This is a genomic window from Streptomyces sp. NPDC097981 (genome assembly GCF_040302565.1).
Taxonomy (GTDB): Bacteria; Actinomycetota; Actinomycetes; order Streptomycetales; family Streptomycetaceae; genus Streptomyces.
Genome location: NZ_JBEORW010000028.1, coordinates 55,091 through 111,154, shown reverse-complemented (window position 1 = coordinate 111,154; position 56,064 = coordinate 55,091). Strand labels below are relative to the sequence as shown.

Here is a 56,064-nt window from a genome sequence, read left to right as displayed (position 1 = left end):
GCCGTCCCGAGGACGTCACGCTGATGAACCCGTCGGAGGCCGGCTGCGCGGGCGAGATCATCTCGACCACCCGTGACCTCGACACCTTCTTCTCGGCCCTGTTCAGCGGCAAGCTGCTGGCGGAGGCGGAGTTCACCGAGATGACCACCCCCCTCCCGGAGGAGATGATCGAGAACCTCCCGATGGGCATCGGCTACGGCCTGGGCATCATGAAGCTGGAGAACGACGGCGACCTCGACCTCTGGGGCCACGGGGCCGGCATCCCCGGCTACGCCACCTTCGCGGCCACCACGCGCGACCTCCAGCACCGCGTCCAGCTGTCGTTCACGATCGGCGACAAGGACTTCGGCCACGACGCGGAGCAGGCCGTCATCCGCGGCGTCAACACCGCGCTGTGCTCCTGAGCCGATGACCACGGACATTCACTCCTCCGTCACGAAGGCCGTCGTCGTCACCGGCGGCGGTACGGGGATCGGCGCGGCGACCGCCCGCGCCTTCGCCGAGGACGGCGCGCACGTGCTGGTCGTCGGCCGCAGTGAGGCGACGCTGAAGCAGACCGCGGACGGTCACGACCGCATCCGGGTACTCGCGGCGGACATCCACGACCACGACGCGCCGCGGCTGATCGTCGAGACCGCGCTGCGCGAGTTCGGCCGGCTCGACGTGCTGGTCAACAACGCGGCCGTGACGGGCTTCGCCGCGCTGGACGGGCTGGAGCGCGATTCCGTGCGCGCCCAGCTCGGTACGAACCTGATCGCGCCGGTGTTCTTGACCCAGGCCGCCCTGGACGCCCTGGAGGCGACCAAGGGCCTGGTCGTCAACGTCAGCTCGGCGGGCTCGCTGGGCCGCCGGGCCTGGCCGGAGAACTCCGTGTACGGCATGGCCAAGGTGGCCCTCGACTTCCTCACCCGCACCTGGGCCGTGGAGCTCGCGCCGCGCGGCATCCGCTCGGTGGGCATCGCGCCGGGTGTGGTGGACACGGGCGTCGGTGTCCGTGCCGGGATGCCCGAGGAGGCGTACCGCGGCTTCCTGGAGCAGGTGGCCGGGAGCATCCCCTCGGGCCGGGTCGGCCGCCCCGAGGACATCGCCTGGTGGATCGTCCAGCTGACCCGTCCGGAGGCGGTGTACGCCAACGGCACGGTGCTGGCGGTGGACGGCGCCCTGTCGGTGACCTGACGGGCACGGGGTACAAGAACGAAGAGGGGCCGCCCGCGCACTGCGCGGGCGGCCCCTCTTCGTACGTCTCGCGGGGTCAGCGGGCGACCGTGGCGGTGACGTAGCGGACCGGGACCTCGATGAGGACCGGGCCGCCGTCGGCGCGCAGCGCGTCCAAGGCGGTGATCAGGCGCTCGCGCAGGGCGGCCGACTCGTCCTCCGGCAGGTGCTGCCACAGCAGGCGCATGCCCTGCGTGTGCGACCACTTGACCCAGGCCTCGCCGGACTCGGCCGTCATCAGGACGGGCTCGTCGGTGATCTCGACCTCGGTGAAGCCGGCCTTCTCCAGCGCGGCGGTCAGGTCTCGCGGGTCCTCGAGCCAGGAGTGCAGCTGGCGGTGAAGCTGCTCGGGGTGCCAGGACTCCGGCAGGTACTGGAGCAGCTCGAACGGGATCAGCGGGGTGAACAGCGGCGGCAGGAAGGGGAAGGTGTCGCGGGTGAAGACCGGGCTGGTGAAGGCGATCCGGCCGCCGTCGGCGAGCAGGTCCGCGTAGCGGGCGAGCGCGGCGCGCGCGTCGGGCAGGAAGATGACGCTGTAGCTGCCGAGCGCGAGGTCGAAGGAGCGTGCCGGCAGGTCGGGGTGCTCACCGTCCATCACGCGCAGTTCGACGTTGGTGATGCCCTGGCGCTCCGCCTCGCGGCCCGCCTCCTCGATCATCGCGTCGGCGATGTCGATGCCCAGCGCGCTGCCGCCCGGGGCGATCAGCTCCGCGGCGGGCAGCAGGGTGGCGCCCAGGCCGCAGCCGATGTCCAGCACCCGCTCCCCCGGCCCCGGCGCGGCCAGTTCGACCAGCCGCCGGCCCATGGGGGTGAAGAACTCCACGCCGAGGCGGTCGTAGGCGGCCGCCGCCCCGTTGAAGGCAGCGGTGACCTTCGTCTTGTAGGTGTCGGTGGCGGTGGCGGTTTCCACATTCAGCTCCGGGGTGCGTCGGGCGGCCTGTCGGCCATGCGCACTCATCGTGCGGGGGGCGCCCCGGGTGGCGGTGGAGCTGTCTTCGAGAGCCGCTCGACGCATGGTGTGAAAGGCGTTGAATTCCTTTCCGGAAATCTTCGAACTCCGCTGGTGATGAGGGCTTTTCGGATATCCGGAGCTTGTCCGGCCGCCGTCTTGCGCACCAAGATTGCGCAGGATCCGCAGAGCTGGAGGAATCCCTTGGAGGGAATACGATGAGCGCCCAGATAGACGCGGTACGCCGGATGATCGAGGCGTACAACACCGGAAATACCGCGAACGTGGCGGAATACATTCACCCGGATTACCTCAATCCGGCGGCCATGGAGCACATGGATCTGCGCGGCCCCGATTCGTTCGCGATGGCCGTCAAGTGGCTGCGGATGACCTTCTCCGAGGAGGCGCGCCTGGAAGAGGTGCAGCTGGAGGAGCAGGGCGACTGGGTGCGCGCCTATCTCGTGCTGTACGGCCGCCACGTGGGCGAACTCGTCGGCATGGCCCCCACCGGACGGGTCTTCTCCGGGGAGCAGATCCACCTGATCCGCTTCGTCGACGGCAAGATCCGCGATCACCGCGACTGGCCCGACTACCAGGGAACGTACCGTCAGCTCGGCTCCCCGTGGCCCGAGCCGCAGGGCTGGAGGGACTGACATGTTTCTGATCACCGGAGCCACCGGCAAGGTCGGCCGGGAGGCCGTCGACCAGCTGCTCGCGCTGGGCCACCCGGTCCGCGCCCTCAGCCGTACCCCCGAGGAGGCGAACCTGCCCGAGGGCGTCGAGGTCGTGGCGGGCAGCCCCGCCGACCCCGACTCGCTGACCGCGGCGTTCGACGGGGTCGGCGCCGCCCTGGTGGTGCTCTCGGGCGACGTGGGCGGCGAGGCGGCCAACGTCGCCGCCGCGGCCCGCGCGGCCGGCACGTCCAAGATCGTGCTGCTCTCCTCGGGCGGCATCGAGCACCCGCTGCCGCACGGCATCGCCGACGAGCACCGGGCCGCCGAGGTGGCGATCGAGGCGTCCGGCGTGCCGTGGACCTTCCTGCGCCCCGGCCCGTTCCACGCCAACACCTCCTGGTGGATCAGGACGGTGCGCGAGGACAGCGCGGTGCGCTGCTGGATCGGCAACAACCCCGGTGCCCCCATCGACGAGTACGACATCGCCTCCGTCGCCGTGGTCGCGCTGACCGAGGAGGGCCACACCGGCAGGTCGTACCTGCTCACCGGCCCCGAGACGCTGTCATCCGAGGAGCAGGCGCGGATCCTGGGCGAGGTGCTGGGCCGGGAGCTGGACTTCTCGGTGGCCCCCGCGGAGGAGGTCGTGGGGGTGTTCACCGGGATCACCGGTGACCGTCCGGCGGCCGAGACCAACGTCGCGGCCCTGCACAGCCCCGAGGTGCCGTGGGCCAAGCCCACCTCGGTGGTGCGCGACCTCACCGGGCGCGAGCCGCGCCCCTACCGCGAATGGGCCGTGGAGAACGCGGCCCTCTTCGGCTGAACAGCCGGAATCGAACCTCAGGGGGATTGAGATGACTGACATCCTGGTGACCGGCGCGACCGGTCTGCAGGGCGGTGCGGTGGCCCGCGAGCTGGTGCGCCGCGGCCGGTCCGTATCGGCGCTGGTGCGCAACCCGGAGTCGGAGGCGGCGCGGGCGCTGGCGGAGCTGGGCGTGAACCTGGTCCGCGGCGACCTCGACGACGAGGCCTCGCTGCGTCCGGCGCTGGAGGGCTTCCACGGACTGTTCTCCGTGCAGAACTTCATGACGCCGGCCGGGCTCGGCGGCGAGGTCCGCCAGGGCCGTGCGCTGGCACGGGCCGCGAAGGCGGCGGGGATCGGCCACGTGGTCTACAGCTCGGTGGGCGGCGCCGAACGGCACAGCGGCATCCCGCACTTCGACTCCAAGCGGGGCATCGAGCGGTACCTGGAGAGCAAGGGCATGCCGCTGACGGTACTGCGCCCGACGTTCTTCATGGACAACTTCGCGGCGCACGGCCCGCAGGTGGTCGACGGCACCCTGGTGGTGCAGCTGGCGCTGAAGCCCGGGACCCGGGTGCAGTTCATCGCCGTCGACGACATCGGCTTCTTCGCCGCCGAGGCCTTCGACAAGCCGGAGCAGTACGCGGGCCGCGCGGTGGAGATCGCGGGCGACGAGCTGACCGCGACCGAGGTCGCGCAGGCCTTCGCTGAGCGCAGCGGTCTGCCGGCGCGCTTCGAGGAGGTGCCGCTGGACGCCGTCGCGAACAACCCGTACATCCCCAACGGGCCCGAGATCGCCCTGATGTTCGAGTGGTTCCAGTACCACGGGTACGAGGCGGACATCGCGGCGCTGCGGGCCGAGCACCCGGGGCTGCAGTCCTTCGCGACGTACCTGAAGGGCATCGACGTCCCCTCGGCCTGAGCGGGCCAGCCCAGGGAATGAGACCGGCGGGGCCGGATCCGCGGCGGCGGTTCCGGCCCCGCCGGTGCGTTCCGGTGGCGCGGGAGGATCAGGCGTGGCAGGCGGGCAGCCCGCCGTTGAACTCGGCCATCTCCTGGAAGAGGGCGCCCACGTCGAGCGGTGCGCCGGGGGCCGCCCCGGCCAGCTCGGCGTACGCCCGGTGCAGGTTCGGTACGAGGCGTTCCGCGTCGAGCAGGTCCGCGAACGGGCTTTCCCCCGCTTCGGCGGCCACCTCGAGCGGGGTCAGCCCGGCCGCCACGCCGCCCTCGGCGAGCCCGGCGATCCAGCGGAAGTAGGCCTCGTTGGCGTCGATCAGCTCGGGTCCGCCGACCGGGCCGTGGCCGGGAACCACGGTCTGCGCGCCCAGAGCGCGCAGCCGCTCCATCGCGGCGAGGGACCCCGAGACGGACCCCATCAGGCAGAACGGGGCGGCGTTCGACATCACCAGGTCGCCGGCGAACAGCACCCGCTGCTCCGGCAGCCACACGGCGGTGTCGTTGGTGGTGTGCGCGGCCGGTCCCAGGTGCAGCAGTTCGGCCCGCACGCCGCCGATGTGCAGGGTCAGCGAGTCGCGGTAGGTGACGTCCGGGAGCCTGAGCTCCAGGTCGCCCCAGCAGACGTCCGGCCACAGGCCGGTCAGGTGCAGCCCGGCCAGGTCCATCATGGTGCGGGTCTGCTCGTGGGCGATGACGACGGCCTCGGGGAAGAGGTGGTTCCCGAAGGTGTGGTCGCCGTGGAAGTGCGTGTTGACCAGCGCGCGCGGGGGCTCGGGGACCAGCCGCAGTACCTGCTCGCGCAGGTTCCGGGCGCGCCGCTCGGTGGCGACGGTGTCGACGAGCAGGCTCTGCCCGTTCCCGCCGGTGACCAGGCCCGCGTTGTTCAGGCACCAGCCGCCGTCGCCCTGGACGTACGCGTACACGCCGTCCGCGATCTCCGTGGTGGCGGCGTCCGCCGCGGTGGTCGTGGGAGCTGAGGGAGTCAAGGTCACATCACGTCCGCCGGGACGAACTCCAGCTCCTTCAGCATCGGAAGGTAGTTGAAGACGTCGTAGTGCTCGATGATCCGGCCGGCCTCGTCGAAGCGGAGCTCCTCGAGCATGTACCAGGTCACCTTCTTGCCGGTGGGGGCCTTGTCGAAGAACTGGCCGAGGTGGGTGGCGGTCACCGTGATGCGCAGGATGACGCGGTCGCCCTCGGAGACGGCGCTCTTGACGTCCAGGTGGAGGTCGGGGAAGGCGGCGAGGCCGCCGCGCATGGCCCCGATCATCTGCTGGGTGTCGACGGGGCGGTCCTCGGAGAAGTGCCGGATGTCCGGGGACCAGTGGATGAGGATGCCGTCCAGGTCCCAGCGGTTCCAGGCGGCGGCGCAGTCGAGCGCGATCTGCTTGTTGCGCTCCTGGATGCTCTGCGCGGCGGTGGCGCCGTCGGTCGTCTCGGTCAGGGTGAGGGACATGGCCGGGTTCCTTCTCTGGGTGCGCGTACGGGGGGTGGGTCAGGGGATGAGGACGTGCTTGCCGACGGTGGCGCCGTCGAGAAGGGCCCGGACCGCAGCGGCAGCGCCGCCCAGCGGGTGGCGGCCGGCGATCTGCGGCCGCAGCACGCCCTCGGCGGTCAGGCGGCACAGCGCGGCGTAGTCGGTGTTGAAGGCCTCGCCGGGCTTGACGTAGTACATCGTCATGCGGCGGCCGCCGGTCAGGCCGAGGTGGCGGGTGAACCAGCGGGCCACCGTGCGGCGCAGGGCCGGGACGTGCGGCCGGAACCACTGGCCGGGCCGGTAGCCGGCCACCGAGGAGTCGAAGGAGACGAGCGTGCCGCCCTCGACGAGCACCTTCCAGGCCACGTCCAGGCCGGAGCCCCCGATGTGGTCGAAGACGGCGTCCACGCCGCGCGGGGCGAGCAGGCGCACGGCCGCGGCGAGGTCCGGGGTGCGGTAGTCGAGCGGCTCGGCGCCGAACTCCCGTACGGTGTCGTGCTTGGCGGGCGAGGCGGTGCCGATGACGCGCAGGCCGTGGTGGACGGCGAGCTGGGTGAGCAGGGCGCCCACCCCGCCGCTGGCGCCGTGCACGAGGACGGTCTGGCCGGGCCGCAGGTGCTTCGTGAGGCGGTGCAGCATCTGGTACGCGGTGACCCCGTTGGTCACCAGCGAGACGGCCAGGGCCGCGTCCATGCCGGCGGGCGCGGCGGCCAGGGTCTTGGCGGGCAGTTCGACGTACCGCTGCCAGGCGCCCTGGCGGGGCATGGCAGCGATCCGGTCGCCGGCCTTCCAGCCGGTGACGCCGGGGCCGACCTCGGTGATCGTGCCGACGAGGTCGTAGCCGGGCACGAAGGGGAACTTGGGCGGGAAGGGGTGCAGGTGCTGGAGCATCTGCACCTCGGCGTAGGAGACGCCGGCGGCCTGGACCTCGACGACGACCTTGCCCTTGCCCGCGGTGGGGCGGGGGCCCTCGGCGGGCACGATGTGCTGCTCGGGCTCGCCGCTGCCGGTCATCCGTACCAGGGTGTTGGGCTCGGCGCCGGCCGCCTGCGCCGCGGTGGCGGCGGCAGCAGCGGCAGCGGTGCGCTCGGCGGAGGTGGTGCTCATGCGGCCTCCCCCTGGGCGAGCGGCGCGAAGTCGGCGGCGTGGTCGGCGGCCCAGCGCGCGAAGGTCAGCGCGGGGCGGCCGGTGATCTTCTCTACGGTGTCCACCGTGACGGGCGGGTTGGCGACGGCGTCGGCCAGGTAGCCGAGGACCATTTCGACGACCGGCGCGGGCATGGCCTGGCCCATGAACCGGCGGGCCTGGTCGGGGGTGATCTCCTCGAAGGCGACCGGGCGGCCGATGGCCCCGGCGATCTGCGCGACCTGCTCGGCCTGGGTGACGACCTCAGGGCCGGTGAGCACGTACGCCTGGCCGGCGTGCCCGTCCTCCAGCAGCGCGGCCGCTGCGACGGCGGCCACGTCGGCCTCGTGGATCAGCACGCGCGGGGCGTTGCCGTAGGGGGCGCGGACGACGCCCTCGGTGCGGATGGAGTGGGCCCACTTCCACAGCACGTTGGTGGCGAACTCGTCCGGGCGGACGAAGGTCCACTCGATGCCGGACTCCTCGACGGCGCGTTCCACGGCGCGGTGGTGCTCACCGCTGTGGTTGTCGCCGGAGGTGTCGAGCACGGAGGACGAGGAGAGCACGACGATCCGGCGGACCCCGGCCTCCTTGGCCGCGGCGACGACCTCGCGGGCGGTCCCGGGCACCGGGAAGAGGTAGAGGCTCTCGACTCCGGCGAGCGCGGCGCGCAGCGTCTCGGGCCGGTCGAGGTCGCCCTCGAAGACCTCGACCGCGTCCGGCAGTCCCGCGGTGGCGGGGGTGCGGGTGAGCGCGCGTACGGGCACTCCCGCGGAGACGAGACGGCCGACCACGTGGCGGCCCACGGAACCCGTGGCTCCTGTCACCAGAACTGTCACTCGTCTGCTCCACCCTGTTCACACCCGGTCGCCCCGGGTACCTCGGTCGGTTGTGCTGCCAGCGTCGGCCGGGGTCCTGGAGGGTTCTTGGAGGGCGGGTCGAGGGCGTCCGGGCGCTGTCAGCCGGCCGACAGGGTGTCTTTGCGATCGGGCGTCCGCGGCGGTACGCGCTGGTCGACGTACTGTTCGATGCCGTCGAGGACGCGCTGCAGCCCGAACTCGAAACCGCCGTCGGCGCCGAGGCCGGCGCCGGGCTCCTCGAAGACGCCGGACAGCCACACGCGCGTGAGGCTGGGGTACCGGGAGAACGGGATCAGCCGTTCCAGCAGCGGGCCGCTCTGCTCGTACCACTCCTGGTAACTGAGGCCGGAGCGGCGCTCGTCGCCCTCGGCGTCCGCCGACTGCTGGGCGGCGCCGCGGACATAGCCGTTGACCAGGTGGACGACGGTGAGCGTGTCCCGTTCGCTCAGGCCGGTGGTGGCAACGGCGCCGAGCACCGCGTCCCACACCGCGGTCTCGTGAGGGCCCATCAGCATGCGGGAGGAGAACAGCGGCGCCGCCCACGGGTGGCGGCGGGCGATGTCCCGGCTGCCGCGGGCGTAGATCTCCAGGGCCTCGCGCCAGTGGGCGGCGCCCGCGAGGGAGGGCGACTCGCCGAGCACCTCGTCCAGCATGCAGTTGACCAGTTCGGCCCGGCCGGGGACGTAGGTGTAGATCGACATGGTGGAGACGCCGAGCGGCTCGGCCACCCTGCGCATGGAGAGCGCGGCCAGGCCCTCGGCGTCGGCGAGGTCGATCGCGGCGCGTACGACGCGGTCGACGGTCAGCCCCTGGCGGGGGCCGCGGGCGGGCCGGGCAGGGGGCGTCGGGTCCGTGTCGCGGGTCCGCCACAGCAAGGCCAGCGTCCGTGCAGGGTCCATCTTTCGGCCAACTTCTCTGCCCATGACTGGTTTAGCCCCTTTCCGAAGAGGTAACTCTGTACACCGTACAGATTCACTCCGTACGGTGTACAGAGTCACTGCCGCGGTGGTCCTTCCCCCGCGGCTGCCGCGGCAGTGACTTTCCCATACGCAGCAGAGAGCGAGCCGCCCTTGTCCCCCACCACCGAACACGGCGCCGCAGCCACGCAGACGGCGCGCGAGACCACCCCCCGCCCGAAGGGCAAGAAGTTCGAACTGGGCCGGGGCGCCCGCAAGCTGACGCTCGCCGTGCACGTGGTGACCTCGGTCGGGTGGGTCGGCCTCTCCCTGTCCATGGTGGTACTCGCCGTCATGGGGGTGACCACGAAGGACGCAGCGATCGCCAAGGGCGTCTACTACGCGATGTACGTCTTCGACGACACGAGCGTCACGGTCTTCAGCCTCGCCGCCGCGATCACCGGCATCCTGCTGTCCTGCGGGACCAAGTGGGGTCTGCTGCTGCACTGGTGGATCATCGTCAAGTGGGTCATCACCCTGTTCATGACGTTCTTCGCCTGGTTCGTGATCCACCCGACGGTCATGGACGCCAGCGAGCGCACGGCAACGGCCGGCGGCGCCGCGCCGGATCCCGGCGGGGCCGGCGACTTCCTGGTGTGGAGCGTGCCCGCGCTGTTCGTCCTGCTCACCGTGGCCGCGGTGGTCTCGGTCTACAAGCCCTGGGGCCGCACCTCGCGCGGCAAGGCCGCCCAGCCGGCGGGGCGCCGCCCTAGGAAGGCCTGAGCTCGGCCGCGCCGAAGGAGACGTCGAAGCGGCCGCGCCGAAGGAGACGTCGAAGCGGTCGCACCAGATGGCGAGACTGGTGTAGTCGGCGAGGTTGACGCCGCCCGGGACGGGATAGTTCTGGTCACCCTTGTCGCCCTTGAGGGCGCCCAGGCTGACGTGCTTGCCGTCGTCGAAGACGTACCAGCCGTCGGAGCCTTCGAGCACCGGGGCGTCGGTGAGCCAGACCCGCAGGTCCGGGCCGTTGCTGGTGTCCAGGTCCTCCAGACGGAGCGTGTACGAGCCGTCGGCGAGGCGGAGCAGCTTCACCGTGCCGGTGGTGGAGTGCTCGTGGCTGATCAGGGTGCCCTGCGCCACCGTCCGCGCCTGCGCGGCCCGGGTGGCCGAGGCCGAGGGCACGGCCTCGTCGACCGTCTCGTCCACCCACAGCTTCCACGGCTCGAAACCAATACAGCCCGACGGCCGGCCCGACCCCCACCACGACTGACGAGCAGAGCCCTGCGCCGCCCGTGCCCACGTACCACGTTCGGTCCTCCGTCGTGTGCGCTCAGGACTTCCGGTGGCGCCCGGGCAGCTTCCCGGGCGGCGGCTGCCTGGCGAACCCGTCCCACTCCAGGATCATGCGCGGGGCATCCGGCTCCGGGTGGGCGCCGCGCCGGGACCGGTGCCCAACCCGTCTAGACGGGTCCGGTCACGCGCGGGCCTTGTCGAACGTGGTGCACCACTCGGGGAGGCTGGGGGTGGTGAGGAGGCTCGTGCCCATCAGGAGGGCGGTGAAGCCCTGGTGGAGGAGGGCGGCCGCGCGGGCGGGGGTGTCGATGGCGCTGGCGCTGACCGGGAAGCGGGTGCCCGTGCGCAGGAGGCCGGGCAGCAGGGCCGCGCCGCGGTCCACGTCGCCCGGGAGGCGTTCGCGGGTGGCGATGTCCTTGTTGTTGACGGCGACCACGCAGTGCGCGCCGCGGTGCACGGCGGCCGCCTCGGCGGCGTCGGCGACCTCCACGAACGGGGTCAGGCCGCAGTCCAGGGCGTGGTCGGTGAGGCGGGCCAGGGAACCCGCCGGAAGCACCTTGGCGGTCAGCAGGACGGCGGAGGCGCCCAGTTCGCGGCTGCGCTCGAGCTGGCGGCGGCTGGTCAGGAAGTCCTTGCGGAGGAGTGGGAGGGGGGTGAGCGCGGCGACCTCGGCCAGGAGTTCCTCGGTGCCGCCGAACCAGCGGCCGGTGACGACCGAGATGCAGGGCGCGCCCGCCTCCTCGTAGCCGCGGACGATCTCGGCGACCGAGCGCCCGCGCGTCAGGTCGCGGCCGTCGGCGTCCTGCCGCTTGACCTCCATGATCAAGGGGCGGCGGGCCGTGGCGAGTGCTTCGGTGAAGGCGGTCATCGGGATCTCCAGGCACGGGTGACGGCGGCGGCGCGCCGCGCGTCCAGCAGGCCGCGCTCGCCGCGGGCCGCCGAGTCGACGTCGATGCCGAGGAAGCGCGGATGCGCCACCGCGCCCGCGAACGCGTCCCGGTTGCCCGCGTGCAGCCCTCCGGCGAGGAGGAACGGCAGGCCGGTGCGGTCGGCCAGCGCGGTGACGGCGGCGTCGTCCAGGGTCCGGGCGGTGCTGCCGATCCGGCCGTCGGGCGCGACCGCGTCGTACAGGAAGCAGTCGGCGCCCGCCCGTTCGTACGCGGCGGTCAGCCCGCCCTCGGCGCACGTCCCGTCCTTCAGGTGCAGCACCTTGGCGATCTTCAGGCCGGGCGGGCCGTCCCGGCGCAGGGCGCGCACCACCGAGGGCGGCTGGTAGCCGTGCAGCTGGATCCACGGGATCGAGGCGGCGGCGACCGCCTGGAGCAGCGGCGCGGGATCGGTGGCGAAGGTGACCAGCACCGGGGCCACGCCCCGCTCGCGGGCGGTGGCGGCCAGCTCGGTCAGCTGCGCGGAGGTCAGCTCCGCGGGGCCGCCCGGCACCCGGTACCAGAGCCCGACCAGGTCCGCGCCGGCCTCGGCCATGTCGCCGACCTCGGCCGCGCGGGTGGCCCCGCAGAACTTCACGAGCACTACGCCGCCGCCGTCCGCCGGACGTCCCGTACGAGCGAGCCGGCGGCGAACGCCGTGCCGTCGGGGCCGATCATCCCGGGGTGGGCGGCCCGCAGATCGGCCAGCACCGCCTCGTACGGGAGGTCGTCGAACTCTCCGTGGAAGCGCAGGAACTCCATCTGGCGCCTGCCCTGGAGGTCGAAAGGGTGGTGCAGGCTGTCGGCGGCGCCGTCGAAGTCGAGCGGCGCCATCCCGTAGAGCCGGCACAGCGTCTTGTTGAACACCGGGGTGGCCTTGACCCAGCCGTTCTCCAGCCGCACCGAGGTCAGGCAGTGCTGGTGGAAGACGTCGCCGCCCAGCAGTTCCTTGAGGCGGTCGGAGGCGAGGTGGTTGCGTACGTCGGTCAGTACCAGGCGGGCGGGGATGCCCAGCGAGCGCAGCCCGGCCGTGTACAGCACCGACTTGTGCAGGCACATGCCGGAGCGGGCGGTGGCCACGCTGCTCGCGCGCAGGCCGGTGCGGGACAGGTCCGCCCCGTACACCTCGTAGCGGATCTTGTCGCGCACCGCGTAGTACAGCGCGACCGCCCGGGCGGTGGGGGTGGTGGCGTCGGCCGGCACGGCGCGCGCCACGAACTCGCGGACCTCGGGCGAGCCGTGGTCGATGAACTCGGTGGCGGCGAGCGTGGCGTGCCCGGTCCCGGGGCTCGGTGTGGTGCTCATGGGTGGACTCTGCTTCCGTTTCGGGGGCGAGGGCGGCCGACGCGAGTGCGGCCTGCGCCGAGGGCGGCCTGCGTCGACGGCGGCCCGGCTCAGAGGCCGAGCAGCGAGGCGATGCGGTTGCGCTGGATCTCCGAGGTGCCGGAGTAGATGGTTCCGGCGACCGCGTTGCGCAGCTCCTTCTCGATGCCGTACTCGGCCATGTAGCCGTTGCCGCCGAATATCTGTACGGCGTTCAGCGCGGAGGCGACGTTGGCCTCGCTGGTGACCAGCTTGGCCATGGCGATGTCACGGGTGACGTTCTCGCCCGCGGCCATCTTCCCGGCGGTCGCGTAGAGCCAGTGCCGTGCCGTCTCCACGCCGACCTCCATGTCCACGATCTTGTGGGACACCGCCTGGTACGAGCCGATGGGCTGCCCGAACTGGGTGCGGCCGCGGGCGTACTCGACGCAGCGCGCCACCCGGTGGCGCATCTCCCCCGCGTTGATCACGAAGGAGCACAGGATCTCCCAGCGCATCACGTGGTCGAGGACCAGGAAGCCGCCGCCGACCCGCCCGACGACATGGGAGGCGGGCACGCGGCAGTCGTCGAAGTACAGCTCGCTCAAGGGCGAGGTGCGCAGGCCCATCTTGGCGATGGGGCCGCCGACGGTCAGGCCCGGGGTGTCGCGCTCCACCAGGAACGCGGTGATGCTGAGCGGGCCCGAGCGGTCGCTGGTGCGGGCGTACACGGTGAGCAGGTCGGCGACCGGCCCGTTGCTGACGAAGGCCTTGCTGCCGTTCAGGACGAAGTGGTCGCCGTCGCGCACCGCGCGGGTCCGCATGGCCAGCGCGTCGGAGCCGCTGCCGGGCTCGCTGATGGCGTGCGCGCCGATCATCTCGCCCGAGCAGATGCCCGGCAGGAAGCGGTCCTTGAGCTCCGGGGAGCCAAAGCGGTGCAGCGGCACCCCGGTGGAGACGATGTGCGTGCACACCGAGAAGTTCAGGCCGGCGTCCCGGCAGCCCTCGCCGAGCCCTTCCAGCACGTACATGGTGGTGAGCAGGGACTGGCCCAGGCCTCCCCATTGTTCGTCGAAGGGCAGGCCCAGGATGCCGGTCGCGGCCACGGCCGCCCAGTTCTCCGGGGAGAAGGCCGCCTCGGCGTCCCGCTCAACGTGCCCGGCGCTCAGCTTCTCGAGCCAGGGCGCCAGGCCGTCGCGCAGGGCCTGCTGGTCCGCGGTCCAGTTGGTCATCGGCTCAGTAATGGGAGTACTCGGCGGAGTCCAGGTCGTGGACCTCGTCGCCGCGCAGGGCGGGGGTGAACATGCAGACCAGGCGCAGGTCCTCGTGCGGGGAGGCGACCAGCCAGTGGGCGTCGTGGCGGTCGAGCGCGTAGAGGGTGCCCGGGACGATCGGATGGGAGTTGCCGACGGTGTCGATGACCTCGCCGCTGCCCTCGATGCAGTAGCAGCTCTCCATGTGGTTGCGGTACTCCAGGCGGGACTTGGTGCCCGCGCGGACGATGGTGTCGGTGACGGTGTAGCCGACCCCGTCCTGCTGGGTGAGGAAGCGGCGGCTGAGGCCGTTGCCCCAGTCGACGGTGGGGACCTCGTCGAGCTTGCGGACGATCATGAGTGGAACTCCTTTGCTGAGTCGGGTGCGAAGTCGGGCCGGCGGACGGTCCCGCCGGCCGTGCGCAGCTCCCGTACGAAGGAGGCGAACTCCTCGACGGGATCGCGGCCCTGGGTCAGGGCCGCTTCGATACGGGCCACCCCGGCGCTGCCGACGACGGCGGCGTCGGCGCCCAGGCCCGCCAGCCGCGAGATGTCCTCGGCCGTCTTGACTCCGAAGCCGACGGCGACGGGCACGGCGCAGGCGGCGCGCACGGTGGTGAGCGCCCGGGCGAGCCGGGCGTGGTCGGGGGCGGCGGAGGTGCCGCTGCGCCCGTAGTGGGCGACCAGGTAGAGGTAGGCGGTGGCGTGGCGGGCCGCCTCGGCCACGGCCTCGGGGCCGGAGACCGCGTAGCAGGTACTCACCAGGGGCAGCCCGGCCCGGTGCGCGGCCTCGTAGTGGGCGGTGCGCAGCCGCGGTGGTACGCCGTGCAGCAGCAGCCCGTCGCAGCCCGCGTCGCGGACGGCGGCCGCGAAGTCCGCCGGGGCGGTGCCCCGTACGGTGTGGCTCCAGTCGGCGAGCAGCGCGATCCTCAGCCGGCGCAGGCCGGGGCGGATCCGGGCCACTGCGGCCAGGGTCTGCTCCAGGCCTGTCCCGGCGGCCAGCGCCCGGCCGGCGGAGCGGCGGACGACGGGGCCGTCGGTGACGGAGTCGGGGAACGGGACGGCGAGTTCGAGGCAGTCGACCTCGTTCTCGTCGAGCATCGCGGCGAGCTCGGGCAGCCGCTCCAGCGGCGGGTCCCCGGCGTTGAGGAAGACGGCGAGGCCCGGCCGGCCTGGCCGGCGCCGGGCGAAGAACGCGTCCGGCTCAGGCATGGACGGCCGCCCGGGTCCGCAGCCGCTCCAGCAGCGCGAGCGCACCTCCGTCGCGGATCACCGCCCGGGCGCCGGCCAGTGCCTCGTGCCAGTCGCCCGTGGTGCGGCCGGCGACGGCGAGGGCGGCGGCGTTGAGGCAGACGGTGTCCTCGGCGTCGCGGCTTCCCTCGCCGCCGAGCACGGTGCGGAAGTACGCCACCGGGTCGGCGCCGCGCGGGCGCAGGCCCTCCAGGGTGCCGGGGCGCAGCCCGAGCAGGGCCGGGTCGAGGGTGAACTCGTCCTCCCCGCCCGCCTCGTAGGAGTGCACCTGGTTGGTGGTGCAGCCGAGGAGTTCGTCGGCGCCCAGGTCGTTGCCGGCCAGCCACACCCGGCGGCCTGTGCGGCGAGCGGTGTGCGCGGCCGCGGTGCGCAGCGCCGGCGCCAGGCGGGCGTCGGAGACGCCGGTGACCTGCGCGGAGACCGGCATGTCGGCGAGGAAGGGGCCGAGCGCGTTGATGCAGCGGCCGAGCCCGCGGATGTCCAGCGGCAGGACGGCGCGGGCCAGCAGGGCCAGTTCCGCCGGGTAGACGAAGGACCCGGCGAATGCGATGCCGCAGCCCTCCAGCGTCTCGTGGGTCTCCTCGTACGACCGGGTCAGCGGGATGCCGAGGCGCTCCAGCAGGTCGACCGAGCCCATCGAGGAGGTGTACGCGCGGGAGCCGGTCTTGACGACCGGGGTGCCCATCGCGGCGGCCACCAGCGCGGCCGCGGTGGAGATGTTGAAGGTGGCCGGACCGCCGCCGGTGCCGACGATGTTGACCGCGCCGTCGAAGGCCCCGGGGCCGCCGCCCAGCCGGCCCGTGTGCCCCGGGCGGCGTTCGGCGAGCGAGTCGAGCAGGGCGGTCAGCGTGGTGCGGCCGGGCATCGCGGTGGACAGCGAGGCGAGCAGGGCGACGGCCTCGCCCCGGCGCAGCCCGCGCTCGTGCTGCGGTCCGCGCTCGTGCAGCCCGTCCCAGAACGAGCGCCACATGGGCAGGTCCACCGGCCGGTCCTGCCCGATGACGGCGGCGACGGCGTCGTGCATGGTTACGCGGCCTCCGCCTGCTGCCGGGACGCGTCCGTGATGAACTCGTCGATGGCTGCGACCGAGCGGAAGAACTCCGGGTCCAGGTCGAACTCGTCGGTGTTGATGTGGTGGACGTCCTCCAGCCACGCGATCACCTTGAGCAGGCCGAGGCTGTCGACGACGCCGGCCTCCAGGAGGTCGAGGTCCGCGTCCAGCTCACCGGCAGGGACGTCCGGCAGGAACTCGCGGACCATGAACTCCTTGATGGCCTGGATGCGTGGCATGTCAGTTCTCCTTGGTGAAGTGGGTGCGGGCGACCTGGTCGCGGTCGACCTTGCCGGTGGAGGTCCGTGGCAGCGGGCCGTCGGTGATCCGCAGGACCGAGGGCACGGCGGCCCGGGGCAGGCCCCGGGCCAGGTGTCCGCGCAGGGTGAGGCTGTTGAGGCCGGAGCCGGGCGCCCGGCGGGCCACCGCGTGCAGCAGCCGGCCGGCCACCGGGTCGGGCAGGGCCAGGACGGCCGCTTCCAGCACGCCGGGGTGCTCGAGCAGGACGTGCTCGGTCTCCTGCGGGTTGATCCGCACACCGCGCACCTTCACCTGGAAGTCGGTGCGGCCGGCCAGCCTCAGCGTGCCGTCGCCGGAGCGGGTCACGAGGTCGCCGCTGCGGAACCAGCGGCGGCCGTCGGCGCCGGCCGGATGGTCCGTGAACACGGCCGGGGCGGCCACGGCACCCAGGTAGCCCAGGTACCCCTCCGTCTGGAAGGGGGTGGTGACATAGAGCTCGCCGGTGCCGGGCCCTTCGAGCACCCCGTGCTCCGCGTCGACGAGCAGTGCGCCGGCGCCGGGCAGCGGGGAGCCGAGCGGGAGCGGCAGGGCGGGGTCCTCGCCGCCGGTCAGCTCGTACAGGAAGCTGTCGTTGGTCTCCGTGCAGCCGTAGAGGTTGTACAGCCGGGCGCCGGGCAGCAGTGCGGGCAGCTCCGCGCGCAGCGGCGCGGGCAGCGCGTCGCCGGTGAACAGCGCGTGCCGTACGCCGGGGACGGCCGCGTCGCCGCGCTCGCGGGCGGCGTCGGCCAGCAGCCGGTAGAACAGCGGGACGGCCTGGACGATCTCGGGCCGGTGGCGCAGCACCAGGTCCAGCAGGTAGCCGCCCTGGGTCGCCCGGTCGGTGTCGGCGAGCACGACCCGGCCGCCGTGGGCCAGCGTGGTCCACACGTCGAGGAGGCACAGGTCGAAGTTGAGCGGCGCGTAGTTGAGGACGGTGGTGCCCGGGCCGATCCCGAAGGAGTCCGCCGCCCACCGGGTGAAGCGGTCGAGGGCCCCGGCCCGCAGCGGCACGATCTTGGGGGTGCCGGTGGAACCGGAGGTGGTCAGCAGCAGCGCGGTGGCCCCCTCGGCGGGCGGCGCGGCGTCGGCGAACCGTCCGGCCGGAGCCGACTCGTCGAAGGGGGTGTCCAGCGGGCTGAGGACGTGCTCGACGCCCGCCTGGGCGTACAGCCGCTGCGTGACCTCCGCGCCGAGCTGCGGCGAGGGCAGCAGTACGGGCCGCCGCTCCAGCAGCGCGGCCAGCACGAGGGCGACGACCGCGGGTGACTTGACGGCGGGCACCCCCAGCGGGGAGCCCGCGGGGATGCGGGCGAGCCGGGCCCGCTCCTGCTCGGCCCGGCGGAGCAGCGCGCCGTAGCCGATCTCCTGCTCGCGCCACAACAGCGCGGTGGCCTGGGGGCTGCGCCGGGCCTGGGCGAGGATGCCGTCGGCGAGGGAGCGGGCTGTGCGGACGGCCGCGGTACCGGCGCTCTTCACGGGCCTGGACTCCTTCCGGTCCTCACGATCGAAGCTCTCGTCCCGATCGTGGTTTCGGTGACTGGAGGATCATCGGAGTCCCGCTGGCGGCCCGTTCGCAGGTAGGACTACGGGGCCTCCTCGAGGAGTCCGGCGAGGACGAGGGCCTGTTCGGCGTCCGGGGGGCCGGCCGGCCACCACCGGCCCGCGCGCTCGCGGTACGGGTACCAGCGCCCGTCCCGGCCGCGCCGCAGCTGGAGGCCGCGGCCGGTCAGCGTCCAGTGGTTGCCGGACACCTCCAGCTCGGGCAGTTCGTCGGCCTCCCAGGCCGCCGCCAGGGCTGTACGGGCCCGCGCGGTCTCCTGGGCGGGCGGCTCCCAGGCCTCCTCCAGCGTCCGCAGGCCCGCCGCGCCGCCGTGGCGCCAGGCCTGCGCGGCCCGGTCCAGGTCTGCGGCCCGGTCCGAGGCCGCGCGCAGGCGTTCGGGCACCCTCGGGTCGGGGTGGGTGGCGGTGATCCGTACGGTGTCCTGCCACAGGTCGAGCTCGGCGGGCGGCTCGGCGGTGAGGCCGTGCGTGTACGCGAGCAGGGCGCGGGCCGCTGCGGCAGCGTCGGCGACCAGGCGTTCCAGCGGGTCCGCGGCGATCCCGGTGACCGCCTCGGGCTCCTCGGCGGGGGCGGCGGCCTGGGGCATCGGGGGCAGCGGGGGCAGTTCCGCGGCCGGGCGGGCGTAGGCCTCGGCGGCGGGGGTGCCGCGCAGCGCAGGGCCCGCGGTGTCCCGCGCCCCGTCGGCGTCCTCGGACTCCGGCGGCTCCTCGTCCGCGTCGTCGGACCCGTCCATCGACATCATGGCCCGCAGCATCAAGGCCGACCCCAGCTCGTGCGCGGCCTCCTCGGCGTCTCGCCCTCGCACGAACAGAAGCAGCGCCGCTTCCTCGTCCAGCAGCCACGAGAACTGGTGGGCCAGCGCCACCGCGTGCGCGCACGGATGGTCGGGCTCGTCGCAGTCGCAGTCCGGCTCCATGTCCCCGTAGCCGGGCAGCAGGCCCAGCCGGGCGTCCTCGGCCGCCTCCAGCAGGTCGGGCGGGAGTTCACCCGCGAGGACCGCCTCGGCCTCGGCGGGCCGGTCCGCGGTCTTCTCCCACAGGGCGTCCCAGTCCTCGTCCCCGAACACCCGCAGGGTCAGCTCCGCGCTGTACGGGCCGTCCTCGCCCCCGTGGACCTGCGCGGCGATCCGGCCGGGGCTGACGGTGAGCGGCCCGATCCGGCCCGAACGGGCCAGGGCACGGCCCCGCTTGAGCGGGTCCTCCTCGGGCCAGAGGTCCTCCACGGCCTGCCCGAACTGTCCGCCCCACCAGGACTTGCCGCGTGCCCGGCCGCCCTTGCGCGCGGCGAAGGCGGGGAACCCCCGTGCGCTGTCGTGTCCTTCGGCCATCACGTGCTCCTCAGCTCGACCAGGTTCGCCAGCTCGTCGTTGCCGAGCGTGCTCAGCGCCTGCTCGCCCGAGCCGAGCACGGCGTCGGCGAGCTCCTGCTTGGACGCCAGCATCTCGGCGATCCGGTCCTCGATGGTGCCCTCGGCGATGATCCGGTGCACCTGCACCGGGCGGGTCTGCCCGATCCGGTGGGCCCGGTCGGTGGCCTGCGCCTCGACGGCCGGGTTCCACCAGCGGTCGAAGTGCACCACGTGGTCGGCGCGGGTCAGGTTGAGTCCGGTGCCCGCCGCCTTGAGCGAGAGCAGGAAGACCGGCACCTCGCCGTCCTGGAAGCGGCTGACCATCTCCTCGCGCTTGGGCACGGGCGTGCCGCCGTGCAGCAGCTGGGCCGGTACGCCCCGCTCGCGCAGGTGCGCCTCCAGCAGCCGGGCCATGGCGACGTACTGGGTGAAGACGAGGACGGCCCCGTCCTCCGCCGTGATGGTGTCGAGCAGTTCGTCGAGCAGCTCCAGCTTCCCGGAGCGGCCGGTCAGCCGGACCGCGCCGGCCTCCTTGCCGACGCCTTCCTTCAAGAACTGGGCCGGGTGGTTGCAGATCTGCTTGAGCCCGGTGAGCAGCTTGAGGACCAGGCCGGAGCGGGCGATGCCCTCCGTGGCGCGGATCTCGGCCATGACCTCGCGCACGAGCTTCTCGTACAGGGCGCTCTGCTCGGCGGTCAGGGCGACCGGGCGGTCGGTCTCCATCTTGGGCGGCAGTTCGGGGGCGACGCCCGGGTCGGACTTGCGGCGGCGCAGCAGGAAGGGCCGTACGAGGCCGGCGAGCCGGGCGGCGGTGTCCGTTCCTTCGGCGGACCCGACGGCTCCGGTGCGCTCGGCCTCGATCGGGGCCATCCAGCGGCGGCGGAAGTGCCCGTAGCCGCCCAGGAGCCCGGGGGTGGTCCAGTCGAGGACGGCCCACAGCTCGGAGAGGCTGTTCTCGACGGGGGTGCCGGTCAGCGCGACCTTGGCACCGGCCGGGATCAGGCGCAGGGCGCGGGCGGTGGCGGACGCCGGGTTCTTGACGTGCTGGGCCTCGTCGGCGACGGCCATGCCCCAGTGGTGGGCGGCGAGCCGGTCGGCGTCCAGGCGCATCGTGCCGTAGGTGGTGAGGACGAATCCGTGCTCGGCGCCCTCCAGGGTGCGCCCGGGCCCGTGGAAGCGGCGTACGGGGGTGCCGGGCGCGAACCGGCCCACCTCGCGCTCCCAGTTGCCCAGCAGCGAGGCCGGGCAGACCACCAGGGTGGGTCCCTGGCTGCGCGGGTCCTCCTGGCGCAGCAGGTGGAGCGAGATGAGCTGGACGGTCTTGCCCAGGCCCATGTCATCGGCGAGGCAGCCGCCGAGGCCGAGCGAGGTCATCCGGTCCAGCCAGCGCAGTCCGCGCAGCTGGTAGTCGCGCAGGGTGGCGGCCAGGGCGGCGGGCGCGGCGGTCTGTTCGTCGCCGCCGTCGGGTTCGGCGAGGCGGACGCGCAGGGCCACCAGCCAGGGGCCGGGGACGACGGGGACCCGTTCGCCGGCGATCTCGGTGAAGCCGCCGAGGGCGACCGAGAGCGCCTCGATGGCGGTGAGCGGCTTCAGTTCGCGGGTACGGGCCTTGCGGGCGAGTTCGGCCGGTACGAAGACCCAGCGGTCGCGCAGCCGCAGCACGGGGCGGCCCTCGTCCGCGATGCGGGCGGTCTCCGCCTCGGTGAGGGGTTCGCCGTCCAGGCATAGCTGCCAGCGCAGGTCGACGGTGCCGTCGCCCATGAACGCGCGCAGGTCGGCCGGGGGTTCGCGGTCGGCGCCGACCAGCGCGTGGGCGCCGAGGCCCCGGGCGGCGTCGGCCGGCCAGTGGACGTCGACGCCGTGGGCGCGCAGCCGGGCTCCGGCGTCGCCGAGCAGCGCGGTGGTCTCGCGGTCGTCGAGGACGATCTCACGGGGCACCGGGAGCAGCCGCCGCAGGGGCTCCCACACGTCGGCGGCGCGGCGTACGGCGAGGATCGTGTCGGCCTGGGCGCGGGGCCCCAGTGCGTGCGGGGCGCCGTCGAAGAGTTCGGCGGCGGCCAGGGCCACGGTGGGGTCGGAGAGGCTCGCCACCCGCGGTTCGATCCGTACGAGCGGCTCCGCGGCCCCGTCGCCGACGACGACGCTGAGGGAGACCCGGACGCCGGAGTCGACGCCGAGGGAGATCTCCTCGGCCCAGGCGCGCAGTTGGGGCACGTGCTGGGGGGCGGTGGCGGCGAACGCGGCGCGGCCGGTGGCGGCCTCGGCGGCCGGGGTGCGCGGCAGCACGTCGGCGACGGCGTCCAGGAAGGCGCGCAGTACGGTGCCGGCCTCGGGCAGCAGCCCGGAGCCGGCGGCCACGGGCAGTGCCAGCGCTTCGGGGGGCGCGGCGGCGGCCAGTTCGCGCAGTCGCGTCACGTCCTCGGGGTCATAGGGGCCGGTCCGCCAGGCGTCGTAGCCGCCGGGGGAGACGCCCGGCAGCAGGCGTTCGCGGGCGGCGAGGTGCAGGGCGAGGGCGAGGGCCCCGCCCCAGAAGGCGGCGGCCGGGTGGACGGGCTCGGCCGGGATCCGGCCCCTTCGCCGTTCCTCGTGGGCCCGGCGGGCGTGGGCCAGTACGGGCAGCACGTCGGCCAGGGCGAGGCGGAGTACCGGCAGGGTGCGCGGTCCGTCGGCGGTGAGCAGGCCGGCCTCGCCGGGCCGGCCCCCGGGCACCTCGGGCGGTGGGGATCCGTCCGGGTTCCACAGGAGGATCTCCCCGGTCCTGGCCGGGTCCCCCGGTTCGAACACGGCCGCGCACCGCGCCAGGAGTCCGGCCTGCTCACGCGCAATCCACACCATGCGTCCGTTTCCTCGGTCGTTCCGGTCTGCTGCCCCTGCCGGTGATCAGGTTGTCAGATTCCTGAACCGGCGTACGGAGAGCGGGAAGAAGACGGCGCACAGGACCACCGGCCACACCACGGCCATCAGCAGGGAGTGCTGGGCGATCCAGGAGTCCCCGCCCCAGCCGGGGTTGCCGAACAGCTCGCGCGTGGCGAGCACGGTCGAGGACAGCGGGTTCCACTCGGCGATCGTGCCGAGCCAGCCCGGCATCGTGGAGGGGGCGACGAAGGCGCTGGTGAGGAAGCCGATGGGGAACTCCAGGGTCTGCACCATGGTGATGCCCTCGGGTCCGCTCATCAGCAGGCCGAGATAGACGCCGGCCCACACGAGCGCGAAGCGCAGGAGCAGCAGCAGGCCGACGGCCAGGGTGGTGTCGCCGAGGCTGCCGTGGGCCTGCCAGCCCATCAGCAGGCCGACGCCCATCAGCACGGCCAGCGCGAGCACCGAACTGATCATGTCGGTGACGGCGCGTCCGACGACCACCGCGGAGGGGGACATCGGCAGGGTGCGGAAGCGGGAGGTGATGCCGCGGTTCTTGTCGGCGGCGACGGCGGTGACCGTCTCGCCCATGCCGAAGACCATCGTCATCACGAACATGCCGGGGACGAGGAACTCCTTGTAGTCCCCGCCGCCGGGTACCTGCATCGCGCCACCGAAGAAGTAGCCGAACATCAGGACCATCAGGATGGGGAAGGTCAGCGCGCCGACCAGGGTGCCCGGTTCGCGCACCCAGTGCGTCATCCCGCGCAGGGTGACGGTCCAGCCGTCGGCCGCGGCCCAGCGCAGCCGCGAGAGCGGGCCGCGCGGGATGGCCGGCATCTGGGGGAGCTGGAGCGGGGTGGTGGCGCTCATGCGGCGACTGCCTTTCGGCCGGGTTCGGCGTCGGCGGCCGCTTCGGCGGCCGGGGTGGCCGTACGGCCGGTGAGGTGCAGGAACACCTCGTCCAGGGTGGGGCGGCGCAGTGCGATGTCCTCCGCCTCGATACCCGCGTGGTCCAGGGCGCGTACGGTCTCGCCCAGGGCGCTGGTGCGCTCGGCGACGCGGACGCTGACCCGCCGGGTGTCGGGGTCGGTGTCGGGGGTGCCCTCGGCGATCCTGGCGAGCGCGCCCGCGGCGGCCGGCAGGTCCTCGGCGCGGCGCACCACGACGTCGATCCGGTCGCCGCCGACCTGGCTCTTGAGCTGGTCGGGTGTTCCCTTGGCGATGACCGTGCCGCTGTCGATGACGGAGATGCCGTGGGAGAGCTGGTCGGCCTCCTCCAGGTACTGCGTGGTCAGCAGGACCGAGGTGCCGCCGCCGACGAGGTCGCGTACGGCTTCCCAGACCTCGTTGCGGCTGCGCGGGTCAAGGCCGGTGGTGGGCTCGTCGAGGAAGAGGACCGGCGGGGCGAGCACCATGCTGGCCGCGAGGTCGAGGCGGCGGCGCATGCCGCCGGAGAAGTTCTTGACCGGCTTGCTGCCGGTGTCGTGGAGCCGGAAGCGCTCCAGCAGCTCGTCGGCGCGGCGGCGGGCGCCCCGCGGCGAGAGGTGGTGCAGGCGGCCGAACATCACCAGGTTCTGGCGGCCGCTGAGCACCTCGTCGACGGCGGCGTACTGGCCGACCATGCCGATGGAGGAGCGGACCTCGGCGGACTGGGAGACCACGTCGAAGCCCGCCACCCGTGCGTGTCCCTCGTCGGGCCGGATGAGGGTGGAGAGGATGCCGACGGAGGTGGTCTTGCCGGCGCCGTTGGGGCCGAGGAGGCCGTGCACCGTGCCCTGTTCGACGGTGAGGTCGAATCCGTCGAGCACGTACCTCTTGCCGTACCGTTTGCGCAGCCCTTCAGCGATCACTGCCGGCCTGGTCGAGTCCACGTCAGCTTCCTTCTGTGGTGCGTGCGGGAGTCGGACGGCAGGTCCGCCCGCTGGCGATCCTGACAGCCGCTCCCGCAGCGCTCCTCGAGCCGTGGTGGAGGCGCCGGTCAGCGCGCGACGCGCTCCAGCATCGGGGTGTACAGGTTGGGGTCGCTGCTGCCCAGGGCGCGCAGGGCGGCGCGGTGCGCGGCGAACTCCGGCTGCCCCAGGGCCCGGCGGAAGGACTCCTCGTCGGTCCAGTCCGCCACGTTGACGTACAGGTCCGGGTCGTTGATGTGGTGCAGCAGCCGGTGGCGGATGAAGCCCGGCTGGGAGGCGAAGAACGCGGAGGTCCGGTCGAAGGCCTCCTCGAACTCATCGCGGGGGCCCGTGACCTCGAAGCGGTTGATGAAAGTGATCACGCCGTTTCTCCCTCTCCTCAGGCGGGGCTGATGCCCAGCTCGTGGCCGAAGACTCCGCGCGGGTCCCAGGCCGCCTTCACCCGCTGCAGGCGCGGGTAGTTGTCCTTGTAGTAGAGGCGCTGCCAGGGCACGCCCGAGGTGTTCCAGGCCGGATCGGCCATGTCGACGTCGGGGTAGTTGATGTAGCAGCCGTCGGCGCCGCGGCCGGGGACCGGGACCCCGCCGGTGGTGGCGAACACGTCCCGGTAGGCGCGGCGCAGCCAGCCGATGTTCTCGGCGTCGCCGGCCGCGTCCTGCCAGGTGTTCATGAAGATCACGTTGAGGACGGCGTCGCGGTGCGCGGTGGCGGTGGCCGAGGCGTGGGGGGTGTTGACCCGGCCGCCGTAGGACTGGAGCGAGACGGACGCCGACTCGTAGCTGTGGTCGGTGTTGTTGAGGTGGGTGTACAGCGCGTCGCTCTGGGCGTCGGTCCAGGCCCGCCGCAGGTACGCCGACTTGATCTTCTGGCGGCCCTTGTCGGTGTCCTGGGACTCGCCCAGCGCCACGGTGGCGTTCAGCCAGGTGTCACGGGTGATGCCCATGTCGTACGGGGTCACGGGGACGCCCTCGGTGAGCGCGGCGGTGTAGTCGGCGAGCAGCTTCTCGGCGTCGGGGCGGGTGCCGTCCATGTGGGCGAAGCTGATGGCGCTCTGGCCCGGGTCGTTCTCCTTGAGCTTGCCGAACAGTACGAGGCCGCCGTAGAGGCCCGCGTAGGGGGAGTCGGCGAAGCTGTTGCGCTCGTGCCACTGGCCGTGGTTGCGCACCAGGCGGCGGAAGGCGGCCTTGTCCATGCCCTCGCGGGGGAAGAGGACGGCGCTGGTCAGGATCGTGGCGGGCGGGCGGGGCAGTAGCCGGCCCGGGTCGGTGCCGGTGGCGCCGGGGGTGCGGAACCAGTAGCGGGTGACGACGCCGAAGTTGCCGCCGCCGCCTCCGGTGTGGGCCCACCACAGCTCGCGGTTCGGGTCGTCCGGCTCGCGGGTGGCGACGACCGCGCGGGCGCGGCCGGCCCGGTCGGCGACGACGACCTCGACGGCGTACAGGTGGTCGGCGGCGAGGCCGAACCGGCGCGAGAGGGCGCCGTACCCGCCGCCGGTGATGTGGCCGCCGAGGCCCACGGTGGCGCTGGCGCCGCCGGGCAGGGTGACGCCCCAGCCGTAGTACAGCGTCTTGTAGACGTCCATCAGGCGCGCGCCGGCCTCGACCATGAAGGCGCGCTTGTCCTCGTCGTAGCGGACCGCGTTCATCTGGCCGAGGTCGACGACCAGGCGGACTGCCGTGTCTCCGACGAAGTTCTCGTAGCAGTGGCCGCCACTGCGCACGGCGACGCGGCGGCCCGACCGCGCGGCCTCGCCGACGGCCTGGACGACCTGCTCGGTGGTGGTCGCGAGGCGGAACGCGGCGGGCCGGGCGGTGAAACGCTTGTTGCTGCCGCGCGTGGCCAGGTCCTCGTAGCGGGGGTCGGCGGGGGTGATGTCCGCGGTGGCGTCCGCACCGCCGGTACCCGTCGCGGTACCCGCACCGGTACCCGAGGGCCGCCTCGGGGCGGCGGCCAGGGCGGGCGTGACGCCCGCCGCGGCGAGGCCGGCGACGCCTACCGTGATCGAACCGGCGACAAAGCGCCGACGGCTTGGAGCGGTCATGATGCTTCCTTTTCGGTGCGGACCCGGTGGCGGGACAGGGCGCGGAACAGGGCGCGGGGCAGGGCCTGGGGAAGGGTCTGGGGAAGGGCCTGGGCGTGCGGCGGGGTCGGGCAGGGAGGAAGTGGGGGCTCAGGCGCTGACGTGCGCGGAAAGCACCCGGTTGACGAGCTCGAGGTACTTGCGGGGGGTCTCGGCCTCGTCGATGGCCTCCTCGTCGAGCGTGATCTCGTACTCGCGCTCGATGCGCCCGGTGGTCTGCAGGAGCGCCAGCGAGTCGTAGCCGAGGTCGAGGAAGAGGGTGTCGAGGACGTTGTCGCCGCCCATGTCCACGCCCTCGTCCGCACCGGCGCACTCGCGCAGCAGGCGGGTCAGGTCGGTCAGTTCAAGGTGCCGCATGGGGATCTCCTCTTGGCGGTTCGGGTTCGGGCGTAGCGGGGTGCGACGTGCGCCGCGTCAGACGGCGCGGACCACGGCGGCGGCGTTGAAGCCGCCCCGGCCGCGGGCCAGCACCAGGGCGGTGCGCAGGGCGGTACCGGTCCGCGGGGCACCGGTGACCAGGTCGAGCGGGCAGTCGTCGGCGGGCCGCACGGTGCCGGTGGTCGGCGGGACCACCTGGTCGCGCAGGGTGAACAGGGCGGCCGCGAGGTCGAGGGAGGCCCCGCCCGAGAGCAGCCGTCCGGTCATCGACTTGGGGGCGGTCACCGGGACCCCGCGCGGGCCGAACAGGGCGGTGATCGCCTCGGCCTCGGCGCGGTCGGCCGCGCGTTCGCCCGCGGCGTCGGCGAAGACGACGTCGACGTCGGCGGCGTCCAGGCCGGCGTCGGCGAGCGCGAGGCGGGCCGCGTCGGCGAGCCGGGGCGTGTCCGGGCCGTCGAAGGTGGCCGCGTATCCGGCGAAGGAGCCGTAGGTACGGGCGCCGCGGGCGCGGGCCGCTTCGGCGTCCTCCAGGACGAGCAGGGCGCCGCCCTCGCCGACGATGTGGCCCGAGGCCTCGGCGTCGAAGGGCAGATAGGCGCGGGCCGGGTCCTGGACCTGGCTCATCCGGCCCTCGGCCAGGTGCGCGGCCCAGCCCCACGGGCAGATCGAGGCGTCGACGGCGCCGGTCACCATCAGGGAGGCGCCCTTGCGGAGCTGGCGCCGGGCCTGGGCGACGGCGTCCAGGCCGCCCGCGCCCTCGGTGACGATGACGCCGCTGGGGCCGCGCAGCCCGTGCCGGATGGAGATCTGGCCGGAGTTGACGGCGTAGAACCAGGCGAAGGACTGGTACGCGCTGACGTGCTGGCCGCCCTTGCTCCACAGGGCTTCCAGCTCGCGCTGGCCGAACTCGAAGCCGCCCGCGGAGGAGGCGGTGACCACGCCCGCGGCGTATTGCGGCAGCTGGGCGGGGTCGGCGCCCGCGTCGTCGAGGGCCTCCTTGGCGGCGGCGAGCGAGAGCCGGGTGACGCGGTCGGTCTGCGGCAGCAGCCGGCTGGGGACGTGGTCCTCGTCGACGAAGCCCGGGATCTCGCCGGCGAGGCGTACAGGGTAGCCGCTCGCGTCGAACCGGGTCAGCGGCCGGATGCCGCTCTCGCCGCGCAGGACCGCATCCCACCAGGCCTCGGCGCCCAGCCCGTTGGGGGCGGTGACGCCGATGCCGGTGAAGACGGCGGTGGCGGTCCGCGCCGGAGCAACGGACGGGTCGAGCGTGGGCGCGGTCATGCTGTTTCCTTCAGGCTCGGGCGGTTGAGGACCATGGCGCTCTGGAAGCCGCCGAAGCCGCTGCCGACGCTGACGACGGCGTCGGTGCGCTGCTCGCGGGCGGTGAGCGGGGTGTAGTCCAGGTCGCAGTCCGGGTCCGCCTCGTGCAGGTTGGCGGTGGGCGGCACGGTGTTGTGCGCGATGGCCAGGGCGCTGGCGGCCACCTCCAGGGCGCCGATGGCGCCGAGCGAGTGCCCGATCATCGACTTGATGGAGCTGACGGGCACCTCGTAGGCGCGCTGTCCCAGACTGCGCTTGAAGGCCGCGGTCTCGTGCTTGTCGTTCTGCTTGGTGCCCGAGCCGTGGGCGTTGACGTAGTCGATGGCGGAGGCGTCCAGGCGGGCCTCGGCGAGCGCGGCGGTGATGGCCTCGGCCATCTCCGCGCCGTCGGAACGCAGTCCCGTCATGTGGTACGCGTTGCTGCGGTTGGCGAAACCGGAGATCTCGGCGTAGATCCGGGCGCCGCGGCGGCGTGCCCGCTCCAGCTCCTCGACCACCAGCACGGCGGAGCCCTCGCCGAGGACGAACCCGTTGCGGGTGCGGTCGAAGGGGCGCGAGGCGGTCGCCGGGTCGTCGTTGCGGGTGGAGGTGGCGCGGATCGCGTCGAAGCAGGCCACGGTGATCGGCGAGATGGGCGCCTCGGTGGCGCCGGTGACCATCACGTCGGCGGTGCCCTCGCGGATCAGCTCGACGGCGTGGCCGATGGAGTCGAGTCCGGAGGTGCAGCCGGTGGAGACGAGGGAGACCGGTCCCTGCACGCCGCTGTCCCGGGCCACTTCGGCGGCCAGGGAGCTGGGGGTGAAGTAGTCGTACAGGTGCGAGACAGCCCGGGTGTGGTCCACGTTCCAGAGCCGGCCCAGCTCGCTGACGGCCGCGTACTCGTTGTCGAGTCCGATGGTGCAGCCGACGGCGCTGCCGAGGCTGACACCGGTGCGCAGCGGGTCCAGCCCGTCGGCGACGCCGCTGTCGGCGATCGCCTCGCGGGCGCTGGTCAGTGCGAACAGGGCGGCGCGGTCCAGGCGTGCGGCCTCCTGCGCGTCGAACCCGTGGGCGGCCGGGTGGAAATCGGCCTCGGCGGCGATGCGGGAACGGAAGGAGGACGCGTCGAACAGGGTGATGGCCCGGGTGGCCGTACGGCCGGCCGTGAGCAGCTCCCAGAACTCCTTGGTGCCCACTCCTCCCGGGGCGACGACCCCTATACCGGTGATGACTACCCGTCTCATCGACTGTCCCCCACTGTTTTTCCGCCAGGCCTGGGGCCGGGCGGGCTCGCACCGCAGAACGGCTTCAGTGCTGCGAGCCTCCCCCCTCGGTCTGGAGCACGGCTAGAAGATCCGTGCAAGGCGGCAATCAGCCACCCCAGCGCACCAGCGCGGTCCCCACGCTCATGCCGCCGCCGAATCCGGCGAGCAGCACGAGGTCCCCGTCGGCCGGTCCGCCCTCCCCGCGCACGGCGTGGTCCAGCGCCAGCGGGATGGAGGCCGCGCCGGTGTTGCCGTGGAACTCCACGGGCAGGTGGACGGTCGCCCGGGTCAGGCCGAGCGATCCCGCCAGGGAGCGGAGCATCTCGCCGTTGGCCTGGTGCGGGACGAAGTGGGCCACTTCCCCGGGCCCGACCCCGAACGCGCGAAGGGTCTCCTCGACCGCACCGGGCAGTTCCCGTACGACGAAGTCCCGTACGTCGCGCCCCCGCATCGCGAAGTAGTGCTCGCCGCGGGCCACCGTCTTCAGGGCGGCCGGCTTGCGGCTGCCGCCGGCGCCGACCCCGATCAGCCCGTGCAGGCTGCCGTCGGTGCGCAGGCCGGTACCGAGCAGCCCGTACCTCTCGCGCACCGGGCCGAGGACGACGGCGCCCGCGCCGTCGCCGAACAGGGGGGCGGTCCGGCGGTCGGCGGGGTCGACGATGCGGGAGTAGACGTCGGTTCCGACGACCAGCACGGGGCGGCGCCGACCGTCCGCCTCGGGGGCGGCGAGGAGCCGGGCGCCGGTGTGCAGGGCCACGGCGAAGCCGCTGCACACGGCGTTCACGTCGAAGGCGGCCGACCGGTGGGCGCCGAGGCGGTGCTGCACCAGGGCGGCGGTGGCCGGCTGGGTGTGGTCGGGCGTCGAGGTGGCAACCACGATCCAGGCGAGGTCCTCCGGGTCGGTGCCGGAGTCCTCCAGTGCCCGCAGGGCGGCCTCGGCGGCCAGGTCGGAGGCGGCCTCGTGCGGGGCCGCGTACCGCCGTTCCCTGATCCCCGTCTTGCGCTCGATCCACGCCGGGGTCACGCCGACCCGGGCGGCGATCGTCTCGTTGGGCACGATCCGCTCGGGCAGGTACGAGCCCGTGCCGAGGATGCCGACAGATCCCAGTGCGGGCGAGTGGACGCTCACGCGGCCACGACCGAGAGCCGCGCCAGGGCGTCGGTCACGGCGGCCGCCACCTCCTCGAGGCGGTCGCTCAGGAAGAAGTGGCCGCCGGGCAGCACCCACAGCTCGAACCCGGCGTCGGTGTGGGTGCGCCACGCCTCCACCGCGCCGACCCGGGCCATGTGGTCGTCGTCGCCGGTGAGGGCGGTGATCGGGGTGCGCAGCGGCGGCCCGGGCCGGAAGCGGTACTCGCGCACCGCCCGGTAGTCGGTGCGCAGGGGCGGCAGCAGCATCCGCCGAACCTCCGGGTCGTCGAGCAGTCCGTCGTCCGTCGCGTTCAAGGCACGCAGTTCCTCGACGACTTCCTCGTCGGTACGGGGGAACCAGGCCTCGTAGCTGTCCTGGCAGGGGGCCGGGCGGCCGGAGACGAACAGGTGGGCCGGGCCCTGCCCGGCCGCCTCCGTCCTGCGGGCCACCTCGAAGGCCAGCATCGCCCCCATGCTGTGCCCGAACAGGGCGTACGGGCGGCCGTCGTCGAGCTGCAGCAGCTCGGCGGTGACCCGGTCGGCGAGCCGCTCCAGGGAGGTCTCGCCCGGTTCGGAGCGGCGGTCCTGGCGGCCCGGGTACTGGACGCCGTGCACGTCCACGGCGGGCGAGAGCACCGAGGCCAGGGGGTGGAAGTAGCTTGCGGACCCGCCCGCGTGCGGCAGGGCGAACAGCCGGACGGGTGCCTGCGGGGCGGGCCGGTAGTTCCTGAACCAGGGACTTCCGTCGGTCGTTCGCGTCATCGGATCTCCTCATTCCCGGACAGAGCTCAATACCCAGCCTGTGGGTGCGGCCGCCCGGTACGGATCCCCTGGGACCCCCCTGGCCCCGGCGCCGCCCGGGCCTAGGGGAACGTCTGGGGTGCCGGGGCCAGGGGGCCCGTTCCTACGTTTGGCTGAGGCGCTCCTCGACTTCAAGGGACATCACGTGGACGAGATCATCAGTGCTCTGCTCTCCGAGGAAGCCGCCCCGGGTGACTTCCAAAACCTCCGGCTGCCGGAGAGCTACCGCGGCAATGTGGTCCGCAAGGAAGACACCGGCATGTTCGAAGGCATGGCGACGGCGGACAAGGACCCCCGCAAGTCCCTGCACCTCCAGGACGTGCCGACCCCCGAACCGGGGCCGGGCGAGGCACTGGTCGCGGTCATGGCGAGCGCCGTCAACTACAACACCGTGTGGTCGTCGATCTTCGAGCCGCTGCCGACCTTCGGGTTCCTGGAGCGCTACGGCCGGCTCAGCGAACTGACCAGGCGTCACGACCTCCCGTACCACGTGCTGGGCTCCGACCTGTGCGGCGTGGTGCTGCGCACCGGCCCCGGCGTGAACCGCTGGCAGCCCGGCGACCGGGTGGTGGCCCACTGCCTGTCCGTGGAGCTGGAGTCCGCCGAGGGCCACAACGACACGATGCTCGACCCCGAGCAGCGCATCTGGGGCTTCGAGACCAACTTCGGCGGCCTGGCAGAGCTCGCGCTCGTGAAGTCCAACCAGCTGATGCCCAAGCCCGAGCACCTGACGTGGGAGGAGGCCGCCTCTCCCGGTCTGGTCAACTCCACCGCCTACCGCCAGCTGGTCTCCCGCAACGGCGCCGGCATGAAGCAGGGCGACAACGTCCTGATCTGGGGCGCCAGCGGCGGACTCGGCTCCTACGCCACCCAGCTGGCCTTGGCGGGCGGCGCCAACCCGGTGTGCGTGGTGTCCAGTCCGCAGAAGGCCGAGATCTGCCGCAGGATGGGCGCGACCGCGATCATCGACCGCAGCGCCGAGGGCTACAGGTTCTGGAAGGACGAGGAAACCCAGGACCCGCGGGAGTGGAAGCGCTTCGGCAAGCGCATCCGCGAGCTGACCGGCGGCGAGGACGTGGACATCGTCTTCGAGCACCCGGGCCGCGAGACGTTCGGCGCCTCGGTGTACGTGGCCCGCAAGGGCGGCACGGTCGTCACCTGCGCCTCGACCTCGGGGTACCGGCACGAGTTCGACAACCGCTACCTGTGGATGTCGCTGAAGAGGATCGTCGGCTCGCACTTCGCGAACTACCGCGAGGCGTGGGAGGCCAACCGGCTGGTCGCCAAGGGCAAGATCCACCCGACCCTGTCGAAGGTCCACACCCTGGAGGAGACCGGCCAGGCCGCGTACGAGGTCCACCAGAACCTCCACCACGGCAAGGTCGGCGTCCTCGCGCTGGCCCCGGGGGAAGGCCTGGGCGTACGGAACCACGAGCTGCGCGCCACGCACCTCGAGGCCATCAACCGCTTCCGGACCGACGCCAGTGCTGACACCGCGGAGGCCGGCCAGTGACCGCGGAGCGCAAGCCGGTCACCGGGATCGTCGGACTGGGCACGGTCGGCGAGGCGTTGCTGCGCCTGGCCCACGAGGCCGGGCACGAGGTCATCGCGGTCGACACGGCCCTGGATGCGCTGGACCGTACGGCCCGGCGGCTCAAGGCCGCCGACGCCGCGCGGACGGACGAGGCCGACGGGCCCGCCCGGCCCGCCGTCACCCTGACCACGGACCCGGCCGCCCTCGCCCGGGCGGAGCTGGTGATCGAGGCCGTACCGGAGGACGAGGCCGTCAAGAAGGCCGTGCTGTGCGACATCGTCGCCCGGTGCGCGCCCGGCGTGCCCGTACTGACCACCGCCACGACGCTGTCCGTGCCCCGGCTGGCCATCGCCTCGGGCAGCCCGGGATCGGTCGCGGGCCTGCGGTTCTTCACTCCGCCCTCCTCCGGTGGGCCCGTCCGCCCCGTCCACTCCCCGCTGGCCTCGGCCACCACCGCGGCGGCGCTCGACGCCCTCGTGGCGGAGCTCGGCCTGCGGCCCGTCCCCGTCACCGTCCCGTCGGCGGCGGACGCCGACGACCTGGTGCTGGCCTACCTCAACCGGGCCGCGATCCTGTGCGACGAGGGCTACGCGAGCGCCCGGGACATCGACACCGCGATGCGGCTGGGCTGCGGTCTTCCGCTGGGCCCGCTGGAAACGCTCGACCTCATGGGCATCGACTCGGTCCACGCGGCGCTCCTCGCCCGCTGGCGGCGCACCGGGGACTGCGCGTTCGAACCGTCGCCGCTGCTCAGCCGGATGGTCACGGCCGGCCGCCTGGGCCGCAAGAGCGGCGAGGGCTTCGCCGCGTACGACGAACTGGGCGCCGTGGTGACGCCGCCGGCCGGCGGCGCGAGCGCGGGCACGGCCCGGCCGGTCACCCGCGTCGGCGTGGTCGGCTCGGGCGCCATGGCCCGCGGCATCGCCGAGGTCATGGCGGTCGGCGGCCGGCACACGGTGCTCGTGGCGCGCGGTGCGGAACAGGCCGCGCGGGCCCTGGAAGCGGTCGGCGATTCGCTGACCCGCCGGGTGCGCCGGGGCCGGATCACTCCTGCGGAGCGGGAGGCGGCGCTCGGCCGGCTGGAGACGTCCCACGACCTGGCGGCGCTCGGCGACCGCGACCTGGTCGTGGAGGCCATCGTCGAAGAACTCGACGCGAAGCGGGTGCTGTTCGGGCGCCTCGGTGAGATCTGCGCACCGGGCACGGTCCTGGCCACCACCACCTCGAGCCTGTCCGTCACCGCCTGCGCCGAGGCGTCGGGCCGCCCGGCCGACGTGATCGGCCTGCACTTCTTCAACCCGGCCCCGGTGATGCGGCTGGTGGAGCTGGCGCACACGCCGGCCGCGCATGCGGACGCCCTGGCGACCGCCCGCGCGCTCTGCCGTGACCTGGGCAAGACGGCCGTGGAGTGCCCGGACCGGACCGGGTTCATCGTCAACCGGCTGCTGTTCCCGTACCTCGGTGACGCGCTGGACCTGCTGGAGCGTGCCGACACGGACATCGCCGCGACGGACGCGGCCGTCGAGCAGGGGTACGGCTACCCGATGGGGCCGTTCGCCCTGCTGGACACGATCGGGCTGGACGTCTCGCTCGCCATCCAGGAACGGCTCTTCGAGAGCTTCGAGATGCCGGAGCTGGCCCCCTCCCCGGCCCTGGCCGAACTGGTCGCGGCGGGCGCTCTGGGACGCAAGAACCAACGGGGCTTCCGCAACGTGGAGCGCCGGAGCTGAGGCACCGGCAAGACGCCCCTACGCCTACGACGGCGCACCCCGGGCCGGGCGGCCCGGGCCGAGCAGCTCGGCGAGGTCGGTTCGTGAACGGACGCGCAGTTTGCGGTAGACCTTCGTCAGGTGCTGCTCGACCGTGCTCGCGGTCACGAACAGCCGGGCGGCGATGACCTGGTTGGTGCAGCCCTGTGCGGCCAGTACCGCCACCCGTCGCTCCGCCCGGCTCAGCCGGGCGGCGGGGTCCTGGTGCCGGGCCGCCGGGGTGCTCCAGTCGAGGGCCTCGCACGGTTCGACGGCCCAGCGGGCCATCAGGTCCCGGCAGGCGTGCAGATCGCCGAGGGCGGCCACCGGCTGCTCCGCGGCGAGCCGGAACCGGCCTCGGGCGAGCAGGTAGTGGGGAGCTGCGCGGGTGCGGAACATCGCCTCCGGGACGGGGATGCGCAGCAGCCGGGCCGCCTCCTCGTGGTCGCCGAGCCCGGTCGCGGCCACTACGGCCGCGGCCAGCGGCATCCCGACGGCGATCCCCCAGGCCTCCGGCGCCAGCAGGCCCAGTGCCCGCTCCGCCTCGCCGGCCGCCTCCGCGTACCGGCCCAGCCGGCCGTGCACCAGGGCGGCGGCCGCCGCGGTCACCGCCCGGCGGGCGGGGGTGTCCAGGGCTCCCCGTGTGGTCCGCGTCTCGCGCAGCAGGGCGTGCCAGTGCTCGGCCCGGTCGCTCTCGCCCACGTACAGCAGGGCGCACAGGGCCGCCGCCACGCCGGGAGCCGGGTGCTGGCGCGATACGAGGACCTCCGCGGCCCGTTCCACGGCGGCCGTACGGCCGGTTTCGGCGGCGGGCCCGTCCGCCGGGCCCAGTTCCGGGTAGACGTACGCCGCCCCGGCCCTCAGCTCCCGCGCCCGCTCCCCCGTACCAAGGGTGTCGAGCGCGCGGGCCGCGGCCTCCGGGCGGCCGTGCCACAGCAGCAGCCCGAGCGGGCCCGCGGCCCGGTCGGCCTCGAACCTCCCCGCCTCCAGGGCCTGTTCGAGGGCATGGAGATGGCGGATCACGGCGGCGGGGTCGCTCTCCCATTCGGCGCCGGCCAGTGCGTCGAGCAGGGCTGCCCGGCGGACCGGGTCGGGGCAGCGGCGATGCGCGGCGTCGAGGAATCCCGCGGCCGCCTTGGGCCGGGCGGCCCGCAGGGCCTGCTCGGCCGCCTCGGCCAGTACGTCGACAGCCCACGGCTGCGCGGACGCGGGACCCGGCCCGTCGGCGGCGACCAGGTGCCGGGCGACGGTCTCGGCTCCGGCGCCGTCGGCGCGCAGCAGCTCGACGGCCCCGGTGTGCAGCCGGGCGCTCTCGCGGGGCGGGAGTTCCTCCAGTACGGCGGCCCGCGCCGCCTCGTGGCGGAACCGTCCCGACTCCAGCAGCCCGGTGTCGGTGAGGACGTCCATCAGCGGCCCCACGGCCCGTTCGTGGACGCCGAGCAGCCGGGCGAGCGTGGTGAGGGTGGCGGAGCGGCCGAGTACGGCGAGCGCCCGGGCCGTGTCCCGGGTTCCGCCGGGGCGCAGGCAGCCGGTGACGGCCCGTTTGAAGGCGGCGGAGGCCACCGGACGGTCGGAGCGCAGCGGTCCGCACTGGGACCGGTCCTCGGCGAGGGCGTGCAGCAGCCGGGGGTTCCCGCCGGTGGCCCGGTGCCAGGCGGGGGCTAGCAGCCGGGCCCCGGCCGGGTCCACGGCCCCGCCGTACGGGGTGCGCAGGAACCCGGCGACGCCGTCCTCGTCGAGGGTGGTGAGGGCGATGGCCAGGCACCGGGGGTGGCGGGCGAGTTCGGCGACGGGCAGGGCGGCGGCCGGCGGGTGGGGCGGCTGGTACGTGGAGCCCGCGCCGAGCAGCATGATGCGCGCGGCTCCGATCCGGCCGCACAGGTGGAGCAGGCAGCGCGCGGAGAGTTCGTCGGTGTACTCGATGTCGTCGACGGCGATGACGACGGCCGGGGCGGTGGCGGCCAGCTCCACCAGTACGTCCCGTACCACCGGCAGAGCGGCGGCGGGTTCGGGGTCGGGATCGGGCCCGGTGAATCCGGGTACGGCGCTCAGCAGCTGTCCGGCGACGCCGAGCGGGATGCCCTGTTCCGCCGGGGAGGCGGACGCGTGCAGCACAAAGGCTCCGGCGGCCGCCGCCTCGGCGGTGAACGCCCGCACCAGCGCGGTCTTGCCGGTGCCGGGGCTGCCGGTGACCAGGGCGGCCCGGCCCTCGCCGCGCCGGGTCACCGCGAGCAGCTCCCGGAGGCTGCCGAGCTCCCGGTCCCGCCGCACCAGTTCCTGCGGCCTCGGTGTCATCGGCTCTCCCCCCCCGTGCGGTGCCGCTCCCGGCAGTGTGCCGGGGCCCGGGGAAAAGCCGCTGGTGGGCGACCTGAGGGACGCTCGAGCCCCGGCCGTGGAACCGTGCACCGTGCACCGGGACCGGGTCAGCGGTGGGGGCGCTCTCGCCGCGCAGCCGGTTGGTCAGCGTGGACTTGCCCACGCCGGACAGGCCCACGAGGGCGACGGTGCGGCCCGGCTCGACGTACCGGTCCAGTGCGCCGAGGCCCTCGCCGGTGCGGGAGGAAACGGTGTGGACGGGGGAGCCGAGCGCGATGCGCTCCACCTCCTCGGCCGCCGCGGCCGGATCGGGGTGCAGATCGGCCTTGCTCAGCGAGGGCATCGAGCGCATGCAGCGCGAAAGCGGCGGCTTCGGCACCCTGCTGGTCAACACCCAGGACTGGGCCACCCGCGAGCAGACCAAGCGCAGCTACGAAATGCTCGCCCGCTACGTGGCACCGCACTTCACCGGCGCCCTCGACAGCCGTCGCGCGTCCCAGAAATGGGTCTCGGAGAACAAGGACGGCTTTGCCGCAGACCACGACCTGCTGGTCGGCCGGGTGCTGGAGGTGCGTCTGGCGGGCTCGGGCCGGCCGCTGCTCTGGTACCAGCGGGCCTTCCGCACCGCCACCTGACCCCGCGTCCGCCCGGCGTGATCCGCCGGGCGGACGCGGACAAGCGTGGAGCCGGGGCGGGTGATCCCCGTCCCGGCTCCACTGCGTTGCGGGCTCGCGTACTTATTTAGAGCGGCAGGTTGCCGTGCTTGCGGCTCGGCTGCGGCGCGCTCTTGGCGCGCAGCATGCGCAGGGTGGCGATCAGCCGGGAGCGGGTCTCGGCCGGGTCGATGACGTCGTCCACCAGGCCGCGTTCGGCCGCGTAGTACGGGTGCATCAGCTCCGACTGGTACTCCTTGATCCGCTGCGCCCTGGTCGCCTCGGGATCGGCGGAGGCGGCGATCTCCCGGCGGAAGATCACGTTCGCCGCGCCCTCCGCGCCCATGACCGCGATCTCGTTCGACGGCCAGGCCAGGGCCACGTCCGCGCCGATCGAGCCCGAGTCCATCACGATGTACGCGCCGCCGTACGCCTTGCGCAGGACCAGGCTGATCCGCGGCACCGTCGCATTGCAGTACGCATACAGGAGCTTCGCGCCGTGGCGGATGATCCCCTGGTGCTCCTGGTTCACGCCCGGCAGGAACCCGGGCACGTCGATCAGGGTGACCAGCGGAATCGAGAACGCGTCGCAGAACTGCACGAACCGTGCCGCCTTCTCGGAGGCCCCGATGTCCAGCACGCCCGCCAGGTGCGATGGCTGGTTCGCCACCACACCCACCAGCTGGCCGCCCAGGCGCGCCAGCGCGCAGACCATGTTCCGCGCCCACTGGCCGTGGACCTCGAAGTAGTCGCCGTGGTCGACGATCTCCTCGATCACCTCGCGGATGTCGTAGCCCTGGGTCGGACGCGCCGGGACCAGGTCCAGCAGCTTGTCGTTGCGGCGGTCCGCCGGGTCCTCCAGGTCACCGGCCGGGGCCAGTTCACGGTTGTTGGACGGCAGCAGGGACAGCAGGTGGCGGACGTCCTCCAAGCAGCCGCGCTCGTCGTCGTAGACGAACGAGGCGACGCCGGAGACCTCTCCGTGACTGTCGGCGCCGCCCAGGTGCTCCATGGTCACGGCCTCACCGGTGACGGCCTGGACCACGTCCGGCCCCGTAATGAACATCTGCGAGGTGCCGCGCACCATGAACACGAAGTCCGTCAGCGCCGGGGAGTACGCGGCGCCGCCGGCGCACGGGCCCAGGATCACCGAGATCTGCGGGATCACCCCGGAGTTGCGCACGTTGCGCTTGAAGATGCCGCCGTACCCGGCGAGGGCCGTCACGCCTTCCTGGATGCGGGCGCCGGCGCCGTCGCACAGGCCCACGATCGGGGCGCCGGCGGCCTCGGCGAGGTCCATCAGCTTGTGGATCTTCGCCGCGTGGGCCTCGCCCAGCGCGCCGCCGAAGATGCGGAAGTCGTGCGCGTAGGTGAACACGGTGCGGCCGTGGACGGTGCCCCAGCCCGTCACCACACCGTCGGTGTAGGGCTTCTTGTCCTCCAGGCCGAAGCCCGTCGCGCGGTGCCTGCGCAGGCCTTCGACCTCACAGAAGGAGCCCTCGTCGAAGAGGACCTCGATGCGCTCGCGAACCGTCAGTTTGCCCTTGGCGTGCTGCGCGGCCGTCGCCCGCTCGCCGGGTCCGGCCACGGCCAGGGCCCGTATCGCCGCGAGCTCCGTGGCGCGCTCTCGCAGACTCTCCAACTGACTCTCCTCGCGGTCGCTTACTGTGGCCTGTTTCCGACGTCCCAGCATCCGGCCGGGCTCTCAAGCCCGGCTCGAACGCGGGTGTCCGCCGTGCGGGGACCGTCAGTAGCGGTAGTGGTCGGGCTTGTACGGGCCCTCGACCTGGACGCCGATGTAGGCGGCCTGCTCGGGGCGCAGGGTGGTGAGCTTGACGCCCAGCGCGTCCAGGTGGAGGCGGGCGACCTTCTCGTCCAGGTGCTTGGGAAGCACGTACACGTCCGTCGGGTACTCCGACGGCTTGGTGAACAGCTCGATCTGGGCCAGCGTCTGGTCCGCGAAGGAATTCGACATCACGAACGACGGGTGACCCGTCGCGTTGCCCAGGTTCAGCAGACGACCCTCGGACAGCACGATCAGGACCTTGCCGTCGGGGAACTTCCACGTGTGGACCTGCGGCTTGACCTCGTCCTTGACGATGCCCTCGATCTTCGCCAGACCGGCCATGTCGATCTCGTTGTCGAAGTGACCGATGTTGCCCACGATCGCCTGGTGCTTCATCTTGGCCATGTCCGCGGCCATGATGATGTCCTTGTTACCGGTCGTCGTGATGAAGATGTCCGCCGTCTCCACCACGTCCTGGAGCGTGGCGACCTGGTAGCCGTCCATCGCCGCCTGGAGCGCGCAGATCGGGTCGATCTCGGTGACGATGACCCGCGCACCCTGCCCGCGCAGCGACTCCGCGGAGCCCTTGCCGACATCGCCATAGCCGCAGACCACGGCGACCTTGCCGCCGATCAGGACGTCCGTGGCACGGTTGATGCCGTCGATCAGGGAATGGCGGCAGCCGTACTTGTTGTCGAACTTCGACTTCGTCACGGCGTCGTTCACGTTGATCGCCGGGAACAGGAGCTCGCCCGCCTGGTGCATCTCGTAGAGGCGGTGGACGCCCGTGGTGGTCTCCTCGGTGACGCCGCGGATGCCGGCGGCGAGCTTGACCCAGTCGATCCCGGTGTCGGCCAGCAGGCCCAGGACGAGGGCCATCTCCTCGTTGTCGGCGGTGGACGGGTCGGGGACCGCGCCGGCCTTCTGGTATTCGACGCCCTTGTGGACCAGGAGGGTGGCGTCACCGCCGTCGTCGAGGATCATGTTCGGGCCGTCGGCGCCGGGCCAGGTCAGGGCCTGCTCCGTGCACCACCAGTACTCCTCCAGCGTCTCGCCCTTCCAGGCGAAGACGGGAATGCCCGCGGCGGCGATCGCGGCGGCCGCGTGGTCCTGGGTGGAGTAGATGTTGCAGGAGACCCAGCGGACCTCCGCGCCGAGGGCGACCAGGGTCTCGATCAGGACGGCGGTCTGCACGGTCATGTGCAGGGAGCCGGTGATACGGGCGCCGGCGAGCGGCTGCGTGGCGGCGTACTCCGCGCGGATCGACATCAGGCCGGGCATCTCGTGCTCGGCGAGGGTGATCTCCTTGCGGCCGAACTCCGCGAGGGTGATGTCGGCGACCTTGTAGTCCGTGAAATCGGCAGGGGTCTGGCTGGTCATGGTGACTTACTCCGGTGGTGGATGGCGGGGCTAGGCGGTGACGCCCAGGTTCTGGTGGATCTCGAGCGTCGCGGTGGAACGGTTGAGGGTGATGTAGTGGAGACCCGGGGCGCCTTCGGCCAGCAGTCGCTGGGCCATCGCGGTCGCGTACTCCACGCCCACCTTGTGGCCGTCGGCCGGGTTGTCCTGCGCGGCCTCCAGGCGGCGGGCCAGGGCGTCGGGAAAGCGGGCGTCGCTCAGTTCGGCGAAGCGGCGGATCTGGCGCGCGTCGGTGGCGGGCATGATCTCGGGGATCACCGGGGTCAGGCAGCCCACCGAGTCCAGCCGGTCGCGCAGCCGCAGGTAGTCCTCGACGTGGAAGAACATCTGCGTGATGGCGTAGTCGGCGCCCGCCTTGCACTTGGCGGCGAAGTGCCGGACGTCCTCGGTCCAGCCCGGGGAGCGTGGGTGCCGCTCGGGGAACGCGGCTACGCCCACGCTGAAGTCGCCCAGCTGGCGGATCATGCCGACCAGCTCGTGGGCGTGCGTGAAGCCCTGCGGATGCGGGGTCCACACGCCCTTCGGGTCGCCCGGCGGGTCGCCGCGCAGGGCGAGCACGTCGCGGATGCCCGCGTCGGCGTACTGGCCGATGATGTGCCGCAGCTCGGCCCGGGAGTGGCCGACCGCCGTCAGGTGCGCGACCGGGCGCAGGGTCGTCTCGGCTGCGATCCGCTTGGTGACCTCGACGGTCCGGTCACGGGAGGAGCCGCCGGCCCCGTAGGTGACGGACACGAAGGAGGGGCCGAAGGCCTCGATGCGGCGGATCGCGTGCCACAGGGTGCGTTCACCCGCCTCGGTCTTGGGCGGGAAGAACTCGAAGGAGTACGAGCGCCGGCCGCTGGCCAGGATCTCGCGCACACCGGGCCGGGCGGCGGGGCGGAGCCGGACCAGGGTGGGGCGTTCTGCGATGACGGCTGCCAAGGGATCGTTCCTTCCGGTGTCAGCGTGCGTTGAAGTACGTGGCCGCGGGGTGGTGAATGACGATCGCGTCGGTGGACTGCTCGGGGTGGAGCTGGAACTCCTCGGACAGGTGGACGCCGATCCGCTCCGGCCGCAGGAGGTCGGCGATCTTCGCCCGGTCCTCCAGGTCGGGGCAGGCGGGGTAGCCCAGCGAGTAGCGGCAGCCCTGGTACTCGGTGCGGAACATGCCGTCCATGGAGCCCGGGTCGGACCCGGCGATGCCCAGTTCGCCGCGGACGCGGGCGTGCCAGTACTCGGCGAGGGCCTCGGCCAGCTGGACGGAGAGGCCGTGCAGTTCCATGTACTCGCGGTAGGCGTCGGCGGCGAAGAGCCGGGCCGTCTCCTCCCCGATGCGGCTGCCGACGGTGACGACCTGGAGGCCGACGACGTCGGTCTCGCCGGATTCCTCGGAGCGGAAGAAGTCCGCGAGGCACAGGCGGCGGCCACGGCGCTGGCGCGGGAAGGTGAAGCGGGTCCGCTCCCCGCCGAACTCGTCGAGGATGATCAGGTCCTCGCCCTTGGAGACGCAGGGGAAGTAGCCGTGCACGACGGCCGCTTCGAGCAGTCCGTCGGTGTGCAGCCGGTCGAGCCAGCCGCGCAGCCGGGGCCGGCCGTCCGTTTCGATGGTGTCGGCGTCCTTCAGACCCCACTGGCCCTTGAACAGGGCGCTCTCGTCGAGCCAGGAGGCGTACTCCTTGAGCGCGATGCCCTTGACCACGCGGGTGCCCCAGAACGGCGGGGCGGGCACCGGGTTGTCGACGGCCACGTCGGAGCGGCCGCCCTCCTCGGGTTCCGCCAGCAGGAGCGGGGTGTCCCGCTTGGGTACGCGCCGCTGCTTCAGAGGCGGGAGCTCGACTCCGGGGACTCCGCGCTTGACGCCCATCAGGGCGTCCATCAGGCGCAGGCCTTCGAAGGCGTCGCGGGCGTAGCGGACTTCGCCTTCGTAGATCTCGTGGAGGTCCTGTTCGACGTAGGCGCGGGTCAGGGCGGCGCCGCCGAGGATCACCGGGTAGTCGGCCGCCAGCTTGCGCTGGTTGAGCTCCTCCAGGTTCTCCTTCATGATCACGGTCGACTTCACCAGCAGGCCGGACATGCCGATCACGTCGGCCCCGTGCTCCTGCGCGGCCTCCAGGATCGCGGAGACCGGCTGCTTGATGCCGATGTTCACGACGTTGTAGCCGTTGTTGGTCAGGATGATGTCGACCAGGTTCTTGCCGATGTCATGGACATCCCCGCGCACGGTCGCCAGGACGATGGTGCCCTTGCCCTCGTCGTCGCTCTTCTCCATGTGCGGCTCGAGATGGGCGACCGCCGTCTTCATCACCTCGGCCGACTGCAGCACGAACGGCAGCTGCATCTGACCGGAGCCGAACAGCTCACCGACGACCTTCATGCCCTCCAGCAGCGTGTCGTTGACGATGTCCAGGGCCGGACGGGTCTGAAGGGCCTCGGCGAGGTCGGTCTCCAGACCGTTCTTCTCACCGTCGATGATCCGGCGCTGCAGCCGCTCGTCCAGCGGCAGCGCGAGGAGTTCCTCAGCGCGGCCGGCCTTCATCGACTTGGTGTTCACACCCTCGAACAGGGCCATCAGCTTCTGCAGCGGGTCGTAACCCTCGCCACGCCGGTCGTAGATCAGGTCCAGAGCAGTGGTGACCTGCTCCTCGTCGAACCGGGCGATCGGCAGGATCTTCGACGCGTGCACGATCGCCGAATCCAGACCCGCCTTGACGCACTCGTCCAGGAACACCGAATTCAGCAGCACACGGGCAGCCGGGTTCAGACCGAACGAGATGTTCGACAGACCCAGGGTGGTCTGGACGTCCGGGTGGCGGCGCTTGAGCTCGCGGATCGCCTCGATCGTGGCAATGCCGTCGCCCCGGGACTCCTCCTGACCGGTGCAGATCGTGAAGGTCAGGGTGTCGATGAGGATGTCCGACTCGTGGATCCCCCAATTGCCGGTCAGGTCGTCGATGAGGCGCTCGGCGATGGCGACCTTGTGCTCGACGGAACGGGCCTGGCCCTCCTCGTCGATGGTCAGCGCGATCAGCGCCGCCCCATGCTCCCGCGCCAGCCCGGTCACCTTCGCGAAACGCGACTCCGGACCGTCACCGTCCTCGTAGTTCACCGAGTTGATGACCGCACGCCCGCCCAGCTTCTCCAGACCCGCCTGGATGACGGGAACCTCGGTGGAGTCCAGCACGATCGGCAGCGTCGAGGCCGTCGCGAAACGCCCCGCCAGCTCCTCCATGTCCGCGACACCGTCACGGCCCACGTAGTCCACACACAGGTCCAGCATGTGCGCGCCCTCACGGATCTGGTCGCGCGCCATCTCCACACAGTCGTCCCAGCGCGCATCCAGCATCGCCTCACGGAACTTCTTCGACCCGTTCGCGTTCGTCCGCTCACCGATCGCCATGTACGCGGTGTCCTGCCGGAACGGCACCGTCTGGTACAGCGAGGCGGCGCCGGGCTCGGGCTGGGGGGTGCGCTGAGTGATCGCCGTGCCGCGAACCCGCTCCACGACCTGCCGCAGGTGCTCCGGCGTGGTACCGCAGCAGCCGCCGACCAGCGAGAGCCCGTACTCGCGGACGAAGGTCTCCTGGGCGTCGGCGAGCTCGGAGGCCGACAACGGGTAGTGCGCGCCGTCCTTGGTCAGCACCGGCAGGCCGGCGTTGGGCATGCAGGACAGCGGAACACGCGAGTGCCGCGCCAGATAGCGCAGGTGCTCGCTCATCTCGGCGGGGCCGGTGGCGCAGTTCAGGCCGATCATGTCGATGCCCAGCGGCTCCAGCGCCGTCAGCGCCGCACCGATCTCCGAACCCAGCAGCATCGTGCCGGTCGTCTCCACCGTCACCGAACAGATCAGCGGGACGGAAACGCCCAGCGCCTCCATCGCCCGCCGCGCACCGATGATCGAGGACTTGGTCTGGAGCAGGTCCTGCGTGGTCTCCACCAGCAGCGCGTCGGCGCCACCGGAGAGCAAGCCCTCCGCGTTGACCTGGTAGGCGTCACGGATCTTGTCGTACGTGATGTGCCCGAGCGTCGGCAGCTTCGTACCCGGACCCATCGAGCCCAGGACCCAGCGCTGCTGCCCGGTGGAGGCGGTGAACTCGTCGGCGACCTCGCGGGCGATCCGGGCGCCCGACTCCGACAGCTCGAAGTTGCGCTCCGCGATGTCGTACTCGGCGAGCGCGGCGTAGTTCGCACCGAAGGTGTTCGTCTCGACGCAGTCCACGCCCACGGAGAAGTACGCCTCGTGGACGGTGCGCACGATGTCCGGACGGGTGACGTTGAGGACCTCGTTGCAGCCCTCCAGCTGCTGGAAGTCCTCCATCGAAGGATCCTGCGCCTGGAGCATCGTCCCCATGGCACCGTCGGCGACGACCACCCGCGTGGCGAGCGCCTCCCTGAGGGCATCGGCCCGGGTGCGGCTCATGTCAGCGCCCGCAGCGCCGGGCCCAGGAGCCGGGCCGACTCGGGCCCGTAGACCGTCGCGACCGTGTCCAGCAGCCGCTCGCCTTCGACCTCGTAGTCCTGCGAGCCCACGGCCTGAAGGACCAGGGCGGCCATCGCGCAGCCCAGCTGCGCGGCCGTCTCCAGCGGCAGGTACCAGCTGACGGCAGCGAGGAACCCGGCCCGGAAGGCGTCGCCGACGCCCGTCGGGTCCTCGGGCCGGATGTCGGGCACGGCCGGCACGGTGAGGGCGGGCTCGCCCTTGCGCTCGATGCGGACGCCTTCGGCGCCCAGGGTGGTCACCCAGATGCCGACCCGGTCGAGGATCTGCTCCACGTCCCAGCCGGTCCGCTCGCGCAGCAGCGCGGCCTCGTACGCGTTGGTGAACAGCCAGCGCGCCCCCGTCACCAGCTCCCGTACCTCGTCGCCGTCGAGGCGGGCGAGCTGCTGAGAGGGGTCGGCGGCGAACGGGATGCCCAGCCCCCGGCACTGGCGGGTGTGCCAGAGCATCGCGGCCGGGTCGTTGGGCGAGACGAGCACCAGGTCGACGGGCGCGTCCCCGGCTGCGGTGAGGGCGCGCAGGTCGATCTCGGCAGCCTCCGCCATCGCACCGGCGTAGAAGGACGCGATCTGGTTGGAGTCCTCGTCGGTCATGCACATGAAGCGCGCGGTCTGGCAGGTGTCGGAGACGTACACCCCGCTGGTGTCGACTCCGTGTTCCTTGAGCCAGACCTCGTACTCGTGGAAGTCGATGCCCACCGCCCCGGCGAGGACGGGGGCGAGGCCCAGTCCGCCGAGACCGTAGGCGATGTTGGCCGCCACCCCGCCCCGCCGCACCTCGAGCGAGTCGACGAGGAACGAGAGCGAGATGTGTTCCAGCTGGTCCGGGAGCAGCTGGTCGACGAAACGGCCCGGGAAGGCCATGAGGTGATCCGTGGCGATGGATCCAGTCACCGCGATACGCACGTGGTCTCCTGATCGGGACGGAGTGGGCCGGAGTCCCGCCGTCGGCGGGGCGGTTGGGTGGCGGTCGTACGGGTGTCAGCGGGCGACCGCTGCCTTGAGCTGCTCGGCGCGGTCGGTGCGCTCCCAGGTGAAGTCCGGCAGCTCGCGGCCGAAGTGGCCGTAGGCGGCGGTCTGGGCGTAGATGGGGCGCAGCAGGTCGAGGTCGCGGATGATCGCGGCCGGGCGGAGGTCGAAGACCTCGCCGATGGCGTCCTCGATCTTCTGCGTGTCGACCTTGGCGGTGCCGAAGGTCTCGACGAACAGGCCGACGGGCTCGGCCTTGCCGATCGCGTACGCGACCTGGACCTCGCAGCGCGAGGCGAGACCGGCGGCGACCACGTTCTTGGCCACCCAGCGCATGGCGTAGGCGGCGGAGCGGTCGACCTTGGACGGGTCCTTGCCGGAGAAGGCGCCGCCGCCGTGGCGGGCCATGCCGCCGTACGTGTCGATGATGATCTTGCGGCCGGTCAGGCCGGCGTCGCCCATCGGGCCGCCGATCTCGAAGCGGCCGGTCGGGTTCACCAGCAGCCGGTAGCCCGCGGTGTCCAGCTTGATGCCGTCCTCGGCCAGCTGGGCCAGCACGTACTCGACCACGTGCTCCTGGATGTCGGGGGCCAGCAGGCCCTCCAGGTCGATGTCGGAGGCGTGCTGCGAGGAGACGACCACCGTGTCCAGACGCACCGCGGTGTCGCCGTCGTACTCGATGGTGACCTGGGTCTTGCCGTCGGGGCGCAGGTACGGGAGCGTGCCGTTCTTGCGGACCTCGGACAGCCGGCGCGAGAGCCGGTGCGCCAGGTGGATCGGGAGCGGCATCAGCTCGGGGGTCTCGTCGGTGGCGTAGCCGAACATCAGGCCCTGGTCGCCGGCGCCCTGCTTGTCGAGCTCGTCCTCATCGCCCTCGACACGCTTCTCGTAGGCGGTGTCGACACCCTGCGCGATGTCCGGGGACTGCGCGCCGATGGAGACGGAGACGCCGCAGGAGGCGCCGTCGAAGCCCTTGGCGGACGAGTCGTAGCCGATCTCGAGGATCTTGTCGCGGACGAGCTGCGGGATCGGCGCGTAGGCCGTCGTCGTCACCTCGCCGGCGATGTGCACGAGACCGGTGGTGATGAGGGTCTCGACGGCGACGCGGGAGGTCGGGTCCTGGGTGAGGAGCGCGTCGAGGATCGTGTCGCTGATCTGGTCAGCGATCTTGTCGGGGTGGCCTTCGGTTACGGACTCGGAGGTGAACAGTCGGCGGGACATAGTGCTCCAGGGTGGGAGAGGACGCTCGGCCCATGGCAGAGCGGTGGTGGGAGAGCTCGGGTGGACGAGGTGCGCGGGCCGGGGTCGACAGGCAACGGCGGCAGGTCAGAGGCTCATCCGGTTCTCGCGGTCGCGGAGTTGAGCGCCCCGGTGAGGGCGCGGGCGGAATCCGGGCCGCCGTCGGCGGCGCCCGCGATCACGACGAGCGGCGGGTACCAGCCGTGGGCGGCGATCCGGTCGGCGATCTCGCAGGCGAGGGTGCCCGCGCCGGAGAAGCAGCCCAGGACGAGGGGCTCCCCGGTGGCCAGCGCGGGGCGCAACCCGGTCAGGAAGTCCGCCGCGTCCGCCGGGGCGGTCAAGGTGGCCAGCGCCTCCGGTCCCGGGTGGAGATCGGCGAGCCCGCCGTAGCAGTCCGGCGGCGCGTCCGGCGGCGGGATCAGGCAGATCGTGCCGGCGCCCGGGTGGGCGGCTTCGCGCAGCAGGCGCAGCGCGCCGGTCGGGCGGATGGTGACCGGGGGCACGCGGGCCCCCGAGAGCAGCCCGAGCGCCTCGGCCACGGTCGTCAACCCGTCGACTGAGAAAGGCAGTTCGCGCAGCAGGCCCGCGGTCTGCGACAGGATCAGCGCGGCCGCGTTGTCGGAGAAGCGGGTGCGGTCGTGTACGGCGGTCAGCACCAGGGAGCCGTCCGCCTCGTGGCGGGCGGCGAGGGTGAAGGGCACACCGGTGAGCGGGCCGACGGCCTCGGGCGGGTCCACCCGGACGCCCTCGGCGGCGAGCTCCTCGCGGTACGCGTCCTCGCGGTACGCGTGTCCGCGCTGCGCCGGGGGCTCGAACACGATCAGGGATTCGGTGAGCCGGCGCGCGTCCGGGGAGGTGCCCGCCCACGCCTGGATCTGCCCGGCCGACACCCATTCGTAGGAGGCGGCGTCCAGTGCCCGGCAGGTCAGGTCGGCCAGCAGCCGGGACACGGTCGCGGCCGGGTCGACGACGAGCTGCACGGGCAGCGGGTTGTGCAACGGGCCCGGCAGTGCCTCGACGCCCTCCAGGAGGATGCCGCGGCCCGAGACGGAGACGGCGAAGGCCACGGAGCGCGGGTTCGCGTCGAGGTCGGCGGCCGGCCGGTAGAGCTGGAGTGCCCAGGCGGCGTGCAGGGCGGTGCTCTCGGTCGCACCCCACTGGGCGGCCCATTCGCGCAGCCGGACCGCCTCGGTGGCGCTGAGGGTGTGCCGGCTCAGGCCGTGGCCGAGCCCGCCGGTGGTGCGGGCGGCGGGCCGGGCCGGGAGGGTCGCGGCCTCGGGCGAGGGCGCGGCCCGCGACCAGAACGCGCGGGCGGGTCCCAGGTTCTGGGCGCGCAGCCAGTGCAGGTGGTCCCGCACGTCGGGGCGGCGCTCCCCGCCGGGCACCCGGCCGTCGGCGAGGTAGGCCCGGTAGAAGGCGCCGAGCAGGGTACGGACGCTGCGGCTGTCCAGCAGGGCCTGGTGATAGGTGATCAGGATCCGGGTGGAGCGGGTGCCGCCCTCTCCGGGCGGCGGATCGTCCAGCAGGGCGATGCGCAGCGGTCCGGGGTGGCGCAGGTCGAAGGCGCGGGCGCGCTCGGCGGCCAGCAGGGTGCTCCAGTCGGTCGCGTCGTGCCGGTGGCGCAGGATCTCCACGGCGGCGTGCGGATGGACGGCGATCTGCGGGCCGGCGTCGCGCACTGGCGGGGCCAGGGCGGCGCGCAGCACCGCCTCGCGGTCGGCGAGCGACTGCCAGGCGGCGGTGAACCGGGCGACGTCCAGGGGGCCGTGCCAGCGCCAGTACACCTGCCCGGCGTGCAGCCCGGCGCCGGGCCGGGCCAGCGCGTCGAGCAGGACGTCCCGCTGGAGCGGGGCGGCGGGGGCCGCGGCCCGAACCGGTTCGGGCGCGCCGGCCTCCCCGGGCGGACCGGAGTTCGGGTCGTCGGCGCCGCGCGGGCGGGGCGCGGCGTCCTCGCAGCGCGGCGCGGCCAGCAGGTCCGCGAGGATGCCCGCGGGAAACGGCGACGGGGGCAGCTGGAGCGTGTGATGGGTGTCGGTGTGCCGGTGCAGGGTGGGGGTGCACGGCGGCAGCGCCGCGAGCGCCGCCTCCAGGGCCCGTTGCGTGAGCGGTCCGTGGAGGTCGAGCGAAGGCGGCGGGCCGGGAGTGACGATCACCGTCACGGGCGCGGCCATCTGCTCCCTCCTCGGTCGGCTGCGTGCATCGGGCATGGAAAGGTGAACGAGTATGCGAGCAGCGGCCACACGGCGCTGACACGGCGCTGACACGGCCTGCTCATCCGCTTCACGCGCTCGCCAGACCTTCCTCGACCGCGCCCATGAAGCCCTCGTCGAGCATCGTGTGGACGGCGGTGTCGCGGGCGGTGTCCAGCCCGGTGTCGTGGCAGGCCACGCTCACCAGGTAGCGGTCGCCGAGCACCGGGAAGGTCGCGAACGCCCACTCCCCGCGAGAGGCGGGGGAGCCGTCCGGGGCGAGCAGGTCGCCGCTCTCCAGACCGAAGCCGAACTCGGTGAAGCCCAGCCGCAGTCCCTGCCCCAGCGCCTTGGTGTAGGCCTCTTTCAGGGTCCACAGCCGGAGCATCTCGGAGCTCTGGCGGTCCTGGGACATGCGCTTGAGCTCCGCGAGTTCCGCGGGGGTGCACATGTGGTCGTGGAACAGCTCGAAGGAGATCTTGCGCCCGGCGGATTCCGTGTCGACACCGATCCGGCCCGTCCTGCTGACGCCGACCACGATCAGGTCGTCGGTGTGGCTCAGGCTGATGTCGATCTGGTCGAATCCGCGGATGTACGGCCTTCCGCCGATTTTGTAGGCAAGGTCGAGCGAGGCGGGACCCGTCCTCAAGGCCGCGGCGGCCGTGTACTTCACGACCATGCGGGAGGCGACGAAGCAGTAGCGCGTCGCCGCATTCTCGGTACGCCGGTAGCGCTGCCAGTCACGGCCGAGCAGCGGGCGCAGCTCGGGGTCCGAGAGGGCCGCGGTCAGCCATTCGCCCCAGGTGGCGAACACCACGGCGTAGCCGTCGCGTTCGAGGTTCTCGCACACCGTGTCCCAGGGCCCGCCGGGTCCGGAGACGTGGATGGGCGGTGCGATGGTCCGCTCTTCCGGTGCGATCTGGTGAAGCATGGAGTGGTTCCCTCTCCGATTCTCCTGGTTCCCCTGCTGGTTCCCTCTCACTGGCTCAGCTCGCTGCCGTCGAGATCGCAGCTGAGGCCCCCGCGGTAGCGGCGTACGAGTTCGTCCAGCACCTGGCGCAGACAGCTCTCGGGCAGGTCCGGGACGACGATGCCCAGCCGCCCGGCGAGCCGGGACAGCGCGAGGACCGCCCACGCCGGGTCGGCGAGGAAGGGGTCGGCCCCGTCCTGCCCTTCCCAGATGCCCAGTACGGCAGCGGCGGCCTGCACGATGGCGTACCGGTCGCTGAGGATGACGACGGCGGGGTCCGTCAGGGCGGCCCGGGTGGCGGGCAGGGCCGCGCACTCGGCGCGCAGCGCGCGCAGTTCGTTGACGAAGCCGTCGGCGAGGTCGCTGAGGACGGCCATCTGGCCGCCGACGCCCCGGGTCGCGGCGAGGCGCCCGGCCGAGCCGATGAGCGAGGCGGACAGGAAGTCCTCGCCGCTGGCGATGCCCAGCAGCCGGTAGTCGAGCACGGGCAGGGTCGCCCCGCTGCGGAACAGCTCGGGCGGCGGCTCCTCGGCGAGGAACCAGGAGCGCTCGGCGAGGCTGCGCAGCTGGGGGACGATGACGGCGTGGCAGGCGGCCGTGCCGGCGTGGCCGAGGCCCGCGACCGGCAGGTCGCGCACGAGCTTGTCGACGGATCCGTAACTCGGGCTGCCGTGTTCGTAGCCGTGCGCGCCGAGGACGGTGGACAGCTCCTCCAGGCTCTCGCGCAGCAGGTCCGGCACCACGTACTTGACGGCCGCGGCCAGGATGTGGGCGCGCTCGGGCAGCAGGTTGAGCGAGCGCAGCGCGACGGTGGCCATGCTGTCGCAGGCCAGGAGGTCGGCGAAGACCCCGGCGAGCGGCTTGTGCCAGCGCTTGGCCACGGGGGTGCTGCGTCCGGTGGACGCGGCGCGCACGGCCGAGCGCAGCACGGTGTCGGCGGCCGCGATGGCGACGCCGGGAATGAGGCAGCGGTTGACCTGGAAGGTGCGCAGGGCCAGCGAGACGCCTTCACCGGGGCTGCCGACCAGGGCGTCCTCGGGGAGGGGGCACCCGGTGAACTCCAGGCCGGAGAAGATCCCGCCGCGCATGCCGGGGGTGGGCACGCGGGGCAGTTTCCGGATGCCTTCGGCGGGCAGCTCCGCGGGGTCCAGGAGCAGCACGGAGTGGCTGCGGGGGCCGCGTTCGGGCGCGGTGCGGGCGTAGACCACGTAGGCGCCCGCCCTCGACGCGTTCATGATGACGTCCTTGCGGCCGTCGAGCGTGTAGCCGCCGCGCGGGTCCGGGGTGGCGACGAGCTCGTCGCGCAGGATGGCGTTGGCGTGGGCGAGTTCGTGGTGGACGATCGAGACCCGGCCGCCCCCGAGCAGCAGGTCCGCGGTCCGCTCGCGCTGGCGGGGGGTGCCGGCGGCCCATACCGCGGCGCTCGCGAAGAGCGAGGTGATGCCGAAGCCGAAGCCGAGGGCCAGATCGCGGCGGAAGACCGGGCGCAGCACCTTGGCGAGCAGGTCGGCGCGGGTGAGGCGGCCGCCGAACTCGGCCGGGACGAACTCGGCCGCGAGGCCGGTCCCGGTCAGCAGCCGTTCGGTGGCGGCCGGAAGCTCCCCGCGGGAGTCGGCGGCGCACAGTGCGGCGATGCCGTGCGGGTTGGCGGGGTCCTGGGGGGCGCCGAGGAGGGCCTCCAGCCGGGCGGCCCGGCGCAGCGCCGCCGCCTCGTGGGAGGCGGAGGCGGTGGCGGCCGTGGCCGGTGCGGCGTCCGGGGCGTGCAGGGAGGTGGTCATGATGGTGTTGATCAACTCCCGGTTCAGAGGGTTCGAATGGTGCATTCCGCGTGCCGCTTGGCGAGGCTCAGGACGGCGGCGCTCTGCCCGCCGAGGAGTTCGCGTACGTGGCGGCGCGCGTCCTGGATTCCGGCGCCCCGGCCGAGCACCGCCTCGACGGCCTCCTCCCGCAGCAGCACGTTGTGCCGGGCCACGGCCGTGACGCCCGTCTCGTCCGGGATCACCGACCATTCCCCGGTGTGCGCTTCCAGCAGCAGCGGCGTCCGGGTCTGCTTGTGGACGATCCGCAAGGCGTGCGGGAAGCAGATCCGGACCTCTTCCGTGGTCTGCGCCGGGTCCGGTCCGGACACGGTCTCCATGCGGACCACCTGCACGCCGGGCTGGTCCTCGGCGACGTCTGCGCGCGCGACGTGCGGGACCTGGCCGAGCCAGTCCGCGATGCCGCAGAGGAAGTCGTAGACGAGTTCGGCCGGTCCCTTGACGCGGACGGACTCCTCGAAGGACAGGAGCAGGGAGTCCAGGGAGGTCCAGCGTTCGGCGGTCTCTTTCAGCCGTGCCAGCTCGGCCCGGCTGTTGGTGTCCGTCGCCCGTTCCACCCAGGCCAGGTCCTCGGGCCGGTCGTCGGCGACGGTGAACTCGTGGTCCAGCGTCAGCCGGGAGCCTGCGGCGCCCCGTGCCTCGACCGTCCAGCGGCCGCCCAGGGACGCGGCGGGCCCGGCCGGGACCTCCTGGTGGAAGTCGATGCGGTGGGCCTGCGCGTCCAGGGTGCGGCGCGAGAGCCAGGACTTGACCGTCCCGTTGGCGGTGACCCACATCTGGAACCGGTCGCGGATCCCGTCGAAGTCGAGCCGTTCGACATGGATGCTCGACGGCACGAACAGCGGCCACTGGGTGGTGTCCGCGATCAACCCGTAGACCACGCCTGCCGGCGCCGCCACGTCCACCGCGTATGTCCTGCGGTGCACTCGGTCACCCGTCATCGGCTCAACCTCTCTCGCCCTGGCTCTCGAGATTGACAAGATCCACCGGAGAGCCGCTCGAATCCCTCTCGACCACTCCAGGGGCTCTCGAGGAGCCGGGCGGCCGGGCGCGCCGGACGCAAAGATCCGAGGCCGTCGCGTCCTCGTCAGGAGGGGCGACGGCCTCGGATCTGGTGCAGCGCGCCGGCCGGGGCGCTGCGAGCCGTACGACCGGGACGGGGGTGGGCCGGGTCGTACGGATCACGGCGGGTTCTGTGACACCCGCTGGTCGACAGGGTTTCCCGGACGGCCGGAGGCGTGCCGGAGATCCGCTCGAGGGCCCGTCGAGCGAGCGGCCGTCGCGGCCGGTCCGGGGTTTCGCACAGCCTCCCCGGCCTGCACCCTGGAACCGGTCATCGAAGGTGATCAAGAACGATCAAGAGCGGCGAGCGGAGAAGCAGATGAACGGGCCCAGCGGCGATCCGGAATGGCTCCGCCTCTTCAGTTCCGCCCCCGACGCGGCCGTACGCCTGCTCTGCCTGCCGCACGCGGGCGGCTCCGCCAGCTTCTACTTCCCGGTCGCCCAGGCGCTTTCGCCCTCGGTCGAGGTGCTGGCCGTGCAGTATCCCGGCCGCCAGGACCGGCGCACGGAGCCGTTGATCGATGACATCCCCACCCTCGCCGACCGGATCACCGAGGAGCTCTCGGCCTACCAGGACAAGCCGCTCGCCCTGTTCGGGCACAGCATGGGAGCCGTCCTCGGCTTCGAGGTCGCCCAGCGCCTCGAGGAGCGGGGGGACGGGCCCGTCGAGCTGTTCGTCTCGGGCCGCCGGGCCCCCTCGGTCAGCCGCGGCGAGCGCTGGCACGACGCGAGTGACGCGGAGCTGGTCGCCGAGATCCAGTCCCACCAGGCGGCGGGCTCCGAGCTGCTGGACGACCCCGAGATGCGGGCGATGCTGCTGCCGACGATCCGCGGCGACTACAAGGCCGTGGAGACGCACGTCTACCGGCCCGGAGCCGCGGTGCGCTGCCCGGTCACGGCGTTCACCGGCGACTCCGACCCGAAGGTCACCGTCGAGGAGGCGCTGGCCTGGCAGCAGCACACCACGGGCGGCTTCCACTCGGAGGTCTTCACAGGCGGGCACTTCTACCTGAGCGACCACACGGCCGCCGTGCTGCGCACGGTGTCGGCGCGGCTGACCGCCTCGCTCGCCGGCGCCGTCTGACCGCCGGGGGGCGGTTCAGACAGCGTCGGCGGGCTCGCGTACCGGTACCGGCTCGCGTACCCGTACGGCCTCAGGGCCCAGCGGGGCCAGGGCCCGTCGCAGGATCTCGCCGGTCAGCGAGGCGCCACTGGTGGCGAAGTACCCGTCGGGCCGGATCAGCACCCAGCCGCCGGGGACCATGCCCAGCGCCTGACGCAGCCGGCCGTCCGGGTCGGCCAGCGCTCCGGGGCCTTCGCCGGGGGCCCCGCCGACGGTCCGTACCGACAGCCACGGGCCGTGCTCGGCGGCGGCGTCGGCCGACGCACGGCGGGCCGCGCCGGGGCCGCCTGCGGCGCACAGCAACGACCAGCGGGTGTCGCGCAGTTCCGCCTGGAGCGCGTCCGCACCCGGGTCGCCGGGGAAGCGGGCGGCGGCGGCCGACGCACGGCTGCCCGCCGGGGTCCCGATGCCGGGGTCCGGGGTGGTCAGTGGGGAATCGGGGTAGGCCAGGCGCAGCCCGGACATGCCGCCGAGCACCTTGCGCTGGATGGCCCGGCGCAGCGGCGGGACGTTGCGCACCACGCCGAAGACGACCGGCAGCATCAGCCCGGCCATCACGTTCTTGAACTGGACCAGGAAGGTGGCCGTACGGGTGCTGCCGAGCAGCGCCTTGCCGACCGGTACGCGCTCCTGGCCGTAGGTGTCGAGCAGTTCGCGCCCGGCCCAGCCCTGTTCGACCTGGGCGAGCTTCCACGCCAGGTTGTACGCCTCCTGCACACCGGTGTTCATGCCCTGCCCGGAGGCGGGGCTGTGCACGTGGGCGGCGTCACCGGCCACGAAGCAGCGGCCCTCGTGCATCCGGGGCACCATGCGCTGCTGGAAGGTGAAGACGGAGGTCCACTGCGGCTCGCCCACGCTGACGCTCTGTCCGAGCCCCGCGCTGAGCTTGACGCCGAAGCGGCTCGCGGTGCTGCCCGCCGTGTCACCGGCGGGCGCGGTGTCCAGCAGCCGCCAGTGCCCCTCGCGGCTGTACGGCACCATCATCATCGCCTGCCGGCCGGTGTGCACCCAGTAGATGCTGTCCTGTGCGGGGCCGGTGACCACCGGCGCGTCGGCCAGTTCCCAGGTCTCGCTGGACTCGCCGAGCAGCGGCAGCTCCAGCTGCTTGCGGACCGTGCTGTGGCCGCCGTCGCAGCCGATCAGCCAGGGGACCTCGTACTCCTCCAGCGTGCCGTCGGCGCGTTCCAGGCGGGCCCGTACCCCGGAGGGGTCCTGGGTGAGGTCCGTGAGCCGCACGCCCCAATCGACGCGGACACCGAGCCGGGCCACGGCCTCGCGCAGCACCGCCTCGGTGCGGGTCTGCTCGATGATGACGGTGTACGGGTACCGGGTAGGCATGGAGGAGTAGTCGGCGTCGAGCCGCACCAGCTTGCGCCCGCGGGCGAACATGGTGAAGGCGCGGTTGCGGCGCCCGGCCTCGATCACCGGCGCCACGACGCCCATCTGGTCGAAGGTCTCCAGGGTGCGCGGGTGCACGGCCACCGCGCGGCTGGTGCGCGCGGGCCCGTCGGCGCCGTCGATCAGCCGCACGCGCAGGCCCCTGCGGGCCAGTTCGTGGGCGGCCGTCAGACCGACCGGCCCGGCGCCGACGACCAGGACCTGGGCAGCCCCGGTCTGCGTCCGGGCACCGGTCGGGTCCTGGGCCTGATCAGGCATGGGTACCGGCCGCGTCGAGGCGGGCGCCGACGGGGACCACCTCGTAGAGGCCCGCCTCGGTCGTGACGAGCGGGGAGAGCACGGCGGCGAGGGCGCGGAACTCCGCACTGCCCACGGCGGCCTGGTACTGGTCGTGGTCGTCCCAGTGGGCGATCTCGACGAAGACGCCGGG

At 73.0% G+C, this 56,064-nt stretch carries 48 protein-coding genes and 4 pseudogenes (2 of these 52 only partly in view); 10 read left to right on the top strand and 42 right to left on the bottom strand.

Annotated elements, in window-relative coordinates; genetic code table 11:
- Positions 1-404: the final stretch of a serine hydrolase domain-containing protein gene (locus ABTY04_RS25760; RefSeq protein WP_352215756.1), read on the top strand. The gene continues 673 nt to the left of window position 1, outside the view; 404 of the gene's 1,077 nt are visible here — the last part of the coding sequence; the start codon falls outside the window, past its left edge; it ends in the stop codon at positions 402-404.
- Between the two features lie 4 nt (positions 405-408).
- Positions 409-1,176, top strand: a complete 768-nt coding sequence (locus ABTY04_RS25755; RefSeq protein WP_352215755.1) for an SDR family NAD(P)-dependent oxidoreductase — start codon at positions 409-411, stop codon at positions 1,174-1,176.
- 76 nt (positions 1,177-1,252) lie between these two features.
- Here the strand turns inward: ABTY04_RS25755 and ABTY04_RS25750 are convergent, their stop codons facing one another.
- Positions 1,253-2,125 carry a class I SAM-dependent methyltransferase gene (locus ABTY04_RS25750; protein WP_352215754.1) on the bottom strand — a complete coding sequence of 291 codons (873 nt, stop codon included), beginning with the start codon at positions 2,123-2,125 and terminating at the stop codon, positions 1,253-1,255.
- A gap of 257 nt (positions 2,126-2,382) precedes the next feature.
- Between ABTY04_RS25750 and ABTY04_RS25745 the strand changes: the two genes are divergently transcribed.
- Genes ABTY04_RS25745 through ABTY04_RS25735 form a run of 3 tightly spaced genes read left to right on the top strand, consistent with a single transcriptional unit; the run spans position 2,383 to position 4,559 of the window.
- Positions 2,383-2,817, top strand: coding sequence for a SnoaL/DnrD family polyketide biosynthesis methyl ester cyclase (locus ABTY04_RS25745; protein ID WP_352215753.1), 435 nt, complete (start codon positions 2,383-2,385; stop codon positions 2,815-2,817).
- Position 2,818: 1 nt separating this feature from the next.
- Positions 2,819-3,658, top strand: coding sequence for an SDR family oxidoreductase (locus tag ABTY04_RS25740; protein ID WP_352215752.1), 840 nt, complete (start codon positions 2,819-2,821; stop codon positions 3,656-3,658).
- Between the two features lie 31 nt (positions 3,659-3,689).
- A complete protein-coding gene (locus ABTY04_RS25735; RefSeq protein ID WP_352215751.1) occupies positions 3,690-4,559 on the top strand; it encodes an NmrA/HSCARG family protein in 870 nt (289 codons plus the stop codon).
- Positions 4,560-4,647: 88 nt separating this feature from the next.
- On the opposite strand, the gene ABTY04_RS25730 is transcribed toward ABTY04_RS25735, so the two are convergent.
- The 5 genes and pseudogenes from ABTY04_RS25730 to ABTY04_RS25710 all read right to left on the bottom strand — a co-directional run.
- Positions 4,648-5,580, bottom strand: coding sequence for an MBL fold metallo-hydrolase (locus ABTY04_RS25730; RefSeq protein WP_502996716.1), 933 nt, complete (start codon positions 5,578-5,580; stop codon positions 4,648-4,650).
- Between the two features lie 2 nt (positions 5,581-5,582).
- Entirely contained in the window at positions 5,583-6,050 is a 468-nt protein-coding gene (locus ABTY04_RS25725; RefSeq protein WP_352215749.1) for an ester cyclase, read from the bottom strand.
- A gap of 39 nt (positions 6,051-6,089) precedes the next feature.
- The gene (locus ABTY04_RS25720; protein ID WP_352215748.1) at positions 6,090-7,178 is read right to left on the bottom strand and encodes a zinc-binding dehydrogenase; all 1,089 of its coding nucleotides are present in this window, start codon (positions 7,176-7,178) and stop codon (positions 6,090-6,092) included.
- Positions 7,175-8,002: an NAD(P)H-binding protein gene (locus ABTY04_RS25715; protein WP_502996715.1), complete on the bottom strand. Its 828-nt coding sequence runs from the start codon at positions 8,000-8,002 to the stop codon at positions 7,175-7,177. Before ABTY04_RS25715 ends, ABTY04_RS25720 begins: the two co-directional genes overlap by 4 nt.
- Positions 8,003-8,154: 152 nt before the next feature.
- Positions 8,155-8,832: pseudogene (locus tag ABTY04_RS25710) on the bottom strand (TetR/AcrR family transcriptional regulator); the annotation flags it as partial.
- A gap of 294 nt (positions 8,833-9,126) precedes the next feature.
- On the opposite strand from ABTY04_RS25710, the gene ABTY04_RS25705 reads away from it, so the two are divergent.
- Positions 9,127-9,735, top strand: a complete 609-nt coding sequence (locus ABTY04_RS25705) for a DUF2269 domain-containing protein (protein WP_352215766.1) — start codon at positions 9,127-9,129, stop codon at positions 9,733-9,735.
- A gap of 30 nt (positions 9,736-9,765) precedes the next feature.
- On the opposite strand, the pseudogene ABTY04_RS25700 reads toward ABTY04_RS25705, so the two are convergent.
- From ABTY04_RS25700 to ABTY04_RS25600, 22 genes and pseudogenes are all read right to left on the bottom strand, one after another.
- A pseudogene (locus tag ABTY04_RS25700) lies at positions 9,766-10,252 on the bottom strand (DM13 domain-containing protein); the annotation flags it as partial.
- Positions 10,253-10,282: 30 nt separating this feature from the next.
- A pseudogene (locus ABTY04_RS41200) lies at positions 10,283-10,396 on the bottom strand (hypothetical protein); the annotation flags it as partial.
- A gap of 30 nt (positions 10,397-10,426) precedes the next feature.
- Positions 10,427-11,113 (bottom strand): beta/alpha barrel domain-containing protein, encoded by a 687-nt coding sequence (locus tag ABTY04_RS25695; protein ID WP_352215746.1) that lies wholly within the window; start codon positions 11,111-11,113, stop codon positions 10,427-10,429.
- Positions 11,110-11,775 carry a phosphoribosylanthranilate isomerase gene (locus ABTY04_RS25690; RefSeq protein ID WP_352215745.1) on the bottom strand — a complete coding sequence of 222 codons (666 nt, stop codon included), beginning with the start codon at positions 11,773-11,775 and terminating at the stop codon, positions 11,110-11,112. The genes ABTY04_RS25695 and ABTY04_RS25690 overlap by 4 nt, the downstream gene beginning before the upstream one ends.
- Positions 11,775-12,476: a transglutaminase-like domain-containing protein gene (locus ABTY04_RS25685; protein ID WP_352215744.1), complete on the bottom strand. Its 702-nt coding sequence runs from the start codon at positions 12,474-12,476 to the stop codon at positions 11,775-11,777. The genes ABTY04_RS25690 and ABTY04_RS25685 overlap by 1 nt, the downstream gene beginning before the upstream one ends.
- Positions 12,477-12,565: 89 nt before the next feature.
- Positions 12,566-13,705 (bottom strand): acyl-CoA dehydrogenase family protein, encoded by a 1,140-nt coding sequence (locus ABTY04_RS25680; RefSeq protein ID WP_352215743.1) that lies wholly within the window; start codon positions 13,703-13,705, stop codon positions 12,566-12,568.
- A gap of 4 nt (positions 13,706-13,709) precedes the next feature.
- Positions 13,710-14,084: an ectoine synthase gene (locus ABTY04_RS25675; RefSeq protein WP_352215742.1), complete on the bottom strand. Its 375-nt coding sequence runs from the start codon at positions 14,082-14,084 to the stop codon at positions 13,710-13,712.
- Positions 14,081-14,938, bottom strand: a complete 858-nt coding sequence (gene trpA / locus ABTY04_RS25670; RefSeq protein ID WP_352215741.1) for a tryptophan synthase subunit alpha — start codon at positions 14,936-14,938, stop codon at positions 14,081-14,083. The genes ABTY04_RS25675 and trpA overlap by 4 nt, the downstream gene beginning before the upstream one ends.
- Positions 14,931-16,001 carry an anthranilate phosphoribosyltransferase gene (locus ABTY04_RS25665; protein WP_352215740.1) on the bottom strand — a complete coding sequence of 357 codons (1,071 nt, stop codon included), beginning with the start codon at positions 15,999-16,001 and terminating at the stop codon, positions 14,931-14,933. The genes trpA and ABTY04_RS25665 overlap by 8 nt, the downstream gene beginning before the upstream one ends.
- Before the next feature lie 2 nt (positions 16,002-16,003).
- Positions 16,004-16,267 (bottom strand): phosphopantetheine-binding protein, encoded by a 264-nt coding sequence (locus ABTY04_RS25660; protein ID WP_215143773.1) that lies wholly within the window; start codon positions 16,265-16,267, stop codon positions 16,004-16,006.
- Position 16,268: 1 nt separating this feature from the next.
- Complete coding sequence (locus tag ABTY04_RS25655; protein WP_352215739.1) at positions 16,269-17,783, bottom strand: AMP-binding protein; 1,515 nt, start codon at positions 17,781-17,783, stop codon at positions 16,269-16,271.
- A gap of 107 nt (positions 17,784-17,890) precedes the next feature.
- Complete coding sequence (locus tag ABTY04_RS25650) at positions 17,891-19,195, bottom strand: SWIM zinc finger family protein (protein ID WP_352215738.1); 1,305 nt, start codon at positions 19,193-19,195, stop codon at positions 17,891-17,893.
- A complete protein-coding gene (locus tag ABTY04_RS25645) occupies positions 19,195-22,050 on the bottom strand; it encodes an SCO1167/SCO6262 family helicase (protein ID WP_352215737.1) in 2,856 nt (951 codons plus the stop codon). The genes ABTY04_RS25650 and ABTY04_RS25645 overlap by 1 nt, the downstream gene beginning before the upstream one ends.
- Before the next feature lie 45 nt (positions 22,051-22,095).
- Complete coding sequence (locus ABTY04_RS25640; RefSeq protein ID WP_352215736.1) at positions 22,096-22,944, bottom strand: ABC transporter permease; 849 nt, start codon at positions 22,942-22,944, stop codon at positions 22,096-22,098.
- Positions 22,941-23,945: an ATP-binding cassette domain-containing protein gene (locus ABTY04_RS25635; protein ID WP_352215735.1), complete on the bottom strand. Its 1,005-nt coding sequence runs from the start codon at positions 23,943-23,945 to the stop codon at positions 22,941-22,943. Before ABTY04_RS25635 ends, ABTY04_RS25640 begins: the two co-directional genes overlap by 4 nt.
- Positions 23,946-24,052: 107 nt before the next feature.
- On the bottom strand, positions 24,053-24,346 hold the full coding sequence (locus tag ABTY04_RS25630; RefSeq protein WP_352215734.1) for an antibiotic biosynthesis monooxygenase family protein: 294 nt from the start codon (positions 24,344-24,346) through the stop codon (positions 24,053-24,055).
- 17 nt (positions 24,347-24,363) lie between these two features.
- Complete coding sequence (locus tag ABTY04_RS25625; RefSeq protein WP_352215733.1) at positions 24,364-26,025, bottom strand: FAD-binding oxidoreductase; 1,662 nt, start codon at positions 26,023-26,025, stop codon at positions 24,364-24,366.
- Between the two features lie 129 nt (positions 26,026-26,154).
- On the bottom strand, positions 26,155-26,421 hold the full coding sequence (locus ABTY04_RS25620) for an acyl carrier protein (RefSeq protein WP_352215732.1): 267 nt from the start codon (positions 26,419-26,421) through the stop codon (positions 26,155-26,157).
- A gap of 57 nt (positions 26,422-26,478) precedes the next feature.
- Complete coding sequence (locus tag ABTY04_RS25615; RefSeq protein WP_352215731.1) at positions 26,479-27,723, bottom strand: ketosynthase chain-length factor; 1,245 nt, start codon at positions 27,721-27,723, stop codon at positions 26,479-26,481.
- Entirely contained in the window at positions 27,720-28,985 is a 1,266-nt protein-coding gene (locus tag ABTY04_RS25610) for a beta-ketoacyl-[acyl-carrier-protein] synthase family protein (protein WP_352215730.1), read from the bottom strand. The genes ABTY04_RS25615 and ABTY04_RS25610 overlap by 4 nt, the downstream gene beginning before the upstream one ends.
- Positions 28,986-29,112: 127 nt before the next feature.
- A complete protein-coding gene (locus ABTY04_RS25605; RefSeq protein ID WP_352215729.1) occupies positions 29,113-30,135 on the bottom strand; it encodes a 3-oxoacyl-ACP synthase III family protein in 1,023 nt (340 codons plus the stop codon).
- The gene (locus ABTY04_RS25600) at positions 30,132-30,899 is read right to left on the bottom strand and encodes a thioesterase II family protein (RefSeq protein ID WP_352215728.1); all 768 of its coding nucleotides are present in this window, start codon (positions 30,897-30,899) and stop codon (positions 30,132-30,134) included. Before ABTY04_RS25600 ends, ABTY04_RS25605 begins: the two co-directional genes overlap by 4 nt.
- A gap of 184 nt (positions 30,900-31,083) precedes the next feature.
- On the opposite strand from ABTY04_RS25600, the gene ccrA reads away from it, so the two are divergent.
- The gene (gene ccrA / locus ABTY04_RS25595) at positions 31,084-32,451 is read left to right on the top strand and encodes a crotonyl-CoA carboxylase/reductase (RefSeq protein ID WP_352215764.1); all 1,368 of its coding nucleotides are present in this window, start codon (positions 31,084-31,086) and stop codon (positions 32,449-32,451) included.
- A complete protein-coding gene (locus ABTY04_RS25590; protein WP_352215727.1) occupies positions 32,448-34,202 on the top strand; it encodes a 3-hydroxyacyl-CoA dehydrogenase family protein in 1,755 nt (584 codons plus the stop codon). Before ccrA ends, ABTY04_RS25590 begins: the two co-directional genes overlap by 4 nt.
- A gap of 24 nt (positions 34,203-34,226) precedes the next feature.
- On the opposite strand, the gene ABTY04_RS25585 is transcribed toward ABTY04_RS25590, so the two are convergent.
- Positions 34,227-36,515, bottom strand: coding sequence for an AAA family ATPase (locus ABTY04_RS25585; protein WP_352215726.1), 2,289 nt, complete (start codon positions 36,513-36,515; stop codon positions 34,227-34,229).
- A gap of 106 nt (positions 36,516-36,621) precedes the next feature.
- Positions 36,622-36,879: pseudogene (gene rsgA, locus ABTY04_RS25580) on the bottom strand (GTPase RsgA); the annotation flags it as partial.
- Here rsgA and ABTY04_RS25575 point away from each other — a divergent pair.
- On the top strand, positions 36,812-37,171 hold the full coding sequence (locus ABTY04_RS25575; protein ID WP_352215725.1) for a flavin reductase family protein: 360 nt from the start codon (positions 36,812-36,814) through the stop codon (positions 37,169-37,171). The pseudogene rsgA and the gene ABTY04_RS25575 overlap by 68 nt on opposite strands.
- A gap of 106 nt (positions 37,172-37,277) precedes the next feature.
- Here the strand turns inward: ABTY04_RS25575 and ABTY04_RS25570 are convergent, their stop codons facing one another.
- The 10 genes from ABTY04_RS25570 to ABTY04_RS25525 form a co-directional block, all read right to left on the bottom strand.
- A complete protein-coding gene (locus ABTY04_RS25570) occupies positions 37,278-38,882 on the bottom strand; it encodes an acyl-CoA carboxylase subunit beta (protein WP_352215724.1) in 1,605 nt (534 codons plus the stop codon).
- 54 nt (positions 38,883-38,936) lie between these two features.
- Positions 38,937-40,355, bottom strand: coding sequence for an adenosylhomocysteinase (gene ahcY / locus ABTY04_RS25565; RefSeq protein ID WP_266945609.1), 1,419 nt, complete (start codon positions 40,353-40,355; stop codon positions 38,937-38,939).
- A 30-nt stretch (positions 40,356-40,385) separates the two neighbouring features.
- On the bottom strand, positions 40,386-41,252 hold the full coding sequence (metF, locus tag ABTY04_RS25560) for a methylenetetrahydrofolate reductase [NAD(P)H] (protein WP_352215763.1): 867 nt from the start codon (positions 41,250-41,252) through the stop codon (positions 40,386-40,388).
- Between the two features lie 82 nt (positions 41,253-41,334).
- A complete protein-coding gene (gene metH / locus ABTY04_RS25555; RefSeq protein ID WP_352215723.1) occupies positions 41,335-44,790 on the bottom strand; it encodes a methionine synthase in 3,456 nt (1,151 codons plus the stop codon).
- A complete protein-coding gene (locus ABTY04_RS25550; protein ID WP_352215722.1) occupies positions 44,787-45,773 on the bottom strand; it encodes a carbohydrate kinase family protein in 987 nt (328 codons plus the stop codon). Before ABTY04_RS25550 ends, metH begins: the two co-directional genes overlap by 4 nt.
- 75 nt (positions 45,774-45,848) lie before the next feature.
- Positions 45,849-47,057 carry a methionine adenosyltransferase gene (metK, locus tag ABTY04_RS25545; protein ID WP_352215721.1) on the bottom strand — a complete coding sequence of 403 codons (1,209 nt, stop codon included), beginning with the start codon at positions 47,055-47,057 and terminating at the stop codon, positions 45,849-45,851.
- A gap of 113 nt (positions 47,058-47,170) precedes the next feature.
- On the bottom strand, positions 47,171-49,246 hold the full coding sequence (locus ABTY04_RS25540) for a condensation domain-containing protein (protein WP_352215720.1): 2,076 nt from the start codon (positions 49,244-49,246) through the stop codon (positions 47,171-47,173).
- Positions 49,247-49,355: 109 nt separating this feature from the next.
- Positions 49,356-50,195 carry a 4'-phosphopantetheinyl transferase family protein gene (locus tag ABTY04_RS25535; protein ID WP_352215719.1) on the bottom strand — a complete coding sequence of 280 codons (840 nt, stop codon included), beginning with the start codon at positions 50,193-50,195 and terminating at the stop codon, positions 49,356-49,358.
- A 47-nt stretch (positions 50,196-50,242) separates the two neighbouring features.
- Positions 50,243-52,012, bottom strand: coding sequence for an acyl-CoA dehydrogenase family protein (locus ABTY04_RS25530; RefSeq protein WP_352215718.1), 1,770 nt, complete (start codon positions 52,010-52,012; stop codon positions 50,243-50,245).
- A gap of 23 nt (positions 52,013-52,035) precedes the next feature.
- Complete coding sequence (locus ABTY04_RS25525; RefSeq protein ID WP_352215717.1) at positions 52,036-52,992, bottom strand: aromatase/cyclase; 957 nt, start codon at positions 52,990-52,992, stop codon at positions 52,036-52,038.
- Positions 52,993-53,432: 440 nt separating this feature from the next.
- Here ABTY04_RS25525 and ABTY04_RS25520 point away from each other — a divergent pair, with 440 nt between their 5' ends.
- A complete protein-coding gene (locus ABTY04_RS25520) occupies positions 53,433-54,197 on the top strand; it encodes a thioesterase II family protein (RefSeq protein WP_352215716.1) in 765 nt (254 codons plus the stop codon).
- A 15-nt stretch (positions 54,198-54,212) separates the two neighbouring features.
- On the opposite strand, the gene ABTY04_RS25515 is transcribed toward ABTY04_RS25520, so the two are convergent.
- Positions 54,213-55,892, bottom strand: coding sequence for an FAD-dependent oxidoreductase (locus tag ABTY04_RS25515; protein ID WP_352215715.1), 1,680 nt, complete (start codon positions 55,890-55,892; stop codon positions 54,213-54,215).
- Positions 55,885-56,064, bottom strand: partial view of an antibiotic biosynthesis monooxygenase family protein gene (locus ABTY04_RS25510; RefSeq protein ID WP_352215714.1) — the 3' portion only. The gene runs 135 nt beyond the window's last position; 180 of the gene's 315 nt are visible here — the last part of the coding sequence; its start codon lies beyond the right edge, outside the window — the gene reads right to left on this strand; the stop codon is at positions 55,885-55,887. Before ABTY04_RS25510 ends, ABTY04_RS25515 begins: the two co-directional genes overlap by 8 nt.

Bases quoted from the DNA above. Each gene is read 5' to 3' on its own strand.
- ABTY04_RS25515 (WP_352215715.1), bottom strand. From the start codon at position 55,892: ATGCCTGATCAGGCCCAGGACCCGACCGGTGCCCGGACGCAGACCGGG.
- ABTY04_RS25755 (WP_352215755.1), top strand. From the start codon at position 409: ATGACCACGGACATTCACTCCTCCGTCACGAAGGCCGTCGTCGTCACC.
- ABTY04_RS25575 (WP_352215725.1), top strand. From the start codon at position 36,812: ATGCGCTCCACCTCCTCGGCCGCCGCGGCCGGATCGGGGTGCAGATCG.
- ABTY04_RS25540 (WP_352215720.1), bottom strand. From the start codon at position 49,246: ATGGCCGCGCCCGTGACGGTGATCGTCACTCCCGGCCCGCCGCCTTCG.
- ABTY04_RS25525 (WP_352215717.1), bottom strand. From the start codon at position 52,992: ATGACGGGTGACCGAGTGCACCGCAGGACATACGCGGTGGACGTGGCG.
- ABTY04_RS25685 (WP_352215744.1), bottom strand. From the start codon at position 12,476: ATGAGCACCACACCGAGCCCCGGGACCGGGCACGCCACGCTCGCCGCC.
- ABTY04_RS25680 (WP_352215743.1), bottom strand. From the start codon at position 13,705: ATGACCAACTGGACCGCGGACCAGCAGGCCCTGCGCGACGGCCTGGCG.
- ABTY04_RS25585 (WP_352215726.1), bottom strand. From the start codon at position 36,515: ATGACACCGAGGCCGCAGGAACTGGTGCGGCGGGACCGGGAGCTCGGC.
- ABTY04_RS25740 (WP_352215752.1), top strand. From the start codon at position 2,819: ATGTTTCTGATCACCGGAGCCACCGGCAAGGTCGGCCGGGAGGCCGTC.
- ABTY04_RS25645 (WP_352215737.1), bottom strand. From the start codon at position 22,050: ATGGTGTGGATTGCGCGTGAGCAGGCCGGACTCCTGGCGCGGTGCGCG.
- ahcY (WP_266945609.1), bottom strand. From the start codon at position 40,355: ATGACCAGCCAGACCCCTGCCGATTTCACGGACTACAAGGTCGCCGAC.
- ABTY04_RS25650 (WP_352215738.1), bottom strand. From the start codon at position 19,195: ATGGCCGAAGGACACGACAGCGCACGGGGGTTCCCCGCCTTCGCCGCG.
- ABTY04_RS25600 (WP_352215728.1), bottom strand. From the start codon at position 30,899: ATGACGCGAACGACCGACGGAAGTCCCTGGTTCAGGAACTACCGGCCC.
- ABTY04_RS25725 (WP_352215749.1), bottom strand. From the start codon at position 6,050: ATGTCCCTCACCCTGACCGAGACGACCGACGGCGCCACCGCCGCGCAG.
- ABTY04_RS25520 (WP_352215716.1), top strand. From the start codon at position 53,433: ATGAACGGGCCCAGCGGCGATCCGGAATGGCTCCGCCTCTTCAGTTCC.
- metH (WP_352215723.1), bottom strand. From the start codon at position 44,790: ATGAGCCGCACCCGGGCCGATGCCCTCAGGGAGGCGCTCGCCACGCGG.
- ABTY04_RS25720 (WP_352215748.1), bottom strand. From the start codon at position 7,178: ATGAGCACCACCTCCGCCGAGCGCACCGCTGCCGCTGCTGCCGCCGCC.
- ABTY04_RS25625 (WP_352215733.1), bottom strand. From the start codon at position 26,025: ATGACCGCTCCAAGCCGTCGGCGCTTTGTCGCCGGTTCGATCACGGTA.
- ABTY04_RS25615 (WP_352215731.1), bottom strand. From the start codon at position 27,723: ATGACCGCGCCCACGCTCGACCCGTCCGTTGCTCCGGCGCGGACCGCC.
- ABTY04_RS25665 (WP_352215740.1), bottom strand. From the start codon at position 16,001: ATGCACGACGCCGTCGCCGCCGTCATCGGGCAGGACCGGCCGGTGGAC.
- ABTY04_RS25695 (WP_352215746.1), bottom strand. From the start codon at position 11,113: ATGACCGCCTTCACCGAAGCACTCGCCACGGCCCGCCGCCCCTTGATC.
- ABTY04_RS25530 (WP_352215718.1), bottom strand. From the start codon at position 52,012: ATGACCACCTCCCTGCACGCCCCGGACGCCGCACCGGCCACGGCCGCC.
- ABTY04_RS25570 (WP_352215724.1), bottom strand. From the start codon at position 38,882: ATGCTGGGACGTCGGAAACAGGCCACAGTAAGCGACCGCGAGGAGAGT.
- ABTY04_RS25535 (WP_352215719.1), bottom strand. From the start codon at position 50,195: ATGCTTCACCAGATCGCACCGGAAGAGCGGACCATCGCACCGCCCATC.
- ABTY04_RS25610 (WP_352215730.1), bottom strand. From the start codon at position 28,985: ATGAGACGGGTAGTCATCACCGGTATAGGGGTCGTCGCCCCGGGAGGA.
- ABTY04_RS25660 (WP_215143773.1), bottom strand. From the start codon at position 16,267: ATGCCACGCATCCAGGCCATCAAGGAGTTCATGGTCCGCGAGTTCCTG.
- ABTY04_RS25745 (WP_352215753.1), top strand. From the start codon at position 2,383: ATGAGCGCCCAGATAGACGCGGTACGCCGGATGATCGAGGCGTACAAC.
- metK (WP_352215721.1), bottom strand. From the start codon at position 47,057: ATGTCCCGCCGACTGTTCACCTCCGAGTCCGTAACCGAAGGCCACCCC.
- trpA (WP_352215741.1), bottom strand. From the start codon at position 14,938: ATGCCTGAGCCGGACGCGTTCTTCGCCCGGCGCCGGCCAGGCCGGCCG.
- ABTY04_RS25640 (WP_352215736.1), bottom strand. From the start codon at position 22,944: ATGAGCGCCACCACCCCGCTCCAGCTCCCCCAGATGCCGGCCATCCCG.
- ABTY04_RS25675 (WP_352215742.1), bottom strand. From the start codon at position 14,084: ATGATCGTCCGCAAGCTCGACGAGGTCCCCACCGTCGACTGGGGCAAC.
- ABTY04_RS25735 (WP_352215751.1), top strand. From the start codon at position 3,690: ATGACTGACATCCTGGTGACCGGCGCGACCGGTCTGCAGGGCGGTGCG.
- ABTY04_RS25620 (WP_352215732.1), bottom strand. From the start codon at position 26,421: ATGCGGCACCTTGAACTGACCGACCTGACCCGCCTGCTGCGCGAGTGC.